At 28.7% G+C, this 56858-nt stretch carries 66 protein-coding genes, 3 tRNA genes and 1 pseudogene (1 of these 70 running past the window's edge); 31 read left to right on the top strand and 39 right to left on the bottom strand.

The features are described from left to right. Together AMN84_RS02610 and kdsB are read right to left on the bottom strand one after the other, a co-directional pair. Positions 1–122, bottom strand: partial view of a prephenate dehydratase domain-containing protein gene (locus AMN84_RS02610; RefSeq protein ID WP_075483154.1) — the start only. It extends 709 nt beyond the left edge of the window; the window shows 122 of its 831 coding nt (coding positions 1–122); it begins with the start codon at positions 120–122; the stop codon falls past the left edge of the window. Positions 123–126: 4 nt separating this feature from the next. Further along, the gene (kdsB, locus tag AMN84_RS02605; protein ID WP_075483152.1) at positions 127–873 is read right to left on the bottom strand and encodes a 3-deoxy-manno-octulosonate cytidylyltransferase; all 747 of its coding nucleotides are present in this window, start codon (positions 871–873) and stop codon (positions 127–129) included. 91 nt (positions 874–964) lie between these two features. Between kdsB and AMN84_RS02600 the strand changes: the two genes are divergently transcribed. After that, positions 965–1504 carry a c-type cytochrome gene (locus AMN84_RS02600; RefSeq protein WP_075483150.1) on the top strand — a complete coding sequence of 180 codons (540 nt, stop codon included), beginning with the start codon at positions 965–967 and terminating at the stop codon, positions 1502–1504. Here the strand turns inward: AMN84_RS02600 and argF are convergent. The 3 genes from argF to AMN84_RS02585 are packed head-to-tail and all read right to left on the bottom strand — an operon-like array spanning position 1496 to position 4410. Beyond that, positions 1496–2425, bottom strand: a complete 930-nt coding sequence (gene argF / locus AMN84_RS02595) for an ornithine carbamoyltransferase (RefSeq protein WP_075483148.1) — start codon at positions 2423–2425, stop codon at positions 1496–1498. The genes AMN84_RS02600 and argF overlap by 9 nt on opposite strands. Before the next feature lie 8 nt (positions 2426–2433). After that, the gene (locus tag AMN84_RS02590) at positions 2434–3597 is read right to left on the bottom strand and encodes an aspartate aminotransferase family protein (protein WP_075483146.1); all 1164 of its coding nucleotides are present in this window, start codon (positions 3595–3597) and stop codon (positions 2434–2436) included. Further along, complete coding sequence (locus tag AMN84_RS02585) at positions 3598–4410, bottom strand: ABC transporter permease (protein ID WP_075483144.1); 813 nt, start codon at positions 4408–4410, stop codon at positions 3598–3600. A gap of 114 nt (positions 4411–4524) precedes the next feature. Here AMN84_RS02585 and AMN84_RS02580 point away from each other — a divergent pair, with 114 nt between their 5' ends. Then, the gene (locus AMN84_RS02580; protein WP_075483142.1) at positions 4525–5022 is read left to right on the top strand and encodes a GcrA family cell cycle regulator; all 498 of its coding nucleotides are present in this window, start codon (positions 4525–4527) and stop codon (positions 5020–5022) included. A gap of 1 nt (position 5023) precedes the next feature. Here AMN84_RS02580 and AMN84_RS02575 read toward each other — a convergent pair whose 3' ends face one another. Both AMN84_RS02575 and AMN84_RS02570 read right to left on the bottom strand, forming a co-directional pair. Next, positions 5024–5275, bottom strand: a complete 252-nt coding sequence (locus tag AMN84_RS02575) for an SHOCT domain-containing protein (RefSeq protein WP_075483140.1) — start codon at positions 5273–5275, stop codon at positions 5024–5026. Then, positions 5272–6237 (bottom strand): complex I NDUFA9 subunit family protein, encoded by a 966-nt coding sequence (locus AMN84_RS02570; protein WP_075483138.1) that lies wholly within the window; start codon positions 6235–6237, stop codon positions 5272–5274. Before AMN84_RS02570 ends, AMN84_RS02575 begins: the two co-directional genes overlap by 4 nt. A gap of 20 nt (positions 6238–6257) precedes the next feature. On the opposite strand from AMN84_RS02570, the gene AMN84_RS02565 reads away from it, so the two are divergent. The 13 genes from AMN84_RS02565 (at position 6258) to AMN84_RS02505 (ending at position 18117) form a co-directional block, all read left to right on the top strand. After that, the gene (locus AMN84_RS02565) at positions 6258–6863 is read left to right on the top strand and encodes a ribonuclease D (protein ID WP_075483136.1); all 606 of its coding nucleotides are present in this window, start codon (positions 6258–6260) and stop codon (positions 6861–6863) included. Position 6864: 1 nt separating this feature from the next. Then, on the top strand, positions 6865–7845 hold the full coding sequence (locus AMN84_RS02560; RefSeq protein WP_075483134.1) for a KpsF/GutQ family sugar-phosphate isomerase: 981 nt from the start codon (positions 6865–6867) through the stop codon (positions 7843–7845). After that, complete coding sequence (gene lptC, locus AMN84_RS02555; RefSeq protein WP_075483132.1) at positions 7846–8436, top strand: LPS export ABC transporter periplasmic protein LptC; 591 nt, start codon at positions 7846–7848, stop codon at positions 8434–8436. Continuing rightward, positions 8423–9199, top strand: coding sequence for an ATP-binding cassette domain-containing protein (locus AMN84_RS02550; protein WP_075483130.1), 777 nt, complete (start codon positions 8423–8425; stop codon positions 9197–9199). Before lptC ends, AMN84_RS02550 begins: the two co-directional genes overlap by 14 nt. A gap of 6 nt (positions 9200–9205) precedes the next feature. Then, positions 9206–10540 carry a 3-phosphoshikimate 1-carboxyvinyltransferase gene (gene aroA / locus AMN84_RS02545; RefSeq protein ID WP_082254963.1) on the top strand — a complete coding sequence of 445 codons (1335 nt, stop codon included), beginning with the start codon at positions 9206–9208 and terminating at the stop codon, positions 10538–10540. A 113-nt stretch (positions 10541–10653) separates the two neighbouring features. Next, positions 10654–12381, top strand: a complete 1728-nt coding sequence (locus tag AMN84_RS02540; protein ID WP_075483128.1) for a S1 RNA-binding domain-containing protein — start codon at positions 10654–10656, stop codon at positions 12379–12381. A gap of 12 nt (positions 12382–12393) precedes the next feature. Next, on the top strand, positions 12394–12681 hold the full coding sequence (locus AMN84_RS02535; protein ID WP_075483126.1) for an HU family DNA-binding protein: 288 nt from the start codon (positions 12394–12396) through the stop codon (positions 12679–12681). After that, the gene (pyrF, locus tag AMN84_RS02530; protein ID WP_075483124.1) at positions 12671–13348 is read left to right on the top strand and encodes an orotidine-5'-phosphate decarboxylase; all 678 of its coding nucleotides are present in this window, start codon (positions 12671–12673) and stop codon (positions 13346–13348) included. The genes AMN84_RS02535 and pyrF overlap by 11 nt, the downstream gene beginning before the upstream one ends. Then, positions 13348–13965, top strand: a complete 618-nt coding sequence (locus tag AMN84_RS02525; protein ID WP_075483122.1) for a phosphoribosylanthranilate isomerase — start codon at positions 13348–13350, stop codon at positions 13963–13965. Before pyrF ends, AMN84_RS02525 begins: the two co-directional genes overlap by 1 nt. Further along, positions 13958–15172: a pyridoxal-phosphate dependent enzyme gene (locus AMN84_RS02520; RefSeq protein ID WP_075483120.1), complete on the top strand. Its 1215-nt coding sequence runs from the start codon at positions 13958–13960 to the stop codon at positions 15170–15172. Before AMN84_RS02525 ends, AMN84_RS02520 begins: the two co-directional genes overlap by 8 nt. Continuing rightward, complete coding sequence (trpA, locus tag AMN84_RS02515) at positions 15169–15969, top strand: tryptophan synthase subunit alpha (RefSeq protein ID WP_075483118.1); 801 nt, start codon at positions 15169–15171, stop codon at positions 15967–15969. The genes AMN84_RS02520 and trpA overlap by 4 nt, the downstream gene beginning before the upstream one ends. Then, positions 15966–16895, top strand: a complete 930-nt coding sequence (locus tag AMN84_RS02510) for an acetyl-CoA carboxylase carboxyltransferase subunit beta (RefSeq protein ID WP_075483116.1) — start codon at positions 15966–15968, stop codon at positions 16893–16895. The genes trpA and AMN84_RS02510 overlap by 4 nt, the downstream gene beginning before the upstream one ends. Next, positions 16849–18117, top strand: coding sequence for a bifunctional folylpolyglutamate synthase/dihydrofolate synthase (locus AMN84_RS02505; protein ID WP_075483114.1), 1269 nt, complete (start codon positions 16849–16851; stop codon positions 18115–18117). Before AMN84_RS02510 ends, AMN84_RS02505 begins: the two co-directional genes overlap by 47 nt. On the opposite strand, the gene trxA is transcribed toward AMN84_RS02505, so the two are convergent. The 15 genes from trxA to AMN84_RS02425 form a co-directional block, all read right to left on the bottom strand. Continuing rightward, on the bottom strand, positions 18114–18431 hold the full coding sequence (gene trxA, locus AMN84_RS02500; protein WP_075483112.1) for a thioredoxin: 318 nt from the start codon (positions 18429–18431) through the stop codon (positions 18114–18116). The two genes, AMN84_RS02505 and trxA, sit on opposite strands and share 4 nt — an antisense overlap. A gap of 66 nt (positions 18432–18497) precedes the next feature. After that, positions 18498–19928, bottom strand: a complete 1431-nt coding sequence (locus AMN84_RS02495) for an exonuclease domain-containing protein (RefSeq protein WP_075483109.1) — start codon at positions 19926–19928, stop codon at positions 18498–18500. A 104-nt stretch (positions 19929–20032) separates the two neighbouring features. Beyond that, positions 20033–20716, bottom strand: a complete 684-nt coding sequence (locus tag AMN84_RS02490) for a hypothetical protein (RefSeq protein ID WP_075483107.1) — start codon at positions 20714–20716, stop codon at positions 20033–20035. Between the two features lie 36 nt (positions 20717–20752). Next, positions 20753–21808 (bottom strand): DNA recombination protein RmuC, encoded by a 1056-nt coding sequence (locus tag AMN84_RS02485; protein WP_075483095.1) that lies wholly within the window; start codon positions 21806–21808, stop codon positions 20753–20755. A gap of 210 nt (positions 21809–22018) precedes the next feature. After that, a complete protein-coding gene (gene hisG, locus AMN84_RS02480; RefSeq protein ID WP_082254962.1) occupies positions 22019–22705 on the bottom strand; it encodes an ATP phosphoribosyltransferase in 687 nt (228 codons plus the stop codon). Then, positions 22706–23755 carry an ATP phosphoribosyltransferase regulatory subunit gene (locus tag AMN84_RS02475; protein ID WP_075483091.1) on the bottom strand — a complete coding sequence of 350 codons (1050 nt, stop codon included), beginning with the start codon at positions 23753–23755 and terminating at the stop codon, positions 22706–22708. Next, positions 23733–25127, bottom strand: coding sequence for a histidine--tRNA ligase (gene hisS, locus AMN84_RS02470; protein WP_075483089.1), 1395 nt, complete (start codon positions 25125–25127; stop codon positions 23733–23735). The genes AMN84_RS02475 and hisS overlap by 23 nt, the downstream gene beginning before the upstream one ends. Before the next feature lie 306 nt (positions 25128–25433). After that, positions 25434–25646: a cold-shock protein gene (locus tag AMN84_RS02460; RefSeq protein WP_075483087.1), complete on the bottom strand. Its 213-nt coding sequence runs from the start codon at positions 25644–25646 to the stop codon at positions 25434–25436. Positions 25647–25756: 110 nt separating this feature from the next. Then, positions 25757–25831, bottom strand: a tRNA-Phe gene (locus AMN84_RS02455). Between the two features lie 2 nt (positions 25832–25833). Then, positions 25834–26049 (bottom strand): translation initiation factor IF-1, encoded by a 216-nt coding sequence (gene infA / locus AMN84_RS02450; protein WP_075483085.1) that lies wholly within the window; start codon positions 26047–26049, stop codon positions 25834–25836. A gap of 2 nt (positions 26050–26051) precedes the next feature. Next, positions 26052–27338 carry a histidinol dehydrogenase gene (gene hisD, locus AMN84_RS02445; RefSeq protein ID WP_075483083.1) on the bottom strand — a complete coding sequence of 429 codons (1287 nt, stop codon included), beginning with the start codon at positions 27336–27338 and terminating at the stop codon, positions 26052–26054. Between the two features lies 1 nt (position 27339). After that, positions 27340–27729: a DUF2948 family protein gene (locus AMN84_RS02440; protein WP_075483081.1), complete on the bottom strand. Its 390-nt coding sequence runs from the start codon at positions 27727–27729 to the stop codon at positions 27340–27342. Next, positions 27729–28997: a UDP-N-acetylglucosamine 1-carboxyvinyltransferase gene (gene murA / locus AMN84_RS02435; protein ID WP_075483079.1), complete on the bottom strand. Its 1269-nt coding sequence runs from the start codon at positions 28995–28997 to the stop codon at positions 27729–27731. Before murA ends, AMN84_RS02440 begins: the two co-directional genes overlap by 1 nt. Position 28998: 1 nt before the next feature. Continuing rightward, a complete protein-coding gene (dcd, locus tag AMN84_RS02430) occupies positions 28999–29550 on the bottom strand; it encodes a dCTP deaminase (RefSeq protein ID WP_075483077.1) in 552 nt (183 codons plus the stop codon). Between the two features lie 105 nt (positions 29551–29655). After that, complete coding sequence (locus tag AMN84_RS02425) at positions 29656–29850, bottom strand: hypothetical protein (RefSeq protein ID WP_075483075.1); 195 nt, start codon at positions 29848–29850, stop codon at positions 29656–29658. Between the two features lie 92 nt (positions 29851–29942). Between AMN84_RS02425 and AMN84_RS02420 the strand changes: the two genes are divergently transcribed. Further along, positions 29943–30017 (top strand) — tRNA-Thr (locus AMN84_RS02420). Here AMN84_RS02420 and AMN84_RS02415 read toward each other — a convergent pair. Beyond that, complete coding sequence (locus AMN84_RS02415; RefSeq protein ID WP_179850692.1) at positions 30018–30731, bottom strand: TVP38/TMEM64 family protein; 714 nt, start codon at positions 30729–30731, stop codon at positions 30018–30020. It abuts the tRNA gene before it with no gap. A gap of 66 nt (positions 30732–30797) precedes the next feature. Between AMN84_RS02415 and rpmH the strand changes: the two genes are divergently transcribed. Genes rpmH through AMN84_RS02365 form a run of 10 tightly spaced genes read left to right on the top strand, consistent with a single transcriptional unit; the run spans position 30798 to position 38109 of the window. Continuing rightward, the gene (gene rpmH / locus AMN84_RS02410; protein WP_075483071.1) at positions 30798–30932 is read left to right on the top strand and encodes a 50S ribosomal protein L34; all 135 of its coding nucleotides are present in this window, start codon (positions 30798–30800) and stop codon (positions 30930–30932) included. Next, positions 30932–31273 carry a ribonuclease P protein component gene (gene rnpA / locus AMN84_RS02405; RefSeq protein ID WP_075483069.1) on the top strand — a complete coding sequence of 114 codons (342 nt, stop codon included), beginning with the start codon at positions 30932–30934 and terminating at the stop codon, positions 31271–31273. Before rpmH ends, rnpA begins: the two co-directional genes overlap by 1 nt. Continuing rightward, the gene (yidD, locus tag AMN84_RS02400; protein ID WP_075483067.1) at positions 31273–31515 is read left to right on the top strand and encodes a membrane protein insertion efficiency factor YidD; all 243 of its coding nucleotides are present in this window, start codon (positions 31273–31275) and stop codon (positions 31513–31515) included. Before rnpA ends, yidD begins: the two co-directional genes overlap by 1 nt. Before the next feature lie 2 nt (positions 31516–31517). Continuing rightward, complete coding sequence (gene yidC / locus AMN84_RS02395; RefSeq protein WP_075483065.1) at positions 31518–33203, top strand: membrane protein insertase YidC; 1686 nt, start codon at positions 31518–31520, stop codon at positions 33201–33203. Continuing rightward, complete coding sequence (gene argB, locus AMN84_RS02390) at positions 33203–34051, top strand: acetylglutamate kinase (protein ID WP_075483063.1); 849 nt, start codon at positions 33203–33205, stop codon at positions 34049–34051. Before yidC ends, argB begins: the two co-directional genes overlap by 1 nt. Next, the gene (locus AMN84_RS02385; RefSeq protein WP_075483061.1) at positions 34048–34740 is read left to right on the top strand and encodes an HAD-IA family hydrolase; all 693 of its coding nucleotides are present in this window, start codon (positions 34048–34050) and stop codon (positions 34738–34740) included. Before argB ends, AMN84_RS02385 begins: the two co-directional genes overlap by 4 nt. Positions 34741–34743: 3 nt before the next feature. Next, positions 34744–35547 carry a 2,3,4,5-tetrahydropyridine-2,6-dicarboxylate N-succinyltransferase gene (locus AMN84_RS02380; protein ID WP_075483059.1) on the top strand — a complete coding sequence of 268 codons (804 nt, stop codon included), beginning with the start codon at positions 34744–34746 and terminating at the stop codon, positions 35545–35547. Positions 35548–35549: 2 nt separating this feature from the next. Beyond that, the gene (dapE, locus tag AMN84_RS02375; RefSeq protein WP_075483057.1) at positions 35550–36707 is read left to right on the top strand and encodes a succinyl-diaminopimelate desuccinylase; all 1158 of its coding nucleotides are present in this window, start codon (positions 35550–35552) and stop codon (positions 36705–36707) included. Further along, a complete protein-coding gene (locus AMN84_RS02370) occupies positions 36704–37627 on the top strand; it encodes a histone deacetylase family protein (protein WP_075483055.1) in 924 nt (307 codons plus the stop codon). The genes dapE and AMN84_RS02370 overlap by 4 nt, the downstream gene beginning before the upstream one ends. Further along, positions 37627–38109 (top strand): SET domain-containing protein, encoded by a 483-nt coding sequence (locus AMN84_RS02365; protein WP_075483053.1) that lies wholly within the window; start codon positions 37627–37629, stop codon positions 38107–38109. The genes AMN84_RS02370 and AMN84_RS02365 overlap by 1 nt, the downstream gene beginning before the upstream one ends. Here the strand turns inward: AMN84_RS02365 and truA are convergent. The 5 genes from truA to AMN84_RS02340 are packed head-to-tail and all read right to left on the bottom strand — an operon-like array spanning position 38093 to position 42191. Continuing rightward, positions 38093–38833, bottom strand: coding sequence for a tRNA pseudouridine(38-40) synthase TruA (gene truA, locus AMN84_RS02360; RefSeq protein ID WP_075483051.1), 741 nt, complete (start codon positions 38831–38833; stop codon positions 38093–38095). The genes AMN84_RS02365 and truA overlap by 17 nt on opposite strands. Next, on the bottom strand, positions 38826–39755 hold the full coding sequence (gene fmt / locus AMN84_RS02355) for a methionyl-tRNA formyltransferase (RefSeq protein ID WP_075483049.1): 930 nt from the start codon (positions 39753–39755) through the stop codon (positions 38826–38828). The genes truA and fmt overlap by 8 nt, the downstream gene beginning before the upstream one ends. After that, complete coding sequence (def, locus tag AMN84_RS02350) at positions 39756–40280, bottom strand: peptide deformylase (RefSeq protein ID WP_075483047.1); 525 nt, start codon at positions 40278–40280, stop codon at positions 39756–39758. An 8-nt stretch (positions 40281–40288) separates the two neighbouring features. Then, positions 40289–42016: a hypothetical protein gene (locus tag AMN84_RS02345; protein WP_075483045.1), complete on the bottom strand. Its 1728-nt coding sequence runs from the start codon at positions 42014–42016 to the stop codon at positions 40289–40291. Continuing rightward, the gene (locus AMN84_RS02340; RefSeq protein WP_075483043.1) at positions 42006–42191 is read right to left on the bottom strand and encodes a hypothetical protein; all 186 of its coding nucleotides are present in this window, start codon (positions 42189–42191) and stop codon (positions 42006–42008) included. Before AMN84_RS02340 ends, AMN84_RS02345 begins: the two co-directional genes overlap by 11 nt. A gap of 57 nt (positions 42192–42248) precedes the next feature. Here AMN84_RS02340 and AMN84_RS02335 point away from each other — a divergent pair, with 57 nt between their 5' ends. Further along, positions 42249–42776 (top strand): shikimate kinase, encoded by a 528-nt coding sequence (locus AMN84_RS02335; RefSeq protein ID WP_075483041.1) that lies wholly within the window; start codon positions 42249–42251, stop codon positions 42774–42776. Beyond that, entirely contained in the window at positions 42760–43854 is a 1095-nt protein-coding gene (gene aroB / locus AMN84_RS02330; RefSeq protein WP_075483039.1) for a 3-dehydroquinate synthase, read from the top strand. Before AMN84_RS02335 ends, aroB begins: the two co-directional genes overlap by 17 nt. Here aroB and AMN84_RS02325 read toward each other — a convergent pair. Next, positions 43840–44100, bottom strand: coding sequence for a BolA/IbaG family iron-sulfur metabolism protein (locus tag AMN84_RS02325; protein WP_082254961.1), 261 nt, complete (start codon positions 44098–44100; stop codon positions 43840–43842). The two genes, aroB and AMN84_RS02325, sit on opposite strands and share 15 nt — an antisense overlap. 24 nt (positions 44101–44124) lie before the next feature. Here AMN84_RS02325 and AMN84_RS02320 point away from each other — a divergent pair, with 24 nt between their 5' ends. From AMN84_RS02320 to AMN84_RS02310, 3 genes are read left to right on the top strand one after another with little or no spacing between them, the layout of a single operon-like run. Continuing rightward, positions 44125–44640, top strand: coding sequence for a J domain-containing protein (locus AMN84_RS02320; RefSeq protein WP_075483037.1), 516 nt, complete (start codon positions 44125–44127; stop codon positions 44638–44640). Next, positions 44637–45617, top strand: coding sequence for a cobaltochelatase subunit CobS (gene cobS, locus AMN84_RS02315; RefSeq protein ID WP_075483035.1), 981 nt, complete (start codon positions 44637–44639; stop codon positions 45615–45617). The genes AMN84_RS02320 and cobS overlap by 4 nt, the downstream gene beginning before the upstream one ends. After that, on the top strand, positions 45610–47415 hold the full coding sequence (locus AMN84_RS02310; protein ID WP_075483033.1) for a cobaltochelatase CobT-related protein: 1806 nt from the start codon (positions 45610–45612) through the stop codon (positions 47413–47415). Before cobS ends, AMN84_RS02310 begins: the two co-directional genes overlap by 8 nt. On the opposite strand, the gene AMN84_RS02305 is transcribed toward AMN84_RS02310, so the two are convergent. The 10 genes and pseudogenes from AMN84_RS02305 to AMN84_RS02260 form a co-directional block, all read right to left on the bottom strand. After that, positions 47412–48692 carry an ActS/PrrB/RegB family redox-sensitive histidine kinase gene (locus tag AMN84_RS02305; RefSeq protein WP_075483031.1) on the bottom strand — a complete coding sequence of 427 codons (1281 nt, stop codon included), beginning with the start codon at positions 48690–48692 and terminating at the stop codon, positions 47412–47414. The genes AMN84_RS02310 and AMN84_RS02305 overlap by 4 nt on opposite strands. Beyond that, complete coding sequence (locus AMN84_RS02300; RefSeq protein WP_075483029.1) at positions 48692–50752, bottom strand: DNA gyrase subunit B; 2061 nt, start codon at positions 50750–50752, stop codon at positions 48692–48694. Before AMN84_RS02300 ends, AMN84_RS02305 begins: the two co-directional genes overlap by 1 nt. A 90-nt stretch (positions 50753–50842) precedes the next feature. Next, positions 50843–51718: a glycosyltransferase gene (locus AMN84_RS02295; RefSeq protein ID WP_075483027.1), complete on the bottom strand. Its 876-nt coding sequence runs from the start codon at positions 51716–51718 to the stop codon at positions 50843–50845. A 70-nt stretch (positions 51719–51788) separates the two neighbouring features. Further along, positions 51789–51878 (bottom strand) — tRNA-Ser (locus AMN84_RS02290). A 2-nt stretch (positions 51879–51880) separates the two neighbouring features. Further along, complete coding sequence (locus AMN84_RS02285; RefSeq protein WP_075483025.1) at positions 51881–52870, bottom strand: DUF6492 family protein; 990 nt, start codon at positions 52868–52870, stop codon at positions 51881–51883. Beyond that, entirely contained in the window at positions 52867–53664 is a 798-nt protein-coding gene (locus AMN84_RS02280; protein WP_075483023.1) for a DUF4422 domain-containing protein, read from the bottom strand. Before AMN84_RS02280 ends, AMN84_RS02285 begins: the two co-directional genes overlap by 4 nt. Further along, on the bottom strand, positions 53657–54781 hold the full coding sequence (locus tag AMN84_RS02275; protein ID WP_075483021.1) for a glycosyltransferase family 61 protein: 1125 nt from the start codon (positions 54779–54781) through the stop codon (positions 53657–53659). Before AMN84_RS02275 ends, AMN84_RS02280 begins: the two co-directional genes overlap by 8 nt. Continuing rightward, positions 54753–55760: a Gfo/Idh/MocA family protein gene (locus tag AMN84_RS02270; protein ID WP_075483019.1), complete on the bottom strand. Its 1008-nt coding sequence runs from the start codon at positions 55758–55760 to the stop codon at positions 54753–54755. Before AMN84_RS02270 ends, AMN84_RS02275 begins: the two co-directional genes overlap by 29 nt. Positions 55761–55773: 13 nt before the next feature. Beyond that, on the bottom strand, positions 55774–56583 hold the full coding sequence (locus AMN84_RS02265) for a glycosyltransferase family 17 protein (RefSeq protein ID WP_075483017.1): 810 nt from the start codon (positions 56581–56583) through the stop codon (positions 55774–55776). Further along, positions 56584–56858: pseudogene (locus AMN84_RS02260) on the bottom strand (elongation factor 4); the annotation flags it as partial. It abuts the gene before it with no gap.

Genomic DNA, 56858 nt, shown 5'->3' with positions numbered 1-56858 from the left:
TCAGCGCATAATTTAAAACACTCCTCGAAAGTTTTACAAGATATAGTGTCAAATTTTGGATACATTTTTTTTGCTGCTAGGTGTGAGTATGCTCCGGGTGAACCTTGATATACAATTTTCATAAATTTAACCTTTTTTATATTCCATTATTTTTTTAATTTCCATAAAATCATCCATGGTATCAACGCCTATTGGAGAATTTTGCGTATACATAACATCTATAGGTATATCATTATCTAAAGCACGTAGTTGCTCTAATCTAAATTTTTTTTCATTTTCTGTCTGTTTTAAATTAATAAATTTCTTTAAAGTCAAAATTTCATACTGATAAATTCCAATATGGTGATAGGTATTTTTTTCATCAAATTGTTCTGCATTTCTAAAAAAAGTCAAAGCTGGTGAATAATTATTTTTTCGAAAATTTTCATTTACGGAGACTTTTACAATATTCTTATTACTAAATATTTTTTTGTTTTTAATATCTGTGCAAAGCGTACCAATTTTAGAATTTAGTTTTCTAACATTTTTATCAAGATTTATTATATCCTCTGTCGATATTTGAGGTTCGTCTCCCTGTAAATTAATGACATATTTGATATTTTCTACTTTTTTAATTTTTTCTACTACTTCAAAAATTCTATCAGTGCCTGTTTGATGATTTTTACTAGTCATTATTGAATTACCACCATTTTTTTCAATTTCAGTCTGAATTTCAACATCCTCTGTTGCAACATAAACTTTGCCCAAATTTGTCGCCTTAGCTTTGTTGTATACGTGCTGAATGATGCTTATCCCATTTATTTTTAATAAAGGTTTTCCAGGAAGCCTTGATGCGCTCATTCTAGACGGTATCAAGATAATTGTGTTATTCATTTTAAAGTTTAATGCGTCTTACAGACGCAAATAATTTTTTAATTAGTTTATTTTAATATTAACATGTTATATGAGTTCTTGAGAAAAAATAATGGATTCTTTTGAAATAAATAAAATAGTTGCAGCTGTATTGTTAGTTGCGCTCTTAGTCATTGGTATTGGAAAAATCTCAAACTTATTATTCAATGTGGAAAAGCCAGAAGTTTCTGGTTATAAAGTTGAGGTAACTGAAGATGTTACCAAAAAGACTGTGGCTCAAAAAGAGGAAAAGGTCGAAGTTGATATATCGGCTTTAATGGCACAAGCTGACCTCGCGCATGGCGAAAAAATCTTTAAAAAATGTTCTGCATGTCACTCGATACGAGCGGGTGGGGGAAACAAAATTGGACCAGCTTTATACAATGTTGTGGGAAGAAAAGTTGCTGTCGTTGAAGATTACAAATATTCAAAAGCACTGGTTGCCTACAAAAAAAATTGGACTTTTGAAGAGTTAAATGGTTATTTAATCAAACCTCAAGCTTGGATAAAAGGTACAAAAATGGCATTCGCAGGTTTAAGAAAAGAAAAAGATAGGGCATCAGTAATTTTATACTTAAACAAAAATTCGAATAGCCCTTTGCCGTTACCTTAATTTTCCAAAACAGTATAACAAAATACTTTTTTGAACATGAACCCTATTAAGTGCTTGTTGCCAGACATGTGAGTTTTTACTCAAAAAAACATCCTCCGAAACTTCATTTCCTCTTGGCAAACAATGTAAAAATATAAAATCCTTTTTTGCAAATCTGGTCAACTTTTTATCTATCTTAAAATTTTTAAACGCATAAATCTTTTCTTTCTTATTCCCTTTATCGTTGAGTGAAATTACTTTATCTGAAAATATTACGTCAGCACCAGAAACTGCTTTTTTTGGATCATTATAAATAAAAATTTTCTTATTATTTTTTTTGACCCAGTTTCTAACTTCTTTTCCGGGTTCAAATTTTTTTGGACAGCCAATGCTTAGCTTAAAAGAAAATTTCACTGAGGCGGCAATTAAACTATTCAAAACATTATTTGAGTCACCAATCCAACAAATATTCAATTTTGAAATAGGTTTTTTTTTAATTTCTTCAACTGTGAAAATATCAGATAATACCTGAGTTGGGTGAGATAAAGGGCTTAAACCATTTATTATAGGTATTGATAAATATTTTTTAAAATCTTCCATTTTTTTTTCACTATCAGTTCTCAGCATGAAGCCATCACCGTAGGTGGAAAGAATTTTACCGGTGTCAGAAATACTTTCTCCTCCTTGACCTAAGTGAAGCTCATTAGACCTTAATGTCAAAGTCCCCCCTCCTAACTGCCTAATTGCAAGAAAAAAACTTATTCTTGTTCTTGAACTTGGTTTTTCAAACATCTGTATCAATATTTTTCCTTTAAGGGGAGATCCCTTATCAACTTCAAGTGTGCTAAGTTTTTTTCTAAACTTTTTTCTTTTTTTTGCGTCATCAATAATTTTTCTAAGATCTTTAGTTGATATGTCTTTTAGATTTATGAAATGATTCATTTTATTTATCAGAATGTTGAGCAAACTTTATCAATAATTTTTAATGCTATTTCTATTTCTTTCTTTTTAACATTTAAGGGTGGCAAAATACGAATTACATTTTCAGCTGCTTTAATTGTCAGTAGCTTATTTTCCATAAGTTTTTTTATAAATAGATTCTGATCTTTGTAAATTTGGATTCCTATCAACAAACCTTTTCCTCTTATTTGTTTAATTATATTTGGGTATTTTTCCTTTAAATTGTTTAAATTTTTCAAAAAATATTTAGATAAATTTTTAACATTATTCAAAAATTTTTTATTTGAAACTATGTTCATTACTTCATTTCCAACAGACATGGCTAGTGGGTTGCCTCCAAATGTTGATCCATGAGTTCCAGGCACCATCACTTTACTTACCTTTTTATTCATCAATACTGCACCCATTGGAAAACCTCCTCCTATTCCCTTTGCGATAGGTACAATATCTGGTTTTACTTTTGAATTTTCAAAAGCAAAAAAATCTCCCGATCTTCCAATTCCACATTGTACTTCATCAAGTATAAGTAATATTTTTTTCTTGTTGCACAATTTTCTTAAATCTTTTAAACACCAGTCTGGAATTACTTTTATCCCTCCCTCACCCATAATTGTTTCAACCATTATAGCTGCGGTATTTTTAGTTATTTTTTTTTTTAAAGACTCGTGATCCCCAAAAGTAAAATGATCAAAACCACTTACTTTAGGACCAAATCCCTCAGTCATTTTCTTTGATCCACTAGCAAAAATAGCAGCTATAGTCCGACCATGAAAAGAATTTTTAACGCAAAGAATTCTATTTTTTTTTGGTTTCCCGATTGAATAAAAGTATCTTCTAGCTACTTTTATAGCAACTTCTGTTGCTTCAGTGCCAGAATTTTGAAATATCACTGAGTCTGCAAAGGTTTTTTTTACTAATTTTTTTGCCAATTCTTCTCCTTCAGGAATTATGAAAGCATTTGATACATGCCAGACTTTTTTTGCTTGTTTATTTAGTGCTTTTACTAATCTTGGATTTGCATGACCTAAGCTATTTACTGCTATACCCGAACAAAAATCTAAGTACTTCTTACCATTTTTAGCAATCAAGTAGCTACCTATGCCTTTTTTGAAAGAGATTTTTTTTCTATTATAATTATTTGCTAAAAATGACATTTAATTTCTTATTTTATAACCTTTTTTATAAAGGAGAAATGATATGGACCATATAATTAAACTTAACAAAAATAAATATATAAGACCAAATTTAATTGATCCATCGCTATTTCCTATAAAAGAAAATCTCAACCCGTCGATCATATGAAAAAAAGGATTTAAAAAACTTATTTTTTGTAAAACTTCAGGTAGTCTATTTATTGAGTAAAAAGTACCAGATAAAAATGACATTGGAACAATTACAAAATTCGTTACTGTAGCCATATTTTCCCACTTGTCAGACCACATACCTGCTATAAAACCCATGGCTCCCATAGAAAAGGATGACAAAAATAAAAAAACCAAAAAATGTTGAAAATTTTCTAGGTGAATTTCGGTAAAAAAACTAAAGACGATAATTGAAAGAAAGCTTATTAATAAAGATCTTGTAATTGACGCAAAAATTACAGCAAGTGTCACCTCAAGTGCAGAAAGTGGGCTTCCTATCAAATCAACGATATTTCCCATCATTTTTCCAGATAATATTGAAGATGAGGAGTGTGCAAAAGATTGTTGGATTATTTGCATACTAATCAACCCTGGTGCTAAAAATTCAACAAACGGAACACCCAGAACTATCCCTCTGTTTTCACCTAAAGCAAGAGAAATTACCATTAAAAACAAAACTGCAGTTACGACTGGACCAAAAAGTGTTTGACCAGACACAATTAGAAAACGTAGGGTCTCCTTTTTATACAGAGAAAAAAAACCAATCCAATTAACAAGACCAAAGCGTCTAACCCCAATTGTGTATTTTTTATTTAATTCAACCATAAGTATTTAATAAGTAATAAGTTGTTAAGAAATTAAAGAAAATGCTTGTAATATTAAATATTATATTGCTACTATATATAGTATATATGATAAAACTTAAATCAAAATATTGTAATGAGCTGGACACCTGAAAAAGTTGAAAAATTGAAAGAACTCTGGGGTAAAGGCAATACAGCAAGTGAAATTGCTATTGTGCTCGGCGGTGTAACCAGAAATGCCGTCATCGGGAAAGCTCATCGATTAAATTTATCAGGAAAAATAAAGACTAAAAAAAATACAAATTTAAGTTCTTCTAATGTAAATCAAAACAAGGAACTTAAAAGAAACTTCAGAAGAGGAAAATTTAAATCATTAATTATAGAAAAGGATTTTGAACCAGAAAATCCAAAACAGTTAGAGGAACTTGATGAAAATTCATGTAAATGGCCGATTGGACATCCAAATGAAAAAGACTTTTACTTTTGTGGAAGAAAATCTCTTAAAGATTTCTCGTATTGTAAACTTCATCTACTTTATGCATTTCAGCCTAAAAATAGAAAAGAAGAAACTTTTGATAAGGAAAATGAAAATGAAGTTCCTAAGTTTATAAGACGAAAAATTAAAACTGCTTAGTTTAATTATTTAAAATTTTTTCTTTTGCGGCTCTAAATTCCTCCTCGCTCAAAGCGCCTTTTTCATAAAGTTCGTTCAAATTGTTCAACTTGCTTAACAAATCATCACTTTGAGTAGGAGACTTCAACTCATTTTCATAAATTTTTTTTTTTGCTTTTTTTGCTTCCATGCCAGTATTGATTGCTTTAAAAGCTATAAACAATACAAAACACAGGATTAGAGCTATAACAACGTAGATTGTCAAAACTATCATAAATTTACTTTGTCTCTTTCTTTAGAGTATTCTCCATCTTTTTTCCACATATATGAATATTTATTAATTTCCGTTTGAAATTTTGAATTACAACTAAAGTTAAGGTCTATATTACTTTTATAGCAACCAGAGAGAATATTATCATATTTTAATAATCTTAATTGGTCGATTGTAATTAAGGGTTTAGGCAATAATTGAAATAAATTAGCAGTCAATTTAGCAAGAGGTATTGGCATGGGAAATAAAAGTCTTTTTTTATCGATTGAATAAAGTAATTTTTTTAAAATTTCTTTAAATGTCATCTCCTCAGGTCCTACAAATTCTATTATATTTTCTTTACAATCTTTAACAATTATTTCTGTTATTGATTTAGTCAAGTCAGGACAGTAAATAGGTCTAAATTTTGTTTTTCCATTATAATATATTGGGAAAACTGGTAAAAGATTTAATAACGTCATTAATTGAGTTGTAAAATTGTCATCCACTGAGTAAACAATTGAAGGTCTAATAATGGTAGCAAAATCTCCAAAATTATTATTAATTTCTTTTTCGCCTAATAGTTTGCTTTTTGCATAAGAGGAGTCTACTGCATCCTCTACGCCTAAAGCAGACAAATGGACTAGTTTTTTGAGTTTAAATTTGGAAGAAAGTTGTGAAATAATTTTTGGGAATTTTATATGAATATTTTCAAAATTATTTTGGCCTTTCTCATAAAGGATGCCAACTAAATTAATGCATAAATCTGCATCCTTAAATAAATTTTTAAGTAACTCATAATCAAAAATACTACCCTCAACAACATCTAGATATCCGGGATTTGCCTGAGTTTTTAGGTTATATCCTTTTTGATGAATATTGCGCGTAAAAGCAGTTACTTTAATATCGTTTTTGGTTAAGCTTCTAATTAAATTTCTCCCAATTTGACCAGAGGCGCCAAAAATTAGACAATTTTTTGGTTTCATAATACTATTTAAAAATATTTATGGATATAAAAGTTCACAAATCAGATTTACCAGAAGATTTAGAAATAGGCAATAAAATTGCAGTAGATTGTGAATTTATGGGTTTAAATTTTCAAAGAGACAAATTATGTTTAGTACAAATTTCCACTGGAAATTCAGATGCACACATTATTCAACTTGATAGAGATAATTACAATTCACCAGTTTTAAAAAAAGTTTTGTCAGATAAAAAAGTCAAAAAAATTTTTCACTTTGCAAGAGCAGATTTAACTTTTATAAAAAAATATCTTTCAATTGATGTTACAAATATTGAGGACACAAAACTCCAATCAAAATTAGCTAGATCATATACTGATAAGCATGGGTTAAAAGATTTAATTAAAGAATTTATTGGTATCGATATAAGTAAACAATTTCAAAGTTCAGATTTTGGTGGGCAATTATCTCAGGCGCAGATTAAATATTGTGCAAATGATGTTCTTTATCTTCATAAAATTAATGATGCACTTAACAAAATTTTGATAAGGGAAAAAAGATATCAACTTTATGAGGAGTGTTTAAAGTTTGTGAATACACGAGTGAATCTAGATTTAGCATCTTTTTCTGAAGATATATGGTCACATTAATATGAGTAAAGATATTTATAAAAAAATCGCTAAAGAAGTTATTAAAACAGAAATAATTTCATTAAAAAAATTGACTAACGTTTTGGATGTTAATTTTAAAAAGGCAGTTGAAGCTATTCTAAATTGTAAAAGAGGAAAAGTTATTTTATCTGGTGTTGGAAAATCAGGAATAATAGCAAAAAAAATTTCCTCAACTTTGGCTTCAGTGGGAACGCCGTCTTTTTTTGTAGACGCAAGCTCTTGTTCGCATGGGGATCTTGGACAAATTAGCTCAAATGATATACTTATATTAATCAGTAATAGTGGTGAGTCTTCAGAACTTAAAAATATTATTCAATTTTCAAACAGAAATAAAAATATAACTTTAATTGGAATTGTTTCAAAAAAAAATTCTCTTCTTTATAAAGCTTCTGACATAAAGATTTTATTGCCAGAAGTTAAAGAAGCTGGGCCAGGTGGAATTGTACCAACTTCATCAACCATTGTTCAGTTAGCTATTGGGGATGCAATAGCAATAGCTACAATGAAACAGAAGAAATTTGGCCAAAAAGACTTTAAAAAATTTCATCCCTCTGGGAGTTTGGGATCAAAACTAAAAACAGTTGAGGACTTGATGCTGACTGGAGGAAAGATACCTTTTATAAATGAAAACTCAAATATGAAGTCTGCACTTAGATTTATATCAAAAAAAAAATTGGGTGTACTGGTAGTGAGAAATTCTAAAAAAAATACGACTGGAATAGTTACTGATGGTCAAATTAGACGATTTAACGAAAAAAAAGGGGATTTACAAAAACTGAAAGTAAAAGATGTAATGACTAAAAATCCAATTTCTGTTAACTCTGACATGCTTGCTGCAAAAGCTTTATCTTTGATGAATTCAAATAAAATCACTTTATTGTGTGTACATAAAACAAAAAAAAATAGACAGACTATTGGCGTAGTTCACATTCACAATATTTTAGCGAGTAATATCCAATAAATGAAAAAAGGTGTTCTATTTCAGTTATTTTTATTAATGTTTCTGGTAATCGTTTCAGTTTTTATTTATTTCAAATATTTTTACGAAAACAAAGGTAATAAAGAAGTCATTAATAAAAGAAATCAAACACAAATTATTGATGAGAACTTAATAGAAAATCTTAAATATTTTTCGGTAGATGATACAGGAAATATTTATGAGATAGTTGCAAAAAAGGGCATAATTGACAGAACAAACCACGACATAATTCTGATGGAAAATGTTGAAGCAATGATTGAATTAAAGAGTACTGAGAAAGTTTTTATCAAATCGAATAATGCTAAATACAATTCCAAAAGTTATGACACAATTTTTAATGGTGAGGTGACAGTGCAATTTAATGAACATAGTCTTAGAAGTGATTTTCTTGATTTATCCTTTGAAAATAATCTTGTTTCCATATATGATAATGTTCTTTATTTCAGTAACATTTCAACTTTAAAAGCAGATAGAGCTGAAATCGATATTTTAAAAAAAAAAACAAAGATTTTTATGAACGACTCAAAAAATAAAATACTAATTAAGAGTATCTCTAATAATGGCAATAATTAAAAAATTTAGAATTAAAAGCTTCAAACAAAAAAAACCAATTCTTAAACTAGAGAATGTAAGCTTATCTTTTGTAAATAGACAAATTTTGCAAAATATTAGCTTTGATATTAACAAAGGTGAGATTTTTGGCATGTTAGGCCCAAACGGGGTTGGAAAATCAACAATTTTTAATTTAATAACAGGACTGATATCTCCAGATAGCGGATCAATTTATATCAAGGGTGAAAAAGTGAATGATTTTCCGATTTTCCTTAGAACAACCAAATTTAATATTGGATATGTACCTCAATACGGGGGTTATTTTTATGATTTAACTTTATTTGAAAACTTAAAAGCTGTTGGCGAAATTTTAATAAAAAATCCAAGAGATAGAATGGAAAAAATAAATTATTTAACCTCTAAATTCGATTTAGAGTCCATCAGAGATATAAAAGCAAAGTTTCTATCAGGTGGTCAAAAGAAAAAATTAGTAATTGCAATGGCTTTACTTGGAAATCCCGAATTGCTTTTACTTGATGAGTGTTTTGCAGCATTAGATGTCATGACAATAAAAATGTTACAACAAATTATTGTCAATTTACAATCTGAAAATAAGATTACTATATGTATTTGTGATCACCAAGCAAGAGATCTTTTAACATGTGTTGATGTTGCAGTCGTCTTGTCGGATGGAAAAGTAGTTGCAAAAGGAACTCCTTCAGAACTGGTAAAAAATCCTAATGCACAAAATGCATACTTTGGAGATTCCTTTAAATTTAATTAAGCTTTTATGGCACAAAGGATTTATATTAATAAAAATATAAATAAATTTAACAAAAAAATTCAAATAGATGGAGATAAAAGTATATCAATAAGAGCTCTCCTATTAGGTTCACAAGCATTCGGGAAGAGCATTATTGATAACATCTTGCTATCAGATGATATATTTAACTCAATTAAATGTTTGAAAAAATTAGGTATAAAGATTCTTTTAAAAGGAAAAAAATGTACAATATATGGTTTAGGAATAAATGGTTTTAAATTTAAAAAAAAAATTCATTTAGACGCAGGAAATTCTGGAACTTTTGCTCGGCTAATTTTAGGGCTTTTAATTAAAACTCCTTATCCTATAAAGTTGATAGGTGACAAAAGTTTATCTAGAAGAGACTTTGGAAGGATCATAGAGCCTTTGCAAAAAATAGGTGCAACTTTTAAGTTCAACAAAAAAAAAGGTTTACCGTTAATGATTTTAGGTTCACAATTTGTAAATCCAATTATTTATAGTGAAAATAAAGGATCAGCTCAATGTAAAAGCTCAGTGATGTTGGCATCTTTAAACACTCCAGGTGAAACTATTATTAAAGCAAAAAAATCCAGAGACCATAGTGAACGGTTTTTTAAATATTTAGGAATACCAATTAGAATAAAAAAAAATAATGAAACCGACAAGATTTTTATATCAGGGCAAAAAAATTTTAAATCTTTTCATTACAAAATTCCATCAGATCCAAGTTCATGTGCTTTTTTTATTGTATTGACTTTACTCTCAAAAAATTCATCTTTGATTTTAAAAAATGTCAATTTAAATGACTCACGTATTGGTTATATAAAAATTTTGAATAAGATGGGTGCGAAGATAAAAATTAGAAATTTAAAAAAAAGATATGAGGAAAAAATTGGTGATATTCTTGTAAAGAGTCAAAAAAATTTAAAAAAGATCAATTGCCCTCCGAAACTCAATAGTAATTTAATTGACGAATTTTTAATACTTTTTTTAGTTGCTGCAAAAGCAAAAGGTGTTTCAATTTTTAGAAATTTGGATGAACTTAATAAAAAAGAAAGTCCTAGGCTTAAGTTAGGATCAAAAATTCTAAATTTGATGGGAGTTAAAACAAAATTAACTTCGAATTCGATAAAAATTTATGGAAACTCAGATCTTAAAATTAAAAAAAAAATAGTAATAGAAGATTATCACAAGGACCATAGAGTTTTTATGACATCAGTTGTTGCTGGTCTTGTTTTTGGTGGAAATTGGATTATAAAGGATGTCGAAAGTTTTAAAAGTTCGTTTCCATCTTTTTTAAAAATAATAAAAAATCTAGGGATTAAGTTTAAATTATCATGATAAATTAAAGATTATTGCACAAAATCATGATGTTTTTTATTTAATTATTAAACTATTTGTATCTTGATTATTTCGATATTTTTATCTAAAAGAACACACTTTTTTTAAATTATATGGAATTATACAAAAATTCAGATTCGCCCGAAGCAAAAGAGTTTGAAAAACTACTTAACACCCAATTATCTAAAACCCAAAATTTAGTAGAAGGTAAAATAATAGAGGGTACTGTCACAAAAATAAGTGATAAATATGTTTTTTTAGATTGTGGATTAAAATCAGAACCTATCGTAGATATTAACGAGTTAAAAACTATTGGTTTAGAAAAAAAAATTAAAACTGGCGAAAAAATTCCTGTGCTACTTGAAAGATTAGAAGATAGAAATGGTGAAATTTTAGTTTCAGCTAGTAAAGCCCAAAAAATAAAAGGATGGGACATATTAATCGACCATTTTGAAAAAAATGAACCAATAACTGGCAAGATAATTAGTAAATGTAAAGGAGGCGTAATAGTAGAGCATCTAGATACAGGTTCACTAATGTTTTGCCCAGGTTCTCAAATTTCTGATACTCCACTTAAAGATATTTCACACTTAATGAACGAACCACAGAAGTTTGCGCTTATTAAAATGGACAAGGTCAGAGGTAATGCGTGCGTTTCTAGAAGACAGATAATTTCATCAAGCAAAAAAGAAGATAAAGCGAAAATAATTGAGAAATATAAAGTAGGTGACATTATAAAAAATGCTGTTGTTAAAGGATATTCAAGTTTTGGGTGTTTTTTTAATGTTAATAATGAGCTTGACTGCTTGGTTCATATTCAGGAAGTGAGTTATTCTAGAGTTAATCATTGCGAAGAAATCTTTACTATTGGAGACAAGCATGATTTGCTTGTTATATCTATTGATAAAGAAAAACTGCAAGTTGGTTGTTCAATCAAACAATTGTCTCCCGACCCTTTTGAAAAAATTTCAAATTATGAACTCAATAAAAAATATGAGGTTAAAGTTATCAAGCTTATGGATTTTGGTGCATTCTGTGAATTAGAGCCTGGTCTAAGTACTTTATTACATTCTTCAGAAATTTCGTGGACAAGAAAAAATGCTTCACCGAAAAAAAGTTTTAAGGTAGGTGATAAAATAATGTGTGTAATTACTGAAATAGATAAAGAAAAAAGAAGAATAGCAATTTCTCACAAACTTACAACAGAAAACCCTTATAAGCAGTTAGTTAAAAACCATCCAGTAGGCAGCACAATAGACTGTGTGGTAAGTAGTTCGAATGAGTACGCCCTATATGTCAAACTCGATAAGTACGATATTGATGCATTTTTACATTGCAACGACCTTTCATATACTGGTGACCCTGAAACAGAATTGAAAAATTACAAAATTGGTAAAAAGATAAAAGTTAAAATTCTTGAAATAAAAGAAGATCAACTAAAAGTAAGAGTTGGGTTAAAACAAACAGAAAAAGATCCATTTGATTATTTTAAAGATAAAAAAATTAATGATACAATAACAGTAAAAATTATTTCTTCAGACAACAAAGGTCTTATAGTCCAGCCAGAGGGATCACTAATGAATATTGTAATAAAAAAATCCCAAATAGCTGTAAGTTCTTCAGATGCACGTCCATCAAGATTCGTGGGCGGAGAACGAATAGACTCGGCAATATCGGAACTTAATTTTGAAAAGCGAAAAGTTTCGCTAAGTATTAAGCTTCTTGAAGAAATTCAAAATAAAGAGGCTGTTTCTAAATTCAGTTCTCCATTATCTGGAAAAAACTTACCTTTTTCAACACTATCTGATAAACTTAAAAAGAAAGATAAAGAAAAAAAATAGGTAATTGAAATTTTGCCAAAATCTAAGTCAGATTTGATTAGAGCGTTGTCCAGATCCTATCCAAATATATATAAAAAAGATTTGGAGAAGTTTCTAGATATTTTTTTAAATGAAATTAAGACAGCATTAAAAAATGATGAAAGAGTTGAATTAAGAGGTTGGGGTATTTTTTCTTCTAAAAAACAAAAAAGCAGAAAGTCAAGAAATCCAAGAACAGGAGAAGAAATCATCACTATGGAAAAAAAAAGTATACACTTTAAAATGTCAAAAGAACTTTTTAATAAGTTAAATGAAAAATAAAAAAAGAATTTTTGTTGCTATTGATACAAGTAAAATCTCCAGAGCAAAAAAAATAATAAGAGATACACAAACAAATAAGATTGATGTCGGTTACAAGTTTGGTCTTGAGTTTTTTTATTCAAAAGATGGTAGAAAATTTCTTTCGAGCTTAAAAAATCAAACAATTTTTTTAGATTTAAAGCTTAATGATATTCCAAATACAGTTGTGTCAGCTTTAAAATCATTGAAAAATTTGAAAATCTCTTATTTGACTGTTCATCTAAGCTCAGGTTTTAGTGCTTTGAAAATTTTGAAGAAAGAAAGTAAAAATACAAAAATTGTTGGCGTCACAACTTTAACGTCATTGAATAATAAAGATTTAAAAGAGATTGGATATAATAAAAAGGTAAATGATTTAGTAAAACATCAAGCAAAACTTGCGGAAAGAGCGAATTTAGATGCAATAGTCTGTAGTGGACATGAAATAAGATCGGTGAAGAAGGTATTTAAAAAAGAAATAATTACACCCGGAATAAAAATACAGAATTTTCAAAATGATCAAAAAAGATTTATGAAACCTAAAGATGCTTTTGTTGCTGGCAGCGATTGGTTAGTAATTGGTAGATCAATTACGAGCGGAGATATTAAAAAGAATTTTAAGAATTTATTGAAAATTTTAGAGGATTGATGCAATCTAAGATTTGTGGAGTCAGGGATAGTGATACGTTAAACTTTTTAATAAATTATAGATATCCCCCTGAATTAATCGGTTTTATATGTAATTATCCAAAATCTAAAAGATTTGTAACTATAAATACTCTTCAGAAGCTACTAAAGGTTGACAATAAAAAATCTCAATTTGTATCTGTGTTAGTTAAACCCGATGAATTTATATTGAATGAAATGCAAAAACTAAATTTTGAGTATTTTCAAATTTATGATTGTGCGCCTGATGAAATAAAATCAATAAAAAAAAAATATAATAAAAAGATTATTACTGCAATTACCGTTGAGACTAAAGAGGATATTCTCAAATATAAAAAATATGAAGATTGTTCTGATATAATATTATTTGACAGTAAAGGATATGAAAAATCATTAGAATTTGACCACACGTTGATGGAAAATGTGCCAGTAAGTGTAAATAGCATGATCGCTGGAAATATTAAACACAACGATAATCTTGATAAGTTTATGAAAATTTGTAATTATATTGATATATCTGGGGGTGTAGAGACATCTGGATTAAAAGATATTTCTAAAGTAAAAATTTTCTTAGACAACGTAAAAAAATTAAATGATTAAATTGAAGAAAAAAACTCCTCTTATTGACCAACACAATAAGTTTGGATTTTATGGAAATAAATTTGGTGGAAACTATTGTGCAGAAACAATGCGAAAACCAATTGAGGATCTATCTAAGCTTTTTGAAAAATTAAGAAAAGATAGAAAATTTCTTAAAAAAAGAGATCATTATTTTAAACATTATCTTGGAGGGGAAACGCCCTTTTTTAAATTAGAAAATTTGACCAAACATTTAGGTGGAGCTCAAATTTGGTGTAAAGACGTGTCAGCTATAAACGGTGATGCGCATAAGGCGTATCACGCAACTGTAAACGCATTAATTTGTAAAGAGAGTGGTAAACGCTACATAGCAGGCGATACAGGTGCCGGAATGTTTGGAAAAAATCTTGCAATGGCAGCAAAAAAAATGAACCTCAAATGCAAAATTTTTATGGGAACAAAAGACATTTCTAGACAAGCGCCAAATGTAAAATTTATGCGTAATGCAGGAGCTGAGGTTGTGCCTGTTAACTCAGGCTCAAAAACTTTAGTCGATGCTGTTTCTGAGTGCATGCGCCACTATGTTTCAAACTGTGATAATACACATCTAGCGGTGGGCTCAGCAATTGGCTGCAATATTTTTTTAAAGATTTGTGCATGGTCAACTTCTCAAATTTCTAGAGAATTAAAAAAACAATTAATTAAAGAGTTTGGTGAAATACCGAAACTTAAATTAATCAATGTCATAGGTGGGGGAAGTAGCGCGCTAGGATTTTGGAATGAGTTCATTGACTACGATAAAAAACATGTTGAACTAATTGGTGTTGAGGCAAAGTATGCTGCCCCTTTATCTACAAACGCAAAAGTTGCTATTTTACATGGAGCTGCACAATATTGTTTGACTGATAAAGAAGGTCAAATAGCAGAGACCCATTCATTGAGTGCAGGTTTAGATTATCCAGGTTCGAGTCCATTACACGGATTATTAAAAGACTCTGGAAGAGCACGATATACGAATGCTTCAGATAAAGAAGCATTAGCTGCTTTCAAATTAATTACTAAGTTAGAAGATATCCGGCCAAGTTTGGAACCAGCGCATGCATGGAGTGAATGCATTCGTTTAGCTCCAAAATTGAAAAAAAGTGATGTGCTTGTAGTCAACAATTGTGGAAAAGGTTACAAAGATAAAAAGATTTATATTGAACAATTAGGATACTACCCAAAATGAAAAACTCTATTAACAATGCCTTTAAAATTGCGAAAAGTGAAAACAGACCTGCGCTGATATCCTATACAGTTTGTGGTGATAATACTAAGGACAAATCACTACAAATACTAAATTCAATGTCAGAGGATTTGGATATTGCAGAATGGGGAATACCTCACAATTGCCCAACTGCCGATGGTAAAGATATCCAAAATAGTTCTTACAGAGCTTTACAAAATGGTATTAGATTAAGTGATATTTTTAGTCTTGTTAAAAAATTTAAGAAAACAAAACCTTCTAAACCAATAATATTGATGGGTTACTACCAAATGATATTTAATTTTGGAGAAAAAAAATTTATCCAAAAATGCAAAGCATCTGGTGTTGATGGACTAATTGTTGTTGATCTCTCATTTCCAGATAATAAAAATTTTGCCAAATTGTGTAAAAAAAATTCTATTTGTTTCGTTCAATTAATAGCACCAACTACAACTGTGAAAAGAATGAAAGAGATAATCAAGAGTTCACATGAAATGATTTATATGATTTCAACTATATCAACTACAGGATCTGCATTAAAATATAGTATAAAAAGAATTATTAAAAATTATAATGTTATAAAAAGAATCAAACCATCAAAAAATGTTGTAATAGGTTTTGGTATAACCGAAAAAACTATTTCAAATCTAAGATCTGCTGATGGTCTAGTTGTTGGTAGTGCAATTTGTCGAGAAATAACAAGAAGTTTAAAAGATAGACAAAATCCCGTCACAAATGTAAGTAAATTAGTAAGGAAATTAAAAAATAAAATTATATGAATTGGTTAAAAAAAACTCTTAGATTCGGTGAAAAGATAAAGCAGTTATTAAAAAAAAGACCATCAAAGAGTGATATAGAAAATAGTGATTGGACTTCTTGCTGTAAAGGACCAGTTCTGAAAAAAGATTTAGAGGAAAATTTATGGGTCTGTAATGCATGTGGAAAACATCATCGTATAAATTGTATTCAAAGATTTGATATAATTTTTGGTAAAAATAATTATGAAGTATTAAAAACTCCGATACCTGCCGACGATCCTTTGGAATTTGAAGATTCTTCTCCATATATTAAGAAATTAAATTCTGCGAGAAAAAAAACAAATCAAGATTGTGCAGTCATGATTGCTAAAGGTAAAATTGGAAACATAGATGCTGTAGTTGGTGCAATTAACTTTGCTTTCATGGGTGGTTCAATTGCAACAAGTGAAGGTGAAGCAATTATTTTTGGTATTCAAAAAGCTGTTGAGGAAAAAAAACCTTTTGTGATTTTCACTTGTGGTGGTGGTCAAAGAATGCATGAAAGTCCCCTAGCCCTTGCACAAATGACGAGAACAACTATGGCTATTAATGATTTAAAAGAAAATAAATTACCTTACATAGTGTGTCTCACAGATCCAACTGCTGGAGGGATCACTGCTTCTTTTGCGATGCTTGGAGACATTCAAATATCTGAGCCTGGAGCCCTAATTGCATTTGCAGGAAGAAGAGTTATAGAAGGAACAGTAAAAGAAGAATTGCCTGAAAATTTTCAAAAAGCTGAGCATGTTCTTGATTGTGGATTTGTAGATAACATAATTCCGCGTAAAGATTTATCAAAAAAAATTAGCCAGGTATTATCTATATTGCTAAAGAAAAATTCTGAAGTAAATTCAGAGAATAATGAACAAACTCCAGAATTTAATATCGGAACTAGAGAAGCATCATAAAAAGAAATTAGATCTTTCTTTAGGTCGAACTTTTAATCTTTTAGAAAAACTTGGAAACCCTCAAGACAAACTTAAAAATATAGTCACAGTAGTAGGAACGAATGCTAAGGCAAGTATGTCATATAGTCTTAAGGCAATCCTTAATCAAGCGGGATTAAAGTGTAATATGTACACCTCTCCACATCTTCAATCCTATACTGAACGTTTTGTATTTAATGATACTGAAATTGATGAAGAAAATCTTTTTAAGTTGTTAGAGGATACAGAAAAAGTCTTAGGAGATGATAATGCAACTGTTTTTGAAATACTTACATGTGCTTTTTTAAAATATGCAGAAAGCTTCAAAAACAATGTCAATATAATTGAAGCTGGATTATTTCACCAATTCGATAGTACCAATGTTTTTAAAAAAAATTTAATGACATTAATTGGTGTAATACATAACGATCATTTTCAATGGTTAGAAAATAAGAGTATTGATGGAGTTATACATGAAAAAACTTCTAAGCTTTTAAACTCTAATATTTTTGTAAACAAACAGGTGAATGATGAGATAGGTAAAAAAGTGGAAGAATCTTTAAATGAAAATACATCAAATAAATATTTTTTTGGAAAAAACTTCAATATCTCGAGATCAGATAATAGCTTCATTCAATACCAAGATGATATTGGTGAATTGATACTGCCAGAACCGAATATTTTAGGAGATCATCAACTTTATAATATTAGTACTTCAATTGCAGCGTCTAGAAAAATATTTAACGTTAAAGATCAAGATATCAAATCAGGTATTCAAAACATCTCTCTAAGAGGAAGATTGCAGGAAATAAAGTCGGGAAAACTCAAAAAGATTATGGGTAATAATAGATTAGTAGTTGATGGAGGTCATAATATTTCAAGTAGTTATGTTATTGCAAACTGGATTAAAAACCAAAATCAAAAAGTTAATCTCGTCGTAGCTATGATGAAAGATAAGGAGCATCAAGAATTTATGAAATCTTTTGAGGGTCTAGTTAATTCAGTTACTTTAATTGATATTCCTAATCAGGTTGGAGGAATTTCCAAAAAAGAATTAAAAGAAAAAATAAGCAATTTCAATTTTACATTAAAAATATCTGATAGTATCGATAGTGCAATTCGCTCAAACTCAAAAGACATGAATACTATCACCTTAGTGTATGGATCGCTTTATTTAATTGGGGAAGTCTTAAATTTAAATTAAGTATTTTCTTTAATCCAAGAAACAATATTAGATTTAGTGGTCGCTCCAACTTTTGTTGCCTTTAATTCTCCTCCAGAAAATAAGAGCATAGTTGGTATACCTCTGATTCCGTATTTTGTTGGAGTGTTAGGTTCGTTATCGATATTATGTTTTGCAATTACAATATCAGACATCTCATTAGAAATTTCTTCTAAGATTGGTCCGATTTGTTTGCAAGGTCCACACCACTCTGCCCAGAAGTCAACTATAACTGGTTTGCCAGCCTTAATAACTTCAGCTTCAAAGTTTTCATCTGTTACGTTTACAGTAGCCATAGTATTTATATATAAAGATTAGATTTATATTCAAGCCCAAAATGTTTAAAATTTATTTTATCCACATTAAACATTTTGATATTTCTTCTCAATAGACATTACAAAATTATTTAATTGGTCTAAAAATTTGAGATTTTTCTCATCATTTTCATTAGTAAACTTATCTCTTAAATTGTCGCACTCAAAATAAAATTCTTTGCAAGTCCACCACTTCTCTTTTTTATCACTAAGAATTCTCTTAGCTATATCTTGCTTCACCTTTTTTAAAATAGATTCGGGCAGAACATGTGGAGCTTCTTGAAATATTATCTTTTTGCCAAATCCAACAAGTCTTTCATCCTCAAACTTATCAAGCAATCTTAGTTTATCTGACCAAGATGCCTCATGCCATTTTGAAAATAAATTTGTATCTTTATTTGGAGTGAACTTTTTATATATACTCTCTTCTGGAAGTATATCCTCTTGAGATTTTGATTGTTCTTTTTCTTCAGCAATTTCTCTTAAAGCGGTTAATATATTTTCTGAAAATTTTTCGTTACTATTTATAAATTCAGCTCTTTTTATTAGTATATTTTTATCTATTGCGTTATACGGCTCAACATCCATACCAAATTTTTTATCCAAAATTATAGGTGCTTTATTTGATCGGATAGTTCTTAAAAATTTGGGTGATTTTTTCATCTCAGCTTTTAAATCATTGATCGACATTTTAAGAAGGGGCTCTACATCAACCCTTAAGTCGACCGCTTGACCCCACTGATATATCGGATGGGTGCAAAATTTAGGATGAAGAGGAGCACAGAGATAAAGCCTTGATTTTCCATAAAAATACTCATTTAAGGTAATAATCTTTTCTTTTTTAATAATTGTTTCTGTGTCAAGCTTATTTGCAGTTTTTAAAAAATCGTTCCAAGTTTCTGGCTGTTTTTTCTTAATTAAGCCTAGTACTTTAAGTGTGAGCTCAGCATCAAAAATTGCACTATGAGCACCGCCAGATTCAAAACCATTCATCCTTGCTAAAGACTCTAATTTCATTATTGCATTACCCCTCTCGTTAATCTCAGTATTTAATATTTTATTATCAATAGCAAAAGCACCTCTTGCTATATTTAGTCCATCGTGTCTTTTGTTAGGTGATGCGTTGGTAATGTAGGGGTATCTAATTCCCTTAAAAAACTCTTTTCTAATCATTTCATCATCAAAACCTATATTTGACCATCCCATAAAGATTGCGGGACTCCACTTTTTAAAAATTGCTTCAACTTGATTTAACATCTGATAATGACTTAGGTTCGTTTTTGTAAGCAAATCTACATTTGTTTTATTAACGAGCAGCGCCATACACTGAGGTATTTCACCTTCGGGTAGTCTACATCTTAAATTGAATCTGTCTTTTTCTTTAAAGTTTTCATCAACCAATATTCCTCCAATTTCAATTATGCTGCCAAAATCAGTAGAAGAACTTGATGATTCAATATCCCAAATAACAATATTCAATTTTTTTCCTTTTATTTAATGCTTTTTGTGAAGAGGATGTGATCTCGCATCTAAACAAGTAGCAAGTAAATTTGTTATTATATTAATTTAATAATTTGTCAATTTCATTTGACAAAAAGGTTGTAAAATTTTTCAACTCTCTCAAGAAATTTATTTTGATAATCTAAAAGTTCATTGCCTTCAATTTTAAAATCTTGAAATAGTCTATCTACCGTACACATCAAAACAACTCCCTGAGTGATGTTGGAGTTATAAACTGTGTTATGCGCTAATGAATATGCCCCTATTTGTAAAAAATAGTCTTCAATATACTCTTTCTTTTTTGGTTTATTACTTTGTTTAAAATCTAAAATTGTCTCTCTACCTTCATAAACACCTATACAGTCAGCTGTGCCAGCATATTTGTTAGGATAATATAGTGTTGCTTCAGCGCCCCAAACTTCTGTTAGTTTATTTTTTAGACCATTATCTATAATTTCTTCTGCCATTTTTTTTGAGTGATTGTTATCATCAATTAAATCTTGATTGAGCTTTCCATGTAGAAACTCTTCAATAAACTTGTGAATTGAACTACCTCTACTTGATGCTTCTTTTTTGATTCTATCTGCCTCAAGCTTTCCGACTCTTTCCTTCCATGCAGCTAATGCAGCTTTGTCCTCTTCACTTTTTGTTGCTGAAAGTATGGTGGTAACAGAAGGTAAGTTAGATCCATCTAAAGCGTAATGCCTTTTTCCTTGAATTAATGCTCGAGTAGAACTTGGATAATTAAATTTTTTATTCCATTCCATTTGAACCGTTATATTTGTTTTTTAATTTGAAATGAATTAGTTTTTGGCTTGTTTGGGTTGTTTACCTAGCTTTTCTACATTCTCTGTATTGATAGCTCTTTCAATCTGCTCTGGATCTTTTATATTTTCTAGTGTCCGGGTAATTGATCTGGCATCTTTTCCAAAACTGTCAACGACTGTCATAGCCTCCTCTAATTTTTTTCTTAATTTATAAATATTATCGAAATGAGTTGAAAATCTAGTGCTGATTGTTTTTAAATGATCATAGATTTCTGTTGCGTGCTTTTGAACTTTCAAAGTTTGAAATCCCATATGAAGAGATTGCAAATAAGCTGAGAGTGTATTTGGTCCTAAAATTACAACTTTATACTTTTTCATTATTTCTTGCGTCAACAGCTCTTTATTAACAGGGTCTTGGTAAGAGCTTAATTCTGAAAATAAACTTTCTGTCGGAGCATAAACAATTGCGAAGTCTGTAGTTTTAGGAGGGTTTATATATTTATCATTAACTGATTTTGCTTTGTCCCTAAAAGCTTTTGCTAAATTTTTTCTTGCATCAGCAGCGGCCTTTTTATCCTCATCTTTAAATGCATCCTCTATGGCTTTAAATTTATCTACAGGAAAATGACTATCTACTGGTACAAGCACATCCTCTTTAAGTTTGATAGCAAACTCAACATTTTCACTCGTATCTTCTTTCATTTTAACATTAGACAAATATTGTGAAGCTGGTAACAAATCCTCTAATAAAGATCCTAAACTGAATTCAGCTAATGTTCCAAATTTTTTCACCCCTGCAAGTATCTTATTTATGCCTCTCTGGCTTTCATTTAAATCTTTTACCTGCATGTTAAATGCTTCAACTTTTTGATTTACTGATGTTAGTGTCTGAGTCATGTCTCTTGTGACATCTTTAGATAAACTGTTAAAAGATGCACTCATTGTATTAAATGAACTATTAATACTATCCCTTAAATTGTTAATTTCTTGAGAATTATCTTTTGGTTCCGATTTATTTCTCCTCTGAGTAATTAATAGGTAAATTATTATTACCATTAAAACTAAAATTAAATATAATATCGAATCTTGCATGCTATCAATTATGAATATTCCTATTTTATCAAAGTATACAAGTAAAAAGATAAAAAAAACAAATGAAATTGTAATATATTAATTAAAATAATGGAATTTCAATTAACCTTTAAAATAATAATTTTAGTAAGCGTTTTAATAGCTGTTTATGCAACTTTAAGAAATTTAGATGTAATTAAAATTATTCTTATCTATCTTAAGGACTTATTACTAAGAAAATAACTTAATAATATTTTTTAAACCTTTTTTTGAAAAACTTTTTTTTGATGAAAAAACACACGCCTGAGATTTCAAAATTTCACCGTCTTTAAGTATGCGTAAGTTATTACTTTTAATCGTTTTCCCAGTAGAGGTGATGTCAGAAATCAAATTTGCTGAACCAGTAAAAGGATAAACTTCCGTAGCGCCCAAACTTTCGACAATTTGAAATTGAGTTACACCTTTTGAAAATAAGAAGTCTCTAGTCAGATTTGGATATTTAGTTGCAACTCTAAGTCTTTTCTTTTTTTTATCTCTAAATTCAAACGCAATTTCCTCTAAGTCTGCAACTGTTTGAACATCAATCCATGGATCAGGAATAGCAACAACCAGATTTGCTTTTCCAAAATCGTATTTTTTAACAAGGTTTATTTTTTTTTGTGTATTAAATTCACTTTCTTTAAATAAGTCAAAACCAGAAAAACCTATATCTAGAGAACCATCCCCTAGTCTTTCTATAATCTCTCTAGCATGTAAATATAATATTTTTAAATTTTTTTTATTTTTAATTGATCCAATGAGATCCCTTTCCCCTCTTTCTGAAACAAGTTTTAGTTTTTTTCTTTTAAAAATCTTTAAAACGTCTTTCCTTAATCTGCCTTTGCTTGGTATACCTATGTTAATTGTATTTTTCATAATTTACTTTAAGTTTATTGCTGCACCAACAGCTGGCACCTTTTTTTTCGATCCTAAATCAGAAATTAATTGATCATATCTTCCACCATTAAATATATTTTTAATTTTATTTTTTGATTTAATGTCAATTTTGAACACCATACCTGTGTAATATTCAAGCTGTCTTCCAAATGCAGTTGAAAAAATTACATTAAGCTTTGAAACTTTTTTATTTGATAATGGAAAATATTTTTGATCGACTGCTAGATTAACTTTATTTTTTTTAAAAAATTTATTTAATTCCTGAGCTGCTTTATCAATTGGACATTTGATCTTTAGAAACCCTCTAATAATTTTAGAAACATTTCTACCTTTACTTGGGCGTCTTGGGTCTTTAATCTTTTTATCAAACCTCTTTAAAATTTCATCAATGGATCTACCAGCAATTATTGATGACTTATTTTCTCTAGTCATTTTTAAATAACGTCTTTTATCAATCTCGACAATTGTTGGATCAACATCTGAGTTTGTCTCTAATCTTTTAAGTAAGTCGTTGAAATAACTTTCTCTCCAAAAATGCCTTGAAAGTCTTAATTTCCATCTTTTAGGGATATCTAATTTTGAAATTAAAAGATTAAATATCTCTACGTTGCCGATTGTCAATGTGCCTGTAGAATAATTTAAATTTTTTATTGATTTTAGAGAAGTATCAATTATTTCTTTATCATCTTTTTTCTCATCTTTTGAACCAATAATTTCAAATCCAATTTGGTCTCTAATAATTGAGTCTTTTTTATTATTGGATTTTCTATATGCCTGACCACTATAAAATATTTTTTCTTTAGTTTTAAGATTGTTTTCAAGGTATCTAAGACATGAGACTATTGTTAAATCAGGTCTTAAACATAACTCGCTTCCATTTTGATCGATAAATGAAAAGATAAACTTTCTAAAATTTTCACCTGATCTTTGCACTATATGATTAGCTTCAATTACAGATGGCAAATCAATGTATTTAAATCCTTTAGATTTTACAGATCTAAGAATTTTTTCAGATAAATTTTTTGATTTCATTAATTAAATTTTCTTTTGAAAATGTAGCTTGATTATTTTCTCCTTTAACACCAAGAAGATTTTTTAAGGTAATTTTATTATCTTTAAATTCATTCTCCCCACAAATTACTGCAACAGGGCACCCTTTTTTATTGGCATAAGTTAATTGTTTCCCAAGATTTTTTTTACTATTTAAAAAGATTTCTGAATTGATATTATTTTTTCTCAAAGTTTCCAAAATTTCGTAATAATTTTTCAAATATTTTTCATCCATCACACAAATTATAACTGGCTTTTGTTCATCTATTTCTGGGTTTAATTGCATCATCGCAAATAACAATCTATCAACACCAATACTCACGCCAGTACCAGGTATATCTACTCCTTTAAATCTAGATATTAACTTATTGTATTGTCCCCCAGAGCAAATGCTTCCAATATCTACCTCTTTGCCTTTGTTATTTTTTACTTTAAAATTAAGATTAGTTTCAACACAAAAACCATCATAATATGCAAGACCTCTTACAATTGTAAAATTAGTTTTTATTTGATCAAAACAATTTCCAAACTTTAAAATTTCTAGAAGATCTTCTAATTCTTTAATTCCTTCCTGCGTTAAAGGATTTTTGAAATTTTGTTTGAGTTCATTTAAATCATTAATTTTTAAAAAATTTAAAATTTTAGATACTTGCTCATCATTCAGATTAGCGCCTTTTGTAATTGCACCACTTTTATCTTTTCTCTCTTTTTTTAATAAATCTTCAACACCTCTTAATCCAAAATCAGGTTTATCAAGCTTGTCAATTGCTCTCATAACCTTGACCTGTTTAGTATCTGGAATTTTTAGATCTTTGATTAGACCTTGAATTATTTTTCTGTTGCTGACGTTAATGATAAATTGATCAGTTTTTAGACCACATTCCAACAATGTGCTTGAAATTAAATTACATAATTCTGCATTCGCTTGAGCGGGATTAACATTCCCTACAATATCACAATCTGCTTGTGTAAATTCTCTATAACGCGCGTTACCAGCTTTCTCATTTCTAAAAACATTTTGGATTGCATATCTTTTGAATATTGATGGAAGGTCTTGGTTGTTTTGAGCAACAAATCTCGCCAATGGACTTGATAGATCATAACGAAGAGTAATATCTTTTACTCCATCTTTAAAGGAGAATACATCAGACATGGGATTATTCTCGTCCTCTGCGAGAAAGGATCCGATATTTTCTGCAATTTCAAACGATGGAGTTTCCAAAGGGTCGAACCCGTATTTTATAAAATTATTCTCTATAACTTTTAAAAGTTTCTTTTTAAGAAGTAATTTTTTATTCCACCTATCTTCAAATCCCTGGGGTAAGCCAGGACTTAATTTATTTTCTTTACTCATTTTTTTGGTACCCTGGCTTGGGATCGAACCAAAAACTGAAGTTCCACAAACTTCCGTGATAACCATTTCACCACCAGGGCGTATATTTATTTTATATTAATTGTTGTTAAATTTAAATTTATTAAATAATCAAATAGCTAGCGTGCAGCCAGCATGTGTATGATGTCTGTGAAGAGAGTTAAACTTATTATTTAATATAATCATAGTATTTAAATAGCATCTAATTCCTAAAATACAAGAATGAATTGTATAGGAATAGCCGACCTAATGATCTTCATACTCCTATACAATAATGATGAATTAGAATTAAGAGGTTTTTTGCAGTTTTACTGCGGAAGGACCTTTTTCTCCATCTTCAATTTCGAATGTAATTTCATCGCCCTCATTTAAGAATCTTAAACCAGCTTCTCTTACAGCAGAAGCGTGAACGAATACGTCTTTACCTTCTTCTCCAACTAGCTCCAAAAATCCATAACCTTTTTTGCCGTTGAACCATTTCACTTTACCTTTTTTACTCATTTTACTCTTTCTTTATTAATTTGTCTTTGCTTATACAAAGATCATGTTTAGTTATTAGATTTCTAAATTAGATGCAAGTGAATTTATTGTCTAATATTCAGTTTTTTTGGTGGTGGCCTTGGTAAGAATCGCACTTACGACACATACCTTTTCAGGGTACTGCTCTACTACTGAGCTACAAGGCCATTTAAAATCTAAATATAATACGACCCTTTGTAAGATCATACGGAGTTACTTCTACAGTAACATTATCTCCCTGCAAAACTCTAATTCTGTTTTTTTTTAATTTGCCTGCTGTATGTGCAGTAACAATGTGATTATTTTCTAATTTTACTCTAAACATTGCATTGGGTAAAAGGTCTATTACCTTTCCTTTAAATTCTAAAGAATCTTGTTTTGACAAATTTATAATTCTCCTAATCTTTTTTTAATTGATTTAGCATGTCCATCTAAACCTTCATTAGTTGCAAGAGTTATAACTGATGGACCAAGAGTTTCAATACCCTTTTTTGATAAATTTATGTATGAAATTTTTTTAATAAACTCTGAAACACTTAACCCGCTTGCGTATTTGCTAGTCATATTGGTTGGTAACACATGATTGGTGCCTGGCACTCCATAATCTGTCATAGCCATCACAGCATATTTTCCTAAACATATAGAGCCTGCATTCTTAATCTTTGACGCTAAAGATTTGTAGTTCCTTATATTTAGTTCTAAGTGCTCTGGTCCAATTTTGTTTATTATTTCTGCTATTTTATTTTCTGAATTTTCGAAGATTAGTATACCATTCATCATTAAACTTTTTTTTGCAACTGAGCTCCTCGAAATGCTTTTAAGTTGATTTATTATTTCAATCTTAGTTTTTTTTAGAATGTTTTTATCTTTTGAAATTAAAACACACTGGGCGAGAGAATCATGTTCAGCTTGAGCAATTAAATCACTTGCCAACCATTCTGGATTCGATTTGTTGTCACAAACAACTAAAACCTCTGAAGGTCCAGCTGTCATTGACTCAATACCTATATCCCCAAAGACCTCTTTTTTTGCTGAGGCAACATATGAATTTCCTGGTCCTACAATTTTATTTACAGGTTTAATTGATTTAGTTCCATACGCGGCAGCTGCAATTGCTGAAGGGCCGCCAATAGAATAAATTTCTTTAATTTTACATTTTCTTGCAGCATACAAAACTGCAGCGTTTTGATTTCCTTTGTAGCAAGGATTCAGCATCACAATTCTTTTAACTCCTGCTACGATTGCAGGAATTGTATTCATTAAGACACTAGATGGATAAGAAACTTTTGAGCCTGGCACGTAAATTGCAACTGACTCAAGTGGGACATATTGATATTTCACTTTATTTTCATACTTATCAGTATATGAAAAATCTTTAAACTTTTGAAGTGAATGGAATTTATAAATTCTGTTGTAAGCTGCATCTATCGCTTTTTTTACTTTTTGGTCTAAGGATTTAATTGAGTCTTTAATTTTTTTTAAGTTCGGAATAATGGTTTTATTTTTATTAAATTTTTTCTCGTATTTTACTAGGGCTTTATCTCCATTTTTTCTTACATCTTTAATTATATTTTTTACTGAAATATAATCTGATCGAAGCTTATTTTTTCTTTTAGAAAGAAGAGTATCCAATAATTTATCAAAATTCTTATTTTTAGCAGAAATTACTTTCATTTTATTTCTTTTTTAAATCCTCCAATGTTACCTCTATAATTTCAGAATATAGGGTTATAAAGCGATTATCTGAAAATAACAAATTAATTTCATATTGTTCATCTATTTTCGTTATATCTATTCCCATCAACTTTAATTTTAGTTTACTGTCTTTTTGATCTATATTTTTTGCTACTACATTTTCTATAAATTCAAATTTACAAACACTCATAATGTTGCTTTTTTTGTTATCTTTGAGAGATTTTCGAGTTAGAGACAGTAAAAATATTTTATTTTTTTTTAGATATTTAATCTCTGAAACACTGGTGGTTGAGTCCTCGCAATATGTAGAAATTATATTTAAACCATTGAGATCTCTTGCTAATATCTTGGATAAGAAATTTTTTACCATTATATTTTCATTTTTACTTTAACACCAAGTTTTCTTAATTTAAGTTGAAGATTTGAGTACCCTCTCAATCCATGATAAACTCTTGATATTGTTGATGATCCCTTTGCTGCGATTGCACCCAATATTATTGAGAAGGTAGTTCTAAGGTCAGATGAAATACAATCGGCAGAATTCAACTTTTTTTCTCCATTAATTACTGCAAAATTTTTTTTAATTTTTATATCTGCTCCCATTCTATTAAGTTCGGGCACAGCCATAAATCTATTTGTAAAAATCGTTTCCTCAATTTTACTTTGCCCAAAAATTTTGGTCAAAACAGGTATTAAAATAGGCAAACAATCTGTTGCAAATCCAGGCCATGGTCCAGTTTTAACGTTTATAGGTTTTAATTTTTTTATAGTATTTAATTTTATAGAATTTTTACTTACGCCAATTTTAAAACCTATTTTTTTCAATAACTTTAATTCTGAGGGTAAAAATTTAGGATTTATATTCGCCACTTTTACACTGCCCTTTGTAATTGCTCCTACACATAGATAACTAAATGCTTCTATCCTGTCACCAATAATTTTATGATTGCCACTTAATAACTCTTTAACACCTTTTATTCTTAAAGATCTTTTGCCAATAAACTTTATATTTGCGCCTGAGTTATTTAGGAATTTTATAAGATCTGTTACCTCAGGTTCTAAAGATATATTTTTTAAAACGTGGGAACCTCTTACAAAAACTGAAGACATGATTAAATTTGACGTACCTGTTACTGTAATTTTTGGAAACTTATAGCTCTTACCTACCAAACCATTCTTTGAAGATATTTTCACATATCCCTTTTCCAAAACGTGTTCAGCCCCTAAACTTTTGAAACCTTCGAGATGCCAAGATGTATCACGAATTCCTAATGCACAACCTCCCCCTTGAGCAACTCTTATGTTTTTCTTTGGATATCTTCCAAGTAAGGAGCCCATGGTTAAAACTCCTGCTCGCATTGTAGATACCAATTTATAGGGAACAGTTAATTTATGATCCTTTTTATTTGTAATAATCATAATCTTTTTTTTCTCTAAAATTTTAACTTTAGAACCTAAGGAAATTAAAAGATCTTTCATTGTAAGAACGTCTTGAACCAAAGGAACATTTCTTAAAATTACCTCTTTTTTAAAAAGAATAGATGCTGCCATAAGGGGAAGGCATGAATTTTTTGCACCACTTATGTCTACCGATCCATTTATGGCTTTGCTCGGGCCAGTAATTATAAATCTTTTCATACTATTTTGATTTTGCTAAGGTTATGCCAACTTGACCTTGATATTTTCCTTTTCTATCAGAATAGGATACCTCTGGTTGATCTCCACTAAAGAACAAAATCTGAGCTGCTCCACTATTTGCATATAATTTTATTGAGTTGCTTGTATGATTTGAAAATTCTAAAACTAAGTTGCCATGCCAACCTGCTTCTAGAACTGTGGGAGGAGTTCCAAGTCCGCATCTTGCGTAAGTGCTCTTAGCAGTTACTAAACCGGTCACGTTTCTTGGCATTTTAAAATACTCAAGACTGCTTGCTAATGCGAAAGAATTCGGAGGAATTAAAACAGAATCTTCACCTTTAATAGTAATAAAATTATCCTCGCTAAAATTTTTTGGATCAGCAGTTGCTCCTTTTATATTTGTAAAAATTTTGAATTCAGAGCCGCATCTTAAGTCGTAGCCAAATGAGTTAAGTCCATGACTAATGCCTTTAGATATACTTTCACTTACAAATGGACTTATCATCTCCTCTTTTTCTGCAAGTTTCTTAATTTGTTTATCGTTTAGAATCATTTTTTTGGTTTTTTTGTTTGTGAATTTTTCTTTTTCTTAAATTTTTTCTAAGGGCTTTCTCGAGATCGAGCTTAGAAGGCTTTCTTTTAGAATTCATTAAAAAGATTATTTTTTCTCAGGATTGGTAAGATGCTCCAAAGTTACAACCTGATCAATTGGTATTGTCTTATCTTCAGATTTATTTGTTCCCTGCTTAGATTGTTTTTTGGCTCTTCTCTCAGCTAATTTCTTTTCTCTTTTAGCTTGCTTCTCCATTGCTTTAGCGCCTCTTGTAGATTTATAATCGTAGTGAATTCCCATAAAATTACCAAAAATTATTATAGACTTAATAAAATAAAAAATTAAGTCAAAAATTTGAATTTTATTGATTTTTACACTATTTTTATTTATTCGCCCTTGTAGTTTTAGTGTTAAAACAGGCCCTTGGTAAGGGTCAGTCATGAGTTAGATTCTCATCGAGGGCACCATTACTTTTTAAAGAAAAATTTTCTTAAAACGAATGTCAGAACGAACAAAAATATTATAGCTGATATTGGTACATAAATTTCTTGAGTTTTTAAAAGATCTAATATTTTAGGTAATTCGTCATTTTCATATATTTTCTTTTCTAAAGCTGATCCTAGTGAACAAACAATAAATGCTTGAATAATAACTCCAAGTAAGGTTCCAAAAAAATAGTTTTTTAATTTTACATCAAATAATACGGGAATTAGATTTTGTATCTGTATCGGAATACCACCAAGAAATCTAAGGAGGCCAACCGCTAAAAGCTGATTATTTCTTATTTTGTCATTAAGATATTGATACTTATTTTGTATTTTTTCAATGATGTAGTTTTTAAAAAAATAATTAGCAACGATAAAGGTTACACTAGATCCTAAAGCAAAAGTTAATGAAAAAATTAAAGTTCCGAAGTAAGGTCCGAAAATATATCCACAAATCAACCCTAATGGAGACCCAAATCCTTGAAGTAAAGAAATCCAAACAATTCCAAATATAATAAATACAAAAGATGAGAACATTATATTATTTTTTTTAAAATTAATTAGATATTCACTATTTAATTTGAGAAAACTATATGAAGTTAATTCCTCAATACTTGTGTAAGTTAATAAGAAGTATAAAAACAATCCCAGGAATAAAATATAGGCTAAACCTAACCATATTTTTACGTTTTTCATAGTTTGCATATTATAGATTTTACATTATAAGTACTTAAATTTTTAATACTACATAATTAAAATCTTATGAAAAGAACTTATCAACCAAGTAAACTCGTCAGAAAAAGACGCCACGGATTTAGATCAAAAATGAGAACAAAAGGTGGAAAAAAACTTCTTGCCAGAAGAAGAAAAAAAGGTCGAAAAAAACTTACTGTTTAATGAATATTAAAATTAAAAGTCTCTCAAAAAATGAGGACTTTAAAAAACTCCTTCATGGAAAAAAAATTTCTAATTCATATCTAACAATTTTTTTTAAAAAGATTCCTGATAAAAAAAATACATGTCTCAATATTAGTTTTGTAGCAAAAAAAAAAATGGGTAAAGCTATTGATCGAAATAAGATAAAAAGAAGGCTCAAAAATATGACATATGCAATAACTAAAATAGCTAAATTAAATCTTAACTTTTCTTATTTAGTTCTTGCAAAAAAAAGTGTTTTAGAGGAAAAATACGATGAAATTAAAGAGGCATTACAAAAAAGTTTTGAAAAAATAAGTTAATGAAGATTTTAACAAAGATTATAATCAAGATAATAAATTTTTATCAGTACTTAATCTCACCTTTGCTGGGTAATAACTGTAGATATTTACCAACTTGTTCAGAATATTTTATAGACTCTTTAAAAGAGTATGGTTTGATTAAAGGTTTTTTCAAAGGCACCAAAAGAGTTTTAAGTTGTCATCCTATAAAATTCCTTGGTGGTGGTGAAGGATTTGAACCAGTTAAAAAAAATAAAAATTAAAAATGGACTCTAATAAAAATATAATCGCGGCTATATCGCTTAGTGCAGCAATAATTGTTTTATGGGCTTTATTTTTTTCACCTTCACCAGAAGATCGAGAAAAAATAAAACAGAAAAGAATAGATTCGGTTAAAAGTTTAGATGCTCCAGAAATAGAAAATTCTGAATCTAACAAACTTCTTTCAAGAACAGAGGCTCTAAATAAAGATAAAAGAATTATATTTGAAAACGATAACGTAAAAGGTTCAATTTCTTTAAAAGGCGCAATTATAGATGATTTGCTTTTTAAAAATTACAATGAAAAACTTGAGGGCACAAAAAAGGTAGTACTACTAAATCCAAGAAACGCTTCTGATACATATTACCTTGAAACAGGCTGGGTTACTAACAACAAAAATATTGGTTTACCAGATAATAAATCAAAATGGAAAGTAGAGGGAAACACAAAACTTTCTCCAGGTAATGACGTTAAGTTAAAATGGAAAAACGATCAAGGACTAACTTTTGAAAAGATTATTAGCATTGATAATAAATTTTTATTTACTATTAACCAAAAAATAAAAAATAATACAAATAAAATATATAATTTTTATCCCTATAGCCAAATTATTAGAAAAAATATTCCTAAAGACATAGTCAATTTTTTTATTTTACATGAGGGGCCGCTTGGAGTGTTTGATGACCAGTTAGTGGAGAAAGATTATGATGACGTAATAGACAAAAAATATTCAATCAATGCTGAAGAAGGTTTTCTAGGTATCACTGATAAATATTGGCTAACAAGCTTAATACCAGAAAAGAATAAAAATTTTAGAGCAGACTTTGAGTATAGTGAAAAATTCAAAATTAGTTATATAGAAACTGAGCCTTTAGAGGCAGAGCCAAATAAGCAAATTAGTAATAAAGTTGATATTGTTATAGCTGCAAAAGAGGTAGATGTAATTGATGAGTACAATGAGAAGTTAGGATTATCAAAATTTGATCTGGTTATCGACTGGGGTTGGTTTTATTGGATTGTAAAACCTTTGTTCTTTTTAAATGATTACTTTTTTAAACTTGCAGGAAATTATGGATTAGCAATTATATTAATAACTGTTTGTTTGAGATTATTGTTCTTTCCACTAAATAATTATGCATTTAGATCGATGAGTCGTATGAAAATTTTGCAACCCGAAATGGCTCGTCTTAAAGAAGTGCATAAAGATGATAAGATGAAACTTCAGCAAGCAATTATGCAGCTTTATAAGAAAGAAGGAGTTAATCCTGTAAGTGGTTGTGTGCCAATTTTAATTTCTATACCATTTTTTTTCGCTATTTATAAAATGTTGTTTGTAACAATTGAAATGAGACATCAGCCCTTTTTTGGATGGATAAAAGATCTTTCTGAAAAAGACCCCACATCAATTTTTAATTTATTTGGACTGATACCATGGTCACCACCTGACTTTTTGATCATCGGTGCGTTACCCGTGCTAATGGGCCTAACAATGTGGGCGCAACAGAAACTTAATCCAGCTCCACAAGATGATATACAAAAGAAAATTTTTATGTTTTTTCCTGTCTTCTTAACTGTAATACTTGCACCTTTCCCTTCGGGATTAGTTCTGTATTGGACGGCCAACAATATTCTTACAATGGCTCAACAGTACGTCATTATGAAGAGAACTACTGTGAAAACCTCTCAATAATGGATTTAAAAAAGATCTTACCTACAGACGGACCGCCAGTCGAAGAAGTTTTGAAATATGTTGAGAAATACAAAAATGAAATAATAGTTATAAAGTATGGGGGCAATGTATTTATTGATAGAGAAATTTTCGATAATTTTATCAAAGATTTAAGTGTACTTAACAAGCTTGGTTTACAAGTGGTTGTTGTGCACGGGGGAGGGCCAAGAATAAAAAGGGAATTATCTAAACAAAATATTGAGTCAAAATTTGTAAGAGGTCTTAGAGTTACTGATGAAAAAATTATTAATATCGTTGAGACAGTGCTTATTGACTTTAATGAGGATATTGTAAATTCTCTAAAAAAAATTGGATCCCAGGCAGCCTCACTGCATACAAAAAAAGACAATGTTATAGAAATTATACCTGAACAAAAGGAACTTGGTTTTGTAGGAGTTCCTGATAAAATTATTACAGAGACTATTTTTGGAAAATTAAAAAATAATATTATACCTATTATCTCCCCTTTAGGACTTGGAGAAAATAAACAGACCTACAATATTAATGGAGATCATGCAGCTGGAGCAGTTGCGAAATCTCTTAAATCAAGAAGACTTCTTTTAATGACAAATGTTGAGGGCGTTTTGAATAGAGAGAAGAAACTTATTTCGGAAATCAATTCTTCAAAAATAATTGAAATGATAGAGGATAAAACAATTACTGAGGGTATGATCCCAAAAATAAATACTTGTCTTGATGCTGTGAAAAACGATGTAACTGCAGTTGGTATAATTGACGGTCGTAAACCTCGTTCAGTTTTATTTGAATTATTTTCCGATAAAGGATCGGGAACATTAATAAGAAAATGAAAAATTTGAAAGAAATGAAATACCTTCTTTTGGACCTTGATGGAGTTTGCTATGGTTCTCATAATGGTTATCCTTTAGAAAAAGTCTTTGGTCTTGTATCAAAAAGAATGACTCTTTTTATTCAGGAAAAACTTGGTTTAGATGAAAAAAAGGCAAAAGAACTTCAAACTAATTATTTTTATAAATACAATACCAGTCTTAATGGTCTAATGTTACATCATAATGTTATTGGGGATGAATTTCTTAAATATGTACATGATATTGACATTTCATTTATGAAAGAAGACAAAATATTGAGAAGTGAACTAGAGAATTTAGATATGGAAAAATTTATTTTTACAAATGGTAGCGCTGAACATGCTAAAAATATTTTAACACGATTAGGTATATACGATCTTTTTGGAAAAGAAAAAGTGTTCGATATAAAAGATGCTGGATATGTTCCTAAACCAGAGGCCCAGACCTTTGATTTAATGGTCAAAAAATTTGGTATTAAACCCAAAGAAACAATTTATATTGAGGATATAGCTAAAAATTTAAGTATCGGTTTTGAAAAAGGCTGTACAACTGTTTGGTTAATCAATGATGAACATTTTGGAAAAATTGACTCTGATAAAGATTATATTTCTCATAAAATTGAAAATCTATCTTTATTTCTTAAAGAAATAAGGTTATTAAAAAGTAAATAAATTATGTCCTTAGAAAAAATGATTAATGATGCCTGGGAAAAAAAAGACCAAATAAATCAAGATTCAGATCAATCTTTGAAGGATGCAATAAACCAAGTAATTAAAGATTTAGATAGTGGTAAGTCTCGAGTAGCAGAAAAAATTAATGGAGAATGGAAAACTCACCAATATCTTAAAAAGGCTATCATGCTTAGCTTTAGAATTTACCCTATGGATAATTTAAGCGGTCCGTATAGTAGCTGGTACGATAAAGCTCACTTATTAAAAGGTAAAACAGCTAATTGGACAAAGGAACAACATGAGGCTGCTGGATTTCGAATGACACCAAACAGTCCAGTAAGACCAGGATCTTTCATTGGAAAAAATGCCGTGCTCATGCCTTGTTATGTAAACATAGGAGCGTACATCGGTGCTGGAACAATGATGGATACTTTTAGTAGAGCTGGTAGCTGCTGTCAAATTGGAGAAAATTGTCATATATCTGCTGGTTCAGGTATTGGTGGAGTGTTAGAACCAGCTCAAGCACTCCCAACTATAATTGAGGATAACGTATTCGTTGGAGCAATGTCAGAAGTTGTAGAGGGTGTTATAGTGGGAGAAGGAAGCGTTCTTTCAATGGGATGTTACATTGGTCAAAGTACAAAAATTGTAAATAGATCAAATGGCGAGGTTACAAAAGGGCATGTTCCACCTTATTCGGTCGTGGTACCTGGTACTCATAAAGATCTTTATGCTGTTCATATAATAAAAACTGTAGACTCAAAGACAAGGTCAAAGACATCAATTAACGATCTTTTAAGAGACTAATTATGCAAAAAATAAATGAATTACAATTAGCTAAAGAGCTAATGAAGTTTCCATCAATAACACCTAGAGACGCTGGTGTAATGAAATTTTTAGAAAAAAAATTAAAAAAAATGGGTTTCAAAACTAAAATTTTAAATTTCAAAGAAAAAAATTTTCAACCAGTAAAAAATTTATATGCTAGACTAGGAAGTAAAGGGCCTAATTTTTGTTTTGCGGGCCACTTAGATGTTGTACCCCCTGGAGATATTAAAGACTGGACAGTTAATCCTTTCAGACCTTCTGTTAAAAAAGGTCATTTAATTGGTAGAGGTGCGAATGATATGAAAGGCTCAGTAGCTGCTTTTGTTTCAGCCGTAAGTATTTTTTTGAATAATAATAAAAGTTTTAATGGATCAATTAGTTTATTAATAACAGGTGATGAAGAAGGAGATGCGGTAAACGGCACAAAAAAAGTCGTAGATTATTTAAAAAAGAAAAAGGAAAAAATTAATTTTTGTTTGGTAGGTGAACCAACGAATCCAAATAAATTAGGAGAAATGATAAAAATTGGTCGAAGAGGAAGTTTAACTGGAAAAATAGAAATAATTGGTATGCAAGGGCATGTTGCCTATCCTCATAGAGCAAATAATCCCTCAACGATAATTATTAAAGTTTTAAATGAATTAAAAAATATAAAGTTTGATAAAGGTGCCAAAAACTTTCAGCCAACAAACTTAGAGATTACGAAAATAAATATTGATAATAAAGCTGATAATATTATCCCAAGAGTTGCTAATGCAACTTTTAATATAAGATTTAATAACAAGCACTCATCAGGCTCTATCAAAAAAAAAATTAATAAAATTTTAAGTAAAATTAGTACAAAAAATAAATCAAAATTTAAAATAGATTACAGAGTGTCTGGTGAAGCATTTTTAACAAAACAAAATGCAACGACAAATATGATTCAGAATGTTGTAAAAAAAATTACAAAAATTAAACCAAAACTTTCGACAACCGGAGGAACATCTGACGCTAGATTTATAAAAAATATTTCTCCATGTTTAGAATTTGGCCTTGTAGGTAAGACAATGCATAAAGTTGATGAAGCAGTATCCCTAAATGATCTTAAAAAATTAACAAAAATTTATGCTAACATTCTTAATAACTATTTTTTGTGAAAACTGCGATAATATCTTCAAAAACTTCGGTTAATCATTTAACAGGTGATGGTCACCCTGAACAACCTAAAAGAGTTACTGTGATAACTGAAAGACTTAAAAAAAATAAAAGTTTAATTTGGGATAAGCCAATCTCCTTTGATGAAAATATACTAAAAAAAGCACATGGTGAAGATTATGTTAGCATGGTTAAAAAAAGTTTTCCTAATCAAGGATTAAGATTTTTAGATGGCGACACTATTATTTCACCTGGAAGCAAAGATGCCACAATAGATGCGGTGGGATCAGTAATTAAAGCAGTAGATGGTGTTGAACAGAAGAAATTTAGAAATGCTTTTTGTGTAGTAAGACCTCCTGGACACCATGCAGAAAAAAATAAAGCGATGGGTTTTTGCATCTATAATAATTGTGCAGTTGCCGCTCATTATCTTATTGAAAAGTATAAATACAAAAAAATTGCAATATTCGATCCAGATGTCCATCATGGAAATGGTACACAAGATATTTTTTATGATAATAAAAACGTTTTGTATTTATCTACTCACCAATATCCATTTTATCCAGGGACTGGAAGTGAAAAAGAAAAAGGTAAACACAATAACATTTTCAATGTGCCTCTTCCTGCTGGGACAACATCAGAAAAATATATGAATGCTTTGGATAGAATTTTAGATAAACTATTTGAATTTAAACCTGAATTTTTGATTTTAAGCATGGGTTTCGATGCTAACATTGCTGATCCTCTAGCGCAGTTTGAATTAAAATCTGAAGATTTTTATGAGATTACAAGAAGAACTCTCAAAGCAACAAGCGAATTCACTAATGGAAAAGTTGTATCAGTGTTAGAAGGAGGGTACGACCTTAATGCCCTTGCAGATAGTGCATTTAATCATGTAAATGCTCTCGTAGAAAATAATTAATGAAACTGTATAAGATCAAAAAGTCTAAAATAGACAACAAGCGAGGTTTATATGCAACAAAAGAAATTAAAGAAGGAACAAAAATAATTAATTACATTGGAAAAATCATTACCAATAGAAAAGTCGAGGAGTCAGCAAAATTTGATAATAATAAACCAATCTATTTATTCACACTTAATAATAGATATACCTTAGACGGAGACTTTCATTGGAATACTGCAGGTTTGATTAATCATTCATGTAATAATAATTGTGACTATGAGGGAAAAGGTTTTAAGGTCTGGGTAACAGCAATAAGAGATATTAAAAAAGGAGAAGAACTTACTTGCGATTATGGTTTTGCATTTGATAAAGACTATAAACAATTCCCTTGTAAATGTGGTGCAAAAAATTGTTGTGGATATATTGTAAGAGCAGGTTCAAGGTTTAGGATAAATAAAAAATTTGCTATTAGTAAAAAAAAAACTAATAAATTACTTTAGTTAAATATAGTCCTTCTGCTGGAGCAGGAGGTGCACAATTAATTCTTTTTTTTGATTTGATTATCTTGTCAAATTTTTGAATGCTCCACCTGTCTTCACCAACATACTTCAAACAACCAACCATCGACCTTACCTGATTTTGAAGGAATGACTGAGCTTTTATTTCAATCTCAATAATATCTTTTTTAGTTAAAAATTTAATTGATTTAATCGTTCTAACTGGAGTTTTCGCTGAACAACTTGATGATCTAAATGTTGAAAAATCTTTTGTACCAATTAATTTTTTTGCTCCTTTTTTCATCATTTCTAGATTAAGTTTTTTTATTATGTGCCAACACCTTTTATTTTTTAACACTGAACCAGATTTACGATTTAAAATTACATATTTATATATTCTCGCTTTTGCAGAATATCGAGCATGAAAAGTGAGCTTCCTTTTTTTTAAGTTTAAAATACTAATGCCGTATCTGGATAAAAAATGATTAACTGATTTTAAAAATTTATAGCTATCTTTTATTTTTGTGCTTGTATCAAAATGAGCTGATTGTTCTAGAGCATGTACTCCGGAGTCAGTTCTGCCTGATCCTATTATATTTATCTTTTCTTTAAAAATTTTTGAAATAGTATTTTGAATTCTCCCTTGAATTGTTTTCCCTTTTCTCTGTACCTGCCATCCATTATAATTAGTGCCGACATATTCAATAAGAATTTGATATCTATTCATTAAGAATGCAGCCTTTACTTATTTTTGAACCATGCAAAAATTCACTTATTTCTTGAATTTTTTTTCCCTCTTTTTGAATTTCAATAACCTTTATGCTTTCATTATTTGAGCATGCTATCTCAAGTTTGTCATTAATAACTTTACCGGAGGGTCCTGTTCCATTTCCAATTTCAGCTTTTAATATTTTATATCTATCTCCTTTAAACATAAAATACGCTCCTGGATTAGGGTGCAAACCATTTATTTTTCCAATGATTTTTTTGGCAGTATCATTCCAAATTATCTTTCCCTCTGCTTTATTTATTTTTTCAGCATATGTTGCCTTAGAATGGTCTTGTTCTTTAAAATTCGCTTTACCACTTATAATTCTATCTATGTTTTCAATAATTTTTAACGCTGCTAATTGAGATAATTTTTCTTGGAGCTCAGTTGCATTTAAATGTAAGTCAATTTTTATTTTATAAGTCTCAAGAACGGGACCAGCATCTAAGTGTTCATTAATTTTCATAAAACTAATTCCTGTTTCAATATCCTGACTCATTATTGCTCTCTGTATTGGTGCAGCACCCCTAAATTTGGGCAAGATGGATGCATGAATATTCAAAAAACCATTTTTGGAAAGGTCCAAAAATTCCTTCGGTATAATTTGACCATATGAAATTACTACAACAATTGAAGGTTTTGTTTTTTTTATAAAGTTATACTCATCAATATTATTTTTAAGACTATTTGGAGTTCTAATTGGTAAACCAAGTAATTCAGATTTAGCATGAATTGGAGTTTTTTGAATTTTCATTCCCCTGCTAGATTTTTTTGGCGGTTGTGTATAAACAACAGAAATATTGAGTTTACTTTCACTTATCTTTTCAAGAATAGGTACAGCAAATTTTGAAGTACCCATAAAAATGATATTATCTGACATTTACACAATAACTCTACTAGATGTATTTTTATTTTTAGATAATTTTTTTATTAGAATATCTTTTTTCAGTTTTGATAAAAAATCAATTATCAGCTTTCCATCTAAGTGATTAATTTCGTGCTGGATACATGTTGATAGTAAATCATCACATTTCATATTTATTTTGTTCCCTGAGATATCAATGTATTCAACAATACAGGTTTTTGGCCTTTCAATTTCAATAAATGTTTCAGGTATCGATAAACAACCTTCTTCATATATTGATCTTTCTTTACCAAAAGATTTTATGACTGGATTTATTAAACATAAAGGTTTTTTTTTTTCATCTTTCTTTGAAACATCAATTACAATCATTCTTCTCAAAACACCAACTTGAACAGCAGCAAGTCCTATGCCATTATTTTTGTACATTGTTTCAAATAAATCATCTGCTAACTGTTTTTCTCTGTTAGTTATTTTCTCAATTTTTTCAGATTTTTTTTTGAGTATTTCATCTGGAACCAGTATGATGTTTTTTTTTGCCATAACTAAGTCTATATTCTAACTGGTAAGATTATAGAGAGAATTTCATTTCTTATTAAATCTACGTCCATTTGATTTAATGCATTTACTAAAAAATATAGAGTTTCTGAACCAAGATTTTTAAGTTCGTCTTCACCAATTATTTCTATAATTCTTAACATTGCTAAACCAATTTCTCCGTCATTAATCAAAACCTGTATGTCTATGGGCATAATATTTTCGTTAATTGTATAAAGGTCTTTATATTCCTCGTTTACTTCAATTCCATCAAATTTTAATGACTCTATAACAATTACATCTTTTGTAATTAAATAATTTTTTTTACTTTTTTTAATTTTTTTTAAAAAATTATTGAGATCTTTCTCAGCTTTTTTTTTTGAAGGTTTTTCTTGTATGAAATAATTTATAATTTTTGATTGATGCAAAATTTTATTATTGTATTTAATTTTTTTATTTGGATTTTCTGTTTTAGAATTTAAAACATAAAAATCTGTTAAATCTGAATTTAATTCACTTTCTTTAAATCCTTTAAGAATAAATCTTAATTCATCTTTAAAAGCATTTTCTAAACCATCTTTAATAAAGGATAATTTAAGATCTTTGGAAAGTTGTGTTACTTTGTTGGGATCATCATTCAATAAAATTCCTTGATACATCAAAGCTCTAGATTTTATATTTGATAAATTCTCTTTTTCTGTTTCTACGTTAAGAAGCTGGTCTATAGAGAATTGAAATTTTTTATATACATTAAATAAATCTTTCTCATTATAATTTCTCTCATGTGTAGCCTTTTCTAACAATGAGATTTTTTTCTCATCAGTTGTATCGATATCACTGGTGCTATCTAGTAAATTATTAGACCTTAAATATGTCCAAAATAACTTTGATGTTTTTTTTGTGGGCACATATTTAAAATCTTTAATTGTTTTAAATGAAAGGTGTAAATTTAAAAGATTTTTATCTGATGAAGTATTATCATCTTTTGAAAGTCCCATCAATGAATTAAACTTTTTCTCAAAAAAAGGATCTGAATAACCAGATTCTTTTTCTAAATCAAAACGCATTGTTGCAAGATCATTTTTTTTATTATGTATCAAGCAATATATTGAAAAGTTTTTCAAATAGTAATCGTTAAAATTTTGATTTATTTTTTCAAATAGATTACATGCATCTTTAATTTCTGCCTTGGATAAATACTCATCTAAAACAAATTTAATTAAATTTTCATTTGATATAATATTGAGATTTTTAGTCACGTAGTTTTCTATTAATTCTAAATCTCCATTTTTTATTAACCACTCTTCTTTTAAATCAAAAAAAATTTTTTTCTCTTTGTTGCCATTCGGGGGATATGCGTTGGTTAACAAAATTTTTTGATACAAACGATTAGCATCATCAGATAAATTCATTCTATTAATTTTTTTTTTGATTCCATAAACTTTTTCTTCATTTGAATTTTGCCACATATCAATTGTCAATCCGTTTTCATTCGGATCATAAATCCCAACAATCATATCGTTTGTGTTGGTAAAATTTTCTTGAGTGATAATTTCACTTTTATTACTTGTTGCGCTATTTTGAGTTTCGATTTTAATGCTTTTTGGTTTATCTTTACTTTTAATCTCAAGCGTTTTTTCTTCTTCCTTTTCAAGTTTCCAAATGTCTGTTGGTTCATTGGAAAAAGTTTTACTTGTGAAAAAAAAAATTAATAAAAAAATTATAGAGAGATTATTTAACAATTTTTAAGTTTTCTTGTGGGATTTTTTTTTCAATTAGTTTATTTGGTGATGGAAAATTAATCTTGCCTACAAACACTATCATTCCAAAAATTACTACTATAACTAATACTACTTTAATAATGATTTTTAAGGGGTTTGATGAACTACCAATACTTGTTTTTTTATAAAATTGCATATATTTTTTAATAATTTCAAATTAAGACATATTTGTGTTTTTTCAATGTAGAAATTTATGAAAACAAAAAAAAAAATTGTTTTATTAGGTATGATGGGTTCAGGAAAATCGACAATTGGAGCAATATTATCAAAAAAATTAAATAAATCATTCGTGGATATAGATAAAAAAATAGAGATTTTTCAAAAGAAAAAAATACATCAAATTTTTAAAGACAAGGGGGAAGTTTTTTTTAGAGAACTTGAGCAAGATTTTACTTTATCTTTTTTAGAACAAAAAAAAGACATTGTTATTTCAATAGGTGGAGGTGCTTTTTTGAATGAAAAAATTAGAAAAAGTATAAAAGATAATTCTTTATCTTTCTGGCTAGACTGGGATGCAGAGACATTGGTAAAACGAACAATTAACAACAAAAAAAGACCTTTAATAAATGGCTTAAATAAAAGCGAAATTCGAAAAATTATTAAAGAAAGAAACAAAATTTACATTAAATCAGACTTTAGGATATTTTGTGAAAATCATAAAAAAAACGAAATTGTTGATATAATAAAAAACATTTTAGAAAAAAATGAAAATTCAAATTAACACAAATGATGGTTCGTATCCGATTTATATAGGAAAAAATATATTTTTAAATATTAATAAACTTTTAAGAAGGACTAAAATCAACCCGAGTAAAATATTAGTTGTTTACGATAGTAATGTTCCAAAAATTTTAATTAAAAAAATTCTTAAAAAGTTAAGTAACAAATCAGTATATAAAATTGAAATCGTTTTTAATGAAAAAAATAAAACATTTAAAACAATATCTAAAATTTTAAAAAAATTACAAAAAAATAATTTTAATAGAAATGATTGTTTGATTTCAGTAGGTGGCGGTATATGTGGTGATATTTGTGGATTTGCCTCAAGTATATTTAAAAGGGGTTTAGCTTTTGTAAATGTTCCTTCAACCTTTTTAAGTCAAGTTGACTCATCTATAGGAGGTAAAACTGGTGTAAATTCAGAAACTGGAAAAAATATGATCGGTACTTTTTATCAACCATCTATCGTAATTTCCGATACAATTTTTCTAAAAAGTTTACCTAAAAAGGAAATGATTTGTGGTTATGCTGAGATATTAAAACACTCTTTAATAAGCAACAGAAAGTTTTTTGATTATCTGAGAAAAAATTTTAAAAAAATAATTCAAAAAGATTCCAAACATTTAAAAATAGCAATTTTTAAAAGTTGTAATATTAAAAAAAGAATTGTCGAAAAAGATGAAAAAGAGAAAAACCTTAGAAAAACACTAAATCTTGGACATACATTTGCACACGCCTTTGAAGCTTCAAAGGGATATACAAAAAAACTAAATCATGGTGAAGCAGTTTTATTAGGTATTATGTCAGCATCAAAATTTAGTCATAAGAAAAATTTATTAAAAGATAATGAATTTAATCTAATAATGGAACATCTCAAAAAATTAAATTATGATAATTTAAACAGATATTTTAAAATTAAAGATATTCCGAAGATCATTGAATACATGAAACAAGATAAGAAAAATCAAAATAATTTGATCAATTTGATTTTGTTACAGAAAATTTCAAGGCCAATTATTAATAAAAATTTTTCTAAAATAGAAATAAAGAAATTTTTCGATCGCTTAATTTATAATTAGTTGAAGAGAGTGAATATACTCTTTCATTTCAATTTGTAAAATTTTATAAATTTTTTTTGTAACTTCTACCTTGCTTTTGTTCATTAATTCTTTTGAAAATATAGATATTTTTAAATGGAATTTATTTTTACTATTTTCTTTATGACCCTGATGAAGAAAAGATTTATCCTCAATTTTAATTCCATCAATTTTAATTTGATCTAAGATTTTTTTTTCAACGAGTTCGATTAATTTATTTATTTCCATAATAATTGTTATAATAATACTACAATGAAAATAATTTGCGATTGGAATAATTGTGACAAATTGGGTGAATATAAGGCACCTATTGAGAAGGATAATAGCAAAAATTATCGCCTTCTCTGCTACGAGCATATTAAAGAATTCAATAAGAATTGGAATTATTTCGCAAATATGACTGATCAACAGGTCAATGAATTCATTAAGTCAGATATGACATGGCATAAGCCAACACAAAATTTCAGTGCGCAAGACAATTTTTTTAAGATTTTATGGAACAACACTCTGAAGGAAAACTTAGATGAAATCAAAGATCCAAATAAAGCTGAACAAATTAAACGTTTTACTTATTCAGATGATGATATTAAAGCTTTTAATATATTGAGTTTAAAAATAGGCGTTGACTGGTCAAAAATAAGAGATAAATTTAAAAAACTTGTCAAAAAATTTCACCCTGATAAGAATTCAGGAAACAAAAAATACGAGGAAAAATTGAAAATAATAACGTTGGCATATACTCAACTTAGAAGGAGTTACAGGCGATGAATGAAAATCTAAATTTAATTCCTGATATCAAAATTTCAGTAAAACAAACCTTTGGTTTTGAAACAGATATTGAGGTGGATGCCTTTTCAAAAAAGAATGAGTTTGTTCCCGAAATCGATAAAAATTATAAGTTTGACAAAGATACAACCTTGGCGGTTCTCTCGGGTTTTTCTTATAATAAAAGAGTATTAATTCAAGGATATCATGGAACTGGAAAATCAACTCATATAGAGCAGATTGCGGCCAGACTTAATTGGCCTTGTGTTAGGGTTAATCTTGATAGTCACATTAGTAGAATTGATTTAATTGGCAAAGATGCAATCAAAATTAAGGATGGAAAACAAATAACAGAATTTCAAGAAGGAATTCTTCCATGGACAATCCAAAATCCAGTTGCCCTCGTTTTTGATGAATACGACGCTGGTAGGCCTGACGTAATGTTTGTTATCCAAAGAATACTGGAAGCAGAAGGTAACTTTACTCTTTTAGATAAAAATAAAGTTTTAAAACAACACAAATATTTTAGGTTATTTGCCACTTCAAATACTGTTGGTTTAGGTGACACTACAGGGTTATATCACGGTACCCAACAAATAAATCAAGGTCAAATGGATAGATGGAATATAGTTACAACTTTAAATTATTTAAGTCTAGAAAGAGAAATGGAAATTATACTAGCGAAGAATAAATCATATAATAACCCCAAAGGTAAAGAAAAAGTTGCTAACATGATTAAAGTGGCATCCTTGACTAGGAAAGGTTTTGTGTCGGGTGATATTTCTACAGTCATGAGCCCAAGAACAGTTTTGCATTGGGCTGAAAATAATCAAATTTTCAATGATCTTGGTTACTCATTCAGAGTAACATTTTTAAATAAATGCGATGAGACCGAAAAAAACATTATCGCTGAGTATTATCAGAGATGTTTTGGCGAGGATTTACCTGAGTCTTTGATTAATATTCAATCTAATGAGTAAAAAAGAAGAGTTCATTAAAGATCAATTTAAACAAGCCTTAAATTCAACATATAAAGTTTTATCAGACTTAGGAATTAAAACTGAAAAAAAGTCTGAAATAAAAAAGAACGAATATTTTGATCAAATTAAGATTAATAGTTTAGATACTAAAAACGACTTTACGAAATTAAGAGCAGAGACAGACTCCAATGCATTAAAATTAAAATTTTCAAACTCTAATGTTTATAATAAATACGCTCCACAAAACTCATCTTACAAAAGTTTTTATGAGCTTTCAGAGAAAATAAGGTGCGAATTATTAGGTTTTAGAATTCTTCAAGGTATAAAAAAAAATATTTCAGAAAATTATTTTCTTAAAAACATAAAGAAAGATCAAAGGGAAATAAGAAAAAAAGATGATGTAAGTGCAATTGAAGCATTTGAATTATATTTAATAAGTAAATTTATGAATATTGATCTCAATGCTCTTTCAAAAAAGAAATTGAGTTTTTGGGAGAAAGAATTTGATTTAACAATTAAAAAACATATTCACTTTTTATCAAAAAATATAGAAGACCAAGATAAATATAACGAAAAATTTTCAGAAATTTTAAAAAATATGAAAATTTTCGACTCTGAAAAAGATTTAAAAGAGGAAAATAAATCGAATGAAGAAAATCCACAAAATAAGGATGATAATAAAAGTGAGAAAAACAATGAAAATAGCAATGAACAGCAAACTAGTGCTGAAAACGAAATTCAGACCTCTGATGGTCTAGACGAATTTAGAATGGAGGAAGAATTAACAGAAGACGGAAGCGAGGTTGAAGGAAAGGAAAATGTTATACAAAAATTGAATACTTTAAAAAAAGATATTGATTACTCTATTTATACAAAAAAATTTGACGAAATAGCTAAGGCTGAAAACTTAGAAAAAGAAGAGGAGATAATAAAGTTAAGAAAAAATTTAGACCAACAATTAACTAATCTTCAAGACTTAGTGACTAAACTTGCAAATAAGTTACAAAGACAATTGCTAGCTAAACAAAATCGTTCATGGGAATATGATTTAGAGGAAGGATTGTTGGATAGTTCAAAGCTCAGTAGAATAATAATTGATCCACAAAACTCTTTATCTTTTAAAAAAGAAAAAGATTTCGAATTTAAAGACACGATAGTTACTCTTTTAATCGATAATTCTGGTTCAATGAGAGGTAGACCAATAACAATTGCAGCATTATGTGCTGATATTCTTTCGAGAACACTTGAAAGATGCAACGTTAAAGTCGAAATATTAGGATTTACAACGAAAAATTGGAAGGGAGGAAATTCTAGAGAAAATTGGAGCAAAAATGGAAAACCTAAAAATCCAGGAAGACTGAATGACCTGAGACATATCATTTATAAAGGAGCTGATACTCATTGGCGTCAGTCGAAAAAAAATCTAGGATTAATGTTAAAAGAGGGTTTGTTAAAAGAAAATATTGATGGTGAAGCAATAGTTTGGGCATTCGACAGAATTAATAAAAGAAGAGAAGAGAGAAAAATTTTAATGGTCATATCTGATGGTGCACCAGTTGATGACTCCACTCTCTCGGTTAATTCTGGTGATTACTTAGAAAAACATTTAAAAAAAACTGTAAAATTTATAGAAACTAGCTCCACTGTTGAAATTTTAGCAATTGGAATAGGGCATGATGTTTCAAGATACTACAAAAAGGCGATTAAAATATCAGATGTTCAAGAATTAGGAGATGTAATGATTTCCCAACTAAGTGACTTATTCAAAAAAAAAATTAGCAAAAAGAAATTAAATTAGAGGTTTTTTAAATCTTTGTTTTTCCACGATATTAAAACTTCAGCCCCAGATCTAGTTTTGGAATTTCTACAAATTATTGATGCATTATGTCTTTCCAAAAGTGTCTTACCTATAAATATTCCTAGTCCTAACCCTGTTTTTGATTTTACAAATGATGAAGTTGATTTAATATATGGTTCACCAATTTTATTTAATATTTCTTTCGGGTAACCTGGTCCATCATCTTCAATTGAAATTTCAGAAATTTCATTATCACTTTTAACAGAAATATAAACCTTATTATTGGCAAACTTATTTGCATTTCCAATGAAATTTCTAATTCCATAAACCAATTCTATTAATTTTGGTATTTTAAAAGAGTTATCATCTTGATCGTCATTAAAAATAAATTCTTTTTCTGAAATTTCCTGAAAAGATTTAATTATTTCAGTAACATAATCCTTTAAAGCACATTCTACATCAATAAAATCATCTTCAATTCCAGGGTTTAAAGTTAGTTTCTTAAGAATTTGACTACATCTATCTACTTGATTTACTAATAATTCAATATCTTTTTTCAAGTCTTGTTTGTCTTTAAATTGTTTAGATAAATCCTGTGATATAATTTTAATAGTAGATAGAGGAGTATTTAATGAGTGAGCTGCAGCTGCGGCTTGACCTCCTAATGAAACCAACTCATGTTCTTTTGCTATAAACTCCTCAATTTTATTAAAAGCCTCTTTCCTTAAGTTGGATTCTCTACCAAAAAGAATTGCAAAATAATTGAGGAAAATTAACGCAATCACTAATGAAATAGGAACGCCATAATAATAAAATTCATTAAATGAAATTTCTTTTCCAAGAGGGTAGATTAGCTGTCGGTGGTCAACTGTAAGAAATATAATACACAAAATTGTTATAAATATTAGTAAAAGACTTGTTTTTAGGCTCAAATTAGAAGAAGAAAAAACACTTGGGATTAAAATAAATATTGAGAACGGATTTAATATACCGCCTGAATAATACAAAATACCACTTAATTGTATGATATCTATAAGCAAAAAGATAAATGAAGCTCTGTTTGAAAGAATATTCTTTTCATAAAAATACATCAAAAATAAATTTGAAATAACTCCTAACAAAATAACGAGGTTTATAGTTAAAATGTCTAATTCAAAATTAAATACATATTTTGCAACATTCACTGTTACGAATTGTCCAAAAATAGCAATCCATCTAAGGTTAATATATGTAAGTTTATTTAATGTATAAATATTCGATGCAGATTTAGATACCATTAAACATCTAAATTGTTTATTTCTAAAGCATTAGAGATAATAAAATCTTTCCTGATTGAAACATCATTGCCCATTAGAGTGTGTATAATTTTTTGATCTTTTTTCTGATCACTAGAGTATTTTACCTTCAATAAATTTCTTTTTTCCGGATTTAAAGTTGTATCCCATAATTCTTCGGGATTCATTTCTCCAAGACCTTTAAATCTTTGAATATTAAGTTTTGATTTTTCTTCTAAAATTATTTTTTCAAATTCTTTTGTGCCTTTTTTAATTTTTTTTAAGCTTTTAGAATTACTTAATATAAATTCATCCAGGTTTTTTTCATCCTTAATATAAAAAGTTTTTCCTGCTTTGTTAATCTTAAATAAAGGTGGTTGAGCTAAAAAAATATGCCCATTCTCTATGAGTTTGTTAAAAGGTTTGTTATTAAAAAATGTTAGGAGTAGAGCTCTAATATGAGATCCATCCACGTCTGCGTCAGTCATTATTATAATTTTTCCATATCTTAAATCATGAAGGTCAATATCCTCGACCTTTGGATCTAAACCAAGTGCATTTATTAAAGTCACTATCTCATTTGAAGAAATCATTTTTGAAAGTGTTTTAGTTCGATTATCATTTGAACTTCCATTTTTTTTAGATCCTGTATCTTCAACATATGTATTCAGTATTTTACCACGTAAAGGTAATACTGCTTGAAACTCCCTGTTTCTACCCTGCTTTGCAGATCCACCAGCAGAATCTCCTTCAACAATAAAAAGTTCAGTTCCGTCTCTTTGAGAATTTTGACAGTCTGCTAGTTTTCCAGGCAAACCTGTTAATTCAAGAGCTCCTTTTCTTCTTACACTCTCTCTGGCTTTTCTAGCAACGTCCCTTGCTTGTGCAGCCTGAATTATCTTTAAAAGGACTGTCTTTGTTATCGCAGGGTTTTGATCGAACCAAATAGAAAGTTTTTCATTAATAAAATTTTCAACAATATTTCTTATCTCTGATGAAACTAATTTGTCTTTTGTTTGGGATGAAAATTTCGGGTCAGGCATTTTAATCGAAAGCACAGCACATAGTCCTTCTTTAATATCGTCCCCTGAAATCGAAATTTTATTTTTCTTGAGAATGTTGTTATCACTTACATACTTATTTACTATTCTTGTTAAAGAACTCCTAAATCCCAAAAGGTGTGTACCTCCATCTTTTTGATAAATATTATTTGTGTAAGCATACACATCCTCTGAATATCCAGAATTCCATTCTAAGGAACATTCAATATTTATACTCTCCTTATCACCCTCAAGATAAATAGGCTTTTTAAACAAATCGTTGCCATTTTTATTTTGAAGTTTCTCTTTTTTGTTGTTTAAAAATGTTACAAATTCAATTAAACCACCATCATACTTAAATTCTATTTCTTTTTCTTTTTTTAAAGTTTTATCTTTTACGATTAACTTCACGCCCTTATTTAAAAAAGCCAATTCACGCATTCTTTTTTGAATAATTGCAGTACTAAACTTTGTAGAAGAAAAAATTTCCTTTGAAGGTAAAAAAGTTATTTTTGTGCCGCTTAACTTCGAACTTCCTATTTGCTTCAAAGGGGATTTGGGATCTCCATTCTTAAATTCAACAAAATATTTTTTTCCATCTCTGTGAATTTCAAGTTCAAGTTTCTCTGAAAGTGCGTTTACTACAGATACTCCAACACCATGCAGACCACCTGAAACTTTATAAGAATCATGATCAAATTTTCCTCCGGCATGAAGTTGAGTCATAATAACTTCAGCTGCAGACTTTTTTTCACCCTTATGAAAATCAACAGGTATACCTCGACCATCATCAAAAACAGTAATTGATCCATTTGCGTTTATTTCTACTGTAATATTTTCACAAAATCCAGCTAACGCCTCATCAATAGAATTATCCACAACCTCATAAACCATGTGATGTAATCCTGTTCCATCATCAGTGTCACCAATGTACATTCCAGGTCTTTTTCTAACTGCCTCAAGACCTTTTAAAACTTTTATAGAGTCTGCTTTGTAGTTTGTGGTATTTTGCGTTTTTGTCATTTTTTTGGAAGTTCGTTATTATAACATTTTTAGAAAATTTTATAAAACACCAATTCTGTTTATAGTCAAAAAAGGGTTGAATTTGTTGGTTTATTCGTTCAAAATTTTTTTTTTATTGAACAACTCATTAAATTTGTAAAAAGCCATTATTTTGGATACAAAATATACGACTCGACTAAATCTTAAAATTATTAAGTTAAATATCATTTTAATTATATATTTAGGTACTTTTTTTTTGAGATCTTGGAATATTTGCTCGTGTTTTTTAACTTTAAAAAAATAATAAAGTTCATCAAATGTAAGATGAAAATGTCTAATATATATTTTTTTTAGCTGATTTTTGACTTTTATTTGGCCATGGGCATGAACAACTTTAGCTTTTGATACTTGTATAATAGACCTCTTCATTTTTCTAGCCCTTCTGCAGAGATCAAAATCAAGAAAATAAAGAAAAAAATTTTCGTCATATAACCCAATATCTATCATATCCTTTTTTTTGAACATAATTATAGATCCAAGAACAGTTTCAACACATGTGTCACCATTAAAATTTAAAATGTTTTTCTTTATATTTTTTTCTGGGAAATGTCCTGCATTATAACTTAAATCTTTATTGTGATCATAATATGTTGGTGAAGTAATAAAAGTATTTTCATACTTTTTATGAGCTTCTAAAAGTTCAAAAATATCTCCTTGTTTAATAATGCCATCTGCCTGAAACATCAAAATAAAATCTGTATTAGAAATTTTTATTGCTTGATTGGCCGCTTTTGAATAACCATAATTTTTTGGATTAAGGACATATCTATATATATCGTATTTTTTCTCAATTTTTTTTTTTAATAAATCATTACCAGCATTATCTACAATTATAATCTTAAAATTTTGTAAATTGTCTAAGCATTTAAAGACCATACTTTCTGATTCTTCATAAAGTATGATTACAATTGTAATTTGGTTATTCATAATTATTGACGTCCACATGACGACCAAAGTATTTTAACGTTATTTTAAAAATTATAAAAGATCAAATAAATGGCGGAGAGAGTGGGATTCGAACCCACGAAAGAGTTTCCCCTAAACACGCTTTCCAAGCGTGCGCCTTAAACCACTCGGCCATCTCTCCAATTATAAAAAACTATAAATATTCTTTAATTTAAAAATTAGATAATATTTAAAAGTTTTTACAAAATACCTAAAATATTTTTTTATCACCAATTTTAACAACTTATGCCATTTATGTTTTCTATTTAGCATACCTCTTGAATTTTTATTATTATATGTATGCTCATATGTGACATGAATAATATCTATTAAACTCAGAAAAAAAATTTGTTTTTTCGTTAGTTTTCCACTAAGTCCCTTTCTTAGAGTCATTAAAGACTTTTGCATACACGGTCTTAAACTATAGTTTATTGTTCCTATCAACTCGTATTCAGAAAATAGCGAACCATTGTATGCTCTATTGATTTTTAAGATTGCGTGCAATATTTTTTTGGACAACTTATTAGATATATATTTTAATGATGTTGAGGATATTTTTAATTTTTTTTTTATATTTAAAAACTCATTATAAGAAATTGCAGAAAATTGAGTTAAAAAGGAGAGAAAATTTTTTGGCTTAGTTTGAATTATTTTTTCATTTGTTTCAAAATATGACTTATGAAATTCAAATGGCGTTCCATATTTGATAGAATAGCTATCCTTAAAAAAATCTATTTTTTTTATTAAAAGCGTATCAGCATCCCAAATGACCATATCTTTTTTAAATTTTCCAATAAAATATATTGTGAAGCTTAATTTAAGTATTTGTTGATAATACCATTTTAATCTTGAATTAAATAAAGTTTTATGAGGATACTTAAAAGAATATTTTTGAAATATTTTCTTAAAATTAAAAAAAGTTAAAATTTTATCCTCACTAAGTATTGTTATGTCTTTTCTATTAATTTTTCTTTTAAAAGTGTTTATTTCTTTTTTTGGACAAATCACAAAGATTTTTACTTTTTTATAAAATTTTCTAAAATTTTCATAGTTTTCGATTATGATTGGTATATTTCCTTTCAACGAAACTTGACACAAATATAGCGTATTGTTTTCAAATAAATTTTTGATCATTTTTCTTCAAAAAAAACCCAGTCACACTCATGATGTTTCGTATATTTTGAAAACCAGAATGATAAATATCTCTCAGCAAGATATGCATAGAGACGTTGTTGATCATAACCTTTTAATTGCTTAAGTCCAAAAATTTTCTCACATTTAAATAACCAGTCAAATACGTTTTTAAACCATCGACTGAGAATTTTTTTTTTGGATATCATCATTATGTGAGGATTAAACCTTGTTCTTTTGGAAACAAACTTTCTGAAGTCCTCTCTGTCCTCTTTGCCTAAAACATTTATTGCTTTATCCAACACCCCAAAACCATGGTTCATGTCAAAATTTAAAAGGATATTTTGTTTTTTTTTATCAACGAAAATGGTGGGATCTTTTAAAATATTTTTCCAGCCTCTTTTTATCAATTTCATTCTTTTTGGATTGTCAATGTTAATTGGTTTACAAATCAAGCTCTCATAATTTTTCCATTTTTTTGGTATTTCTTTTAATAGATTGTCTTTAAGCATTTTTAAGTTCTTTATTCTTATCTTTTTTTTAACAAAAAACCTTCTTTTTTGACAAAATCCAATCCACTCGTCTTCTTTGTGTTTTTTAAGTTTATTTTTCCAAAACCAGTAATGAAAAGTTAATTCTGAATAATTTTTTTCTTTATATTGAATATTTTTACCTGATAAACAATTAATGTACTTTTTTGAAAAATTATTTCGTCCTACACCAACTAATTCTAATCCAAGATTTTCAAGATATTTTTTTTTTTGGTTCGTTACACAAAAAATTTTAATTTTAGACATTTTTTTCTAACATCTTTATCTTTTTCAAGAGTATTTTTGGTTCAATATACATATCACCATTATCATATTTGCTTCCTAATGATGGTAAATTAATTTGACTATATTTTAATTTATTTATTTTCGATATCATTTTGTAGTTATTCGGCTGCGCAAAGGGTTTAATTTCTAAAACTTTGGTCTTTTTTTCACAAAAAATTAAATTGGAAAAAGCTGCACCATGAGGGCCCACTACCATTTTTGCGTTACTAAATAAATTAATTTGGCTTATAAAATCTAATTGACCTGTTTTAACAATCTCAAAACCTTTTTTTTTGAGTATCTTTTTAATTTCTTTATTATTAATAAATTTACAGTGTTTAAATTCAGATTCCGACCTATCAATAAAAATTTTCTTATCTTTTTTCTTGTTTTTTTTTAGATGTGCAAATGATTCTTTTAACCAATAGATTATCCATTTAGGTATGTTGTCAGACTCTGCAAATATAGTTCCTTTATGATACCATGGATGCTCTGATACAATTATTTCTTTGGCTTTAACATGTTTATATTTTTCAGAGTCTAGTACTTTTAAATTTTTAATACCAAGGCATCTTAACGTTTTTATTTGAAATTTTTTCAACTTTGGCATGTAAAAATAATTAATCTTTTCATAGTCAATATAATTAAGTGTTATATGAAGTCTTGGTAAAATATCAAATAACCAATGGAAATAGTTCTTATTGCCACTAGCGCCTTGAGCAAGTGATACGATAGTTCCGTTTATTTTTTTTTGTAAATAAGGTGTGCCTCTACTTAAAACAAAATTATTTTTTGGGCTTGATAACTTTCCTTTAATCTGAGTGTAAGCTATATCTTTTAAAAGGTAGTTTTGAGAGATATATGCTACTTGTTCAACGCTATCTGTGCACACTCTTCCATTTTTGATAGTATAAATAGAATATTGGTAAAGATCTTTTTTTTTTATGTTTTTATTTTTAAGATATCTTTTTTTTACATTCGTGAGGCCCGACCTTGAAATATTTATTTTTCCATATAAAAAATAAAAGATATATTTTACAACTAATCTATAAAATTTTTTTAACAAATTTTTAAATATCTTCATAAGATTTCCATTCATCTAAAATTTTTAAATTTTGTTTTATCTCTTTTAATTTTAAACCATAGTTATCTGGTTCTTGAATTTTTTTTTCTAAATATCTTTGGACATCGCTAGCAACATAAGAATAAAGTCCTTTGGACTCTTCCTGATATTCTTTTAAAGAACTCTTTTTTAGTATAATTTTAAATTTTCTCTCTGGGGTTACTAAATTTGGTATAAATATTTCTCCTTTTGAACCTAATATTCTTGCCGAACAACCCAATTTTTCATCAAAGCAAACCTTAATTGTTGATTTAAAATTATTACTGTAATTTATTTCAATTGTTGAATTTATATCTACTCCAGTCGGTCCGATAATATTTTTTTTTTTCAATGAACTTACAGGTCCTTTATTAAGTAATTTTGAAATTTTGTTAGAAAAGGCTACACCATAACAACCAAGATCATTAATCGCACCTCCTCCCAATAGTGGATCTGTTAGTCTGTTTAGGAAATCTATTTTTTTTTTAAAAATCAATAAAATTTTTTGGCGGATATCAAATCCAAAATTATGCTCAAATCCAAAAATATCTCCAATTTCTTCATTTTTAATTAGATTAAATATTAAGTTTGATTGTGGGTGATGCAAGTTCATCATCGACTCAACAAATAAAATTTTGTTTTTCTTTATGAGTTCCTCGCATTCATTGAAATCCTTTAAACTTAAAAAGCAAGGTTTTTCTATTAAAATGTTTTTTCCTTTTGTTGCAAATGTCTTTACAATATTTTTATGTAATGAATTTATCAGTCCTATATATGCAATATCAAATTCTGTATCCAAAATTTCTTCATACCCTTGGAACATACTTTTTTCATGTATTTTATATTTGTCACCGAAAATTTTTAATCTTTTGATGTTATTTGAGGCAATTGCAGATATTTTTGCATTTTTTACATGTAATAAATCATCACAAAATTTGTTAGAAATATTTCCACACCCAATGATTGACCATTTCATAAATTTTTCAAAATTAAGCTATCCACTCTAAATACTTTTTTTTATTTTCTATTAAATATTCTGGGAAAGTTGTGTCTATATCAGTTTTACTAAATCTATCATCTCTGCCAATTATATCGTCACCTTTACTTACTCTATTTGTAATTTCATCCAAACTTAAATATTTTTGGTCTATTTTTTCTTTAAAATTAACTGGATCGTTTGTTTCACAAAGGTTTTGGTATTTATATAATAAATCAATTGGTTTTTTTAGATTACAGAAATGCCACCCTCCATCCTCCAATATATTATTTAATCTAAACTTATCTAATCTCCAAAAGGGTCTTTTTTTGAACTTTAAATCTCTTAGCCACTGAGGCGATTTCAAGTATTTTTTTACACAGATTCGAGATCCATGCCAAAAAGGATTTTTTTCACTTCTGAGATTAAATTTATAATAATAATGTTTTTGCTTAAAAGCTGCAAAACGCATTACCTTTTGAAAATTTTTAATTACATTTGGATTAGGTATTTCATCTAAGTCTGAAATTATTACAAAATCATCATCTTTAGCGTTAACTAGGCCCCTAGATATTGCGTTTCTTTGATGATTTTCACGATCGTAAGGGTCTTTGCCATCAGGAAAATCCTCTACAGGGACATAAATAATTTTTTTTTTAAATTTTGAGAATTTACCTTTATCAAACTTTAATTTTTTAGGATTATTTTGCCATGTCCTATTACCTTCAACTACTACAAAAAAATCAACGTATTCGTTTAAAATATTTAATCTCAAGTCTAATAATAAATCCTCATCCCAGTAAGAAAAACAATCATAAATCATCTATCTCTCTTTGTTTATTTTTAAAACTCCTATAAAAGCTTCTTGTGGTATTTCTACTCTACCAAATTGTTTTGATCTGACCTTACCTTTTTTTTGTTTATCCAAAAGTTTTCTTTTTCTGTCTCTAGCACCACCACCATGTATCTTAGTTAGAACATCCTTCTTGAACCCTTTGATTGTTTCTCTAGCAATAATTTTACCACCTATTGCTGCTTGAACTGGAATCATAAAATTATGCCGCGGTATTAAATCTTTTAATTTTTCACATACATCTC

This window comes from Candidatus Pelagibacter communis (assembly GCF_001180105.1).
Taxonomy (GTDB): Bacteria; Pseudomonadota; Alphaproteobacteria; order Pelagibacterales; family Pelagibacteraceae; genus Pelagibacter; species Pelagibacter ubique_K.
Note: the sequence above shows the minus strand (reverse complement) of the source record. Positions and strands in the feature narration are given on the sequence as shown.

What these genes read in the sequence shown, in the direction of transcription:
- AMN84_RS02575 (WP_075483140.1), bottom strand. Translation starts at nt 5,275, where the DNA reads ATGATAGTTTTGACAATCTACGTTGTTATAGCTCTAATCCTGTGTTTT.
- aroB (WP_075483039.1), top strand. Translation starts at nt 42,760, where the DNA reads ATGAAAATTCAAATTAACACAAATGATGGTTCGTATCCGATTTATATA.
- AMN84_RS02580 (WP_075483142.1), top strand. Translation starts at nt 4,525, where the DNA reads ATGAGCTGGACACCTGAAAAAGTTGAAAAATTGAAAGAACTCTGGGGT.
- def (WP_075483047.1), bottom strand. Translation starts at nt 40,280, where the DNA reads ATGGCAAAAAAAAACATCATACTGGTTCCAGATGAAATACTCAAAAAA.
- AMN84_RS02570 (WP_075483138.1), bottom strand. Translation starts at nt 6,237, where the DNA reads ATGAAACCAAAAAATTGTCTAATTTTTGGCGCCTCTGGTCAAATTGGG.
- AMN84_RS02270 (WP_075483019.1), bottom strand. Translation starts at nt 55,760, where the DNA reads ATGAAATGGTCAATCATTGGGTGTGGAAATATTTCTAACAAATTTTGT.
- AMN84_RS02505 (WP_075483114.1), top strand. Translation starts at nt 16,849, where the DNA reads ATGAACAAACTCCAGAATTTAATATCGGAACTAGAGAAGCATCATAAA.
- AMN84_RS02490 (WP_075483107.1), bottom strand. Translation starts at nt 20,716, where the DNA reads ATGGAATGGAATAAAAAATTTAATTATCCAAGTTCTACTCGAGCATTA.
- AMN84_RS02460 (WP_075483087.1), bottom strand. Translation starts at nt 25,646, where the DNA reads ATGAGTAAAAAAGGTAAAGTGAAATGGTTCAACGGCAAAAAAGGTTAT.
- cobS (WP_075483035.1), top strand. Translation starts at nt 44,637, where the DNA reads ATGAATGAAAATCTAAATTTAATTCCTGATATCAAAATTTCAGTAAAA.
- trpA (WP_075483118.1), top strand. Translation starts at nt 15,169, where the DNA reads ATGAAAAACTCTATTAACAATGCCTTTAAAATTGCGAAAAGTGAAAAC.
- hisD (WP_075483083.1), bottom strand. Translation starts at nt 27,338, where the DNA reads ATGAAAGTAATTTCTGCTAAAAATAAGAATTTTGATAAATTATTGGAT.
- AMN84_RS02305 (WP_075483031.1), bottom strand. Translation starts at nt 48,692, where the DNA reads ATGGTATCTAAATCTGCATCGAATATTTATACATTAAATAAACTTACA.
- AMN84_RS02380 (WP_075483059.1), top strand. Translation starts at nt 34,744, where the DNA reads ATGTCCTTAGAAAAAATGATTAATGATGCCTGGGAAAAAAAAGACCAA.
- rnpA (WP_075483069.1), top strand. Translation starts at nt 30,932, where the DNA reads ATGAATATTAAAATTAAAAGTCTCTCAAAAAATGAGGACTTTAAAAAA.
- pyrF (WP_075483124.1), top strand. Translation starts at nt 12,671, where the DNA reads ATGAAAAATAAAAAAAGAATTTTTGTTGCTATTGATACAAGTAAAATC.
- AMN84_RS02540 (WP_075483128.1), top strand. Translation starts at nt 10,654, where the DNA reads ATGGAATTATACAAAAATTCAGATTCGCCCGAAGCAAAAGAGTTTGAA.
- trxA (WP_075483112.1), bottom strand. Translation starts at nt 18,431, where the DNA reads ATGGCTACTGTAAACGTAACAGATGAAAACTTTGAAGCTGAAGTTATT.
- AMN84_RS02285 (WP_075483025.1), bottom strand. Translation starts at nt 52,870, where the DNA reads ATGATCAAAAATTTATTTGAAAACAATACGCTATATTTGTGTCAAGTT.
- AMN84_RS02320 (WP_075483037.1), top strand. Translation starts at nt 44,125, where the DNA reads ATGAAAATAATTTGCGATTGGAATAATTGTGACAAATTGGGTGAATAT.
- dapE (WP_075483057.1), top strand. Translation starts at nt 35,550, where the DNA reads ATGCAAAAAATAAATGAATTACAATTAGCTAAAGAGCTAATGAAGTTT.
- AMN84_RS02525 (WP_075483122.1), top strand. Translation starts at nt 13,348, where the DNA reads ATGCAATCTAAGATTTGTGGAGTCAGGGATAGTGATACGTTAAACTTT.
- lptC (WP_075483132.1), top strand. Translation starts at nt 7,846, where the DNA reads ATGAAAAAAGGTGTTCTATTTCAGTTATTTTTATTAATGTTTCTGGTA.
- AMN84_RS02300 (WP_075483029.1), bottom strand. Translation starts at nt 50,752, where the DNA reads ATGACAAAAACGCAAAATACCACAAACTACAAAGCAGACTCTATAAAA.
- AMN84_RS02520 (WP_075483120.1), top strand. Translation starts at nt 13,958, where the DNA reads ATGATTAAATTGAAGAAAAAAACTCCTCTTATTGACCAACACAATAAG.
- AMN84_RS02335 (WP_075483041.1), top strand. Translation starts at nt 42,249, where the DNA reads ATGAAAACAAAAAAAAAAATTGTTTTATTAGGTATGATGGGTTCAGGA.
- AMN84_RS02275 (WP_075483021.1), bottom strand. Translation starts at nt 54,781, where the DNA reads ATGAATGGAAATCTTATGAAGATATTTAAAAATTTGTTAAAAAAATTT.
- murA (WP_075483079.1), bottom strand. Translation starts at nt 28,997, where the DNA reads ATGAAAAGATTTATAATTACTGGCCCGAGCAAAGCCATAAATGGATCG.
- AMN84_RS02510 (WP_075483116.1), top strand. Translation starts at nt 15,966, where the DNA reads ATGAATTGGTTAAAAAAAACTCTTAGATTCGGTGAAAAGATAAAGCAG.
- AMN84_RS02440 (WP_075483081.1), bottom strand. Translation starts at nt 27,729, where the DNA reads ATGGTAAAAAATTTCTTATCCAAGATATTAGCAAGAGATCTCAATGGT.
- AMN84_RS02415 (WP_179850692.1), bottom strand. Translation starts at nt 30,731, where the DNA reads ATGAAAAACGTAAAAATATGGTTAGGTTTAGCCTATATTTTATTCCTG.
- AMN84_RS02565 (WP_075483136.1), top strand. Translation starts at nt 6,258, where the DNA reads ATGGATATAAAAGTTCACAAATCAGATTTACCAGAAGATTTAGAAATA.
- AMN84_RS02340 (WP_075483043.1), bottom strand. Translation starts at nt 42,191, where the DNA reads ATGCAATTTTATAAAAAAACAAGTATTGGTAGTTCATCAAACCCCTTA.
- rpmH (WP_075483071.1), top strand. Translation starts at nt 30,798, where the DNA reads ATGAAAAGAACTTATCAACCAAGTAAACTCGTCAGAAAAAGACGCCAC.
- dcd (WP_075483077.1), bottom strand. Translation starts at nt 29,550, where the DNA reads ATGATTCTAAACGATAAACAAATTAAGAAACTTGCAGAAAAAGAGGAG.
- argB (WP_075483063.1), top strand. Translation starts at nt 33,203, where the DNA reads ATGGATTTAAAAAAGATCTTACCTACAGACGGACCGCCAGTCGAAGAA.
- AMN84_RS02590 (WP_075483146.1), bottom strand. Translation starts at nt 3,597, where the DNA reads ATGTCATTTTTAGCAAATAATTATAATAGAAAAAAAATCTCTTTCAAA.
- fmt (WP_075483049.1), bottom strand. Translation starts at nt 39,755, where the DNA reads ATGTCAGATAATATCATTTTTATGGGTACTTCAAAATTTGCTGTACCT.
- AMN84_RS02325 (WP_082254961.1), bottom strand. Translation starts at nt 44,100, where the DNA reads ATGGAAATAAATAAATTAATCGAACTCGTTGAAAAAAAAATCTTAGAT.
- AMN84_RS02550 (WP_075483130.1), top strand. Translation starts at nt 8,423, where the DNA reads ATGGCAATAATTAAAAAATTTAGAATTAAAAGCTTCAAACAAAAAAAA.
- AMN84_RS02385 (WP_075483061.1), top strand. Translation starts at nt 34,048, where the DNA reads ATGAAAAATTTGAAAGAAATGAAATACCTTCTTTTGGACCTTGATGGA.
- AMN84_RS02560 (WP_075483134.1), top strand. Translation starts at nt 6,865, where the DNA reads ATGAGTAAAGATATTTATAAAAAAATCGCTAAAGAAGTTATTAAAACA.
- AMN84_RS02280 (WP_075483023.1), bottom strand. Translation starts at nt 53,664, where the DNA reads ATGTCTAAAATTAAAATTTTTTGTGTAACGAACCAAAAAAAAAAATAT.
- kdsB (WP_075483152.1), bottom strand. Translation starts at nt 873, where the DNA reads ATGAATAACACAATTATCTTGATACCGTCTAGAATGAGCGCATCAAGG.
- truA (WP_075483051.1), bottom strand. Translation starts at nt 38,833, where the DNA reads ATGAATAGATATCAAATTCTTATTGAATATGTCGGCACTAATTATAAT.
- argF (WP_075483148.1), bottom strand. Translation starts at nt 2,425, where the DNA reads ATGAATCATTTCATAAATCTAAAAGACATATCAACTAAAGATCTTAGA.
- AMN84_RS02485 (WP_075483095.1), bottom strand. Translation starts at nt 21,808, where the DNA reads ATGCAAGATTCGATATTATATTTAATTTTAGTTTTAATGGTAATAATA.
- AMN84_RS02295 (WP_075483027.1), bottom strand. Translation starts at nt 51,718, where the DNA reads ATGAATAACCAAATTACAATTGTAATCATACTTTATGAAGAATCAGAA.
- AMN84_RS02600 (WP_075483150.1), top strand. Translation starts at nt 965, where the DNA reads ATGGATTCTTTTGAAATAAATAAAATAGTTGCAGCTGTATTGTTAGTT.
- AMN84_RS02585 (WP_075483144.1), bottom strand. Translation starts at nt 4,410, where the DNA reads ATGGTTGAATTAAATAAAAAATACACAATTGGGGTTAGACGCTTTGGT.
- aroA (WP_082254963.1), top strand. Translation starts at nt 9,206, where the DNA reads ATGGCACAAAGGATTTATATTAATAAAAATATAAATAAATTTAACAAA.
- yidD (WP_075483067.1), top strand. Translation starts at nt 31,273, where the DNA reads ATGAAGATTTTAACAAAGATTATAATCAAGATAATAAATTTTTATCAG.
- yidC (WP_075483065.1), top strand. Translation starts at nt 31,518, where the DNA reads ATGGACTCTAATAAAAATATAATCGCGGCTATATCGCTTAGTGCAGCA.
- AMN84_RS02425 (WP_075483075.1), bottom strand. Translation starts at nt 29,850, where the DNA reads ATGGGAATTCACTACGATTATAAATCTACAAGAGGCGCTAAAGCAATG.
- hisS (WP_075483089.1), bottom strand. Translation starts at nt 25,127, where the DNA reads ATGAGTAAAGAAAATAAATTAAGTCCTGGCTTACCCCAGGGATTTGAA.
- AMN84_RS02265 (WP_075483017.1), bottom strand. Translation starts at nt 56,583, where the DNA reads ATGATTTATGATTGTTTTTCTTACTGGGATGAGGATTTATTATTAGAC.
- AMN84_RS02365 (WP_075483053.1), top strand. Translation starts at nt 37,627, where the DNA reads ATGAAACTGTATAAGATCAAAAAGTCTAAAATAGACAACAAGCGAGGT.
- AMN84_RS02475 (WP_075483091.1), bottom strand. Translation starts at nt 23,755, where the DNA reads ATGAAATCAAAAAATTTATCTGAAAAAATTCTTAGATCTGTAAAATCT.
- AMN84_RS02310 (WP_075483033.1), top strand. Translation starts at nt 45,610, where the DNA reads ATGAGTAAAAAAGAAGAGTTCATTAAAGATCAATTTAAACAAGCCTTA.